Below are 56,048 nucleotides of genomic sequence, written 5' to 3' on the forward strand. Positions count from 1 at the left end.
GAACTGAACCTTCGTTAAGTGTCAATGGCGCGCGTGGGAGGCTCTGGTGGCAGCGCAAGAGACGGTCGAGCAGAAGTACGTCTACGACTTCGCCGAGGGCAACAAGGAACTCAAGGACCTGCTCGGCGGCAAGGGTGCCAACCTCGCCGAGATGACCAACCTCGGACTGCCGGTTCCGCCCGGCTTCACCATCACCACCGAGGCCTGCAAGGCGTACCTGACGACCGGCCGCGAGCCGGACGGACTGGCCGGGCAGATCGAGGCGCACCTGGAGTCCCTGGAGCGGGAGATGGGGCGCAGGCTCGGCGACCCGGACGACCCGCTGCTGGTCTCCGTCCGCTCCGGCGCCAAGTTCTCCATGCCCGGCATGATGGAGACCGTCCTCAACGTCGGCCTCAACGACCGCAGCGTGGTCGGGCTCAGCGCGCAGGCGGGCGGGAACGACCGGTTCGCCTGGGACTCCTACCGTCGGCTGATCCAGATGTTCGGCAAGACCGTCTGCGAGGTGCCGGGCGAGGAGTTCGAGCACGCGCTCGACGAGGCCAAGCACGCCAAGGGTACGCAGAACGACCTGGACCTCGACGCGGACGACCTGCGCGGGCTGGTCGACGCGTACAAGAAGATCTTCGTCAAGCACACCGGGCGGGAGTTCCCGCAGGAGCCGCGCGAGCAGCTCGACCTGGCCATCCGCGCCGTCTTCGAGTCGTGGAACGCCGAGCGCGCCATCCTCTACCGGCGGCAGGAGCGCATCCCCGCCGACCTCGGCACCGCGGTCAACGTCGTCTCCATGGTCTTCGGCAACCTCGGGCCCGACTCGGGCACCGGCGTCGCCTTCACCCGCGACCCGGGCAGCGGCGCGCAGGGCATCTACGGCGACTACCTGGCCAACGCGCAGGGCGAGGACGTCGTCGCCGGCATCCGCAACACCGTGCCGTTGCAGGAGCTGGAGCAGCTCGACAAGTCCTCGTACGACGAGCTGCTCGGGATCATGGCCCGGCTGGAGGAGCACTACCGGGACCTCTGCGACATCGAGTTCACCATCGAGCGCGGCAAGCTCTGGATGCTCCAGACCCGGGTCGGCAAGCGCACCGCCGCGGCCGCCTTCGTGATCGCCGGTCAGCTCGTCGACGAGGGCCTGATCGACCTCGACGAGGCGCTGCACCGGGTCAACGGCGCGCAGCTCGCCCAGCTGATGTTCCCCCGCTTCCAGCTCGACCACGAGTTCCAGCCGGTCGCCAAGGGCATCGGCGCCTCGCCGGGCGCCGCCTCCGGCAAGGTGGTCTTCACCTCCGCCCGCGCCGTCGAGCTGGCCGCCGAGGGGGAGTCGGTGATCCTGGTCCGCCGGGAGACCAACCCCGACGACCTGAACGGCATGATCGCCGCCCAGGGCATCCTCACCTCGCGCGGCGGCAAGACCAGCCACGCCGCGGTGGTGGCCCGGGGCATGGGCAAGACCTGCGTCTCCGGCGCCGACGCGCTGGAGGTCAACGTCCCGGCGAAGAAGTTCACCGTCGGCGAGCACGTCGTCAACGAGGGCGACCTGGTCTCCATCGACGGCACCACCGGCAAGGTCTACCTCGGCGAGGTGCCGGTCATGCCGTCGGAGGTGGTGCAGTACTTCGAGGGCAGCCTGGAGCCGGAGCACGTCGACAACGCGCTCGTCCGGGCCGTACACCGGATCATGACGCACGCCGACGCGACGCGGCGACTGGCGGTCCGGACGAACGCCGACACCGGCGAGGACGCGGCGCGGGCGCGGCGGTTCGGCGCCGAGGGCATCGGCCTGTGCCGCACCGAGCACATGTTCCTCGGCGACCGGCGGGAGCTGGTCGAGCGGCTGATCCTGGCCCGCACCGACGGGGAGCGGGACGACGCCCTGGCCGCGTTGCTGCCGTTGCAGCGGGCCGACTTCATCGAGATCTTCCGCGAGATGGACGGGCTGCCGGTCACCGTGCGGCTGATCGACCCGCCGCTGCACGAGTTCCTGCCCCCGCTGGAGCAGCTCGCGGTCAACGTGGCGGTCGCCCAGGAGCGCGGCGAGGACGTGGCCAAGGAGGAGGCGCTGCTCGCCGCCGTCCGGCGGATGCACGAGGAGAACCCGATGCTGGGCCTGCGCGGGGTCCGGCTCGGCCTGGTCATCCCCGGTCTCTTCGCGATGCAGGTCCGGGCCATCGCGGAGGCCGCGGTCGCGGTCACCCGCGAGGGCGGCACCGCCTGCCCGGAGATCATGGTGCCGCTGGTCGGTGCCGTGCAGGAGCTGGAGACGGTACGCGCCGAGGCCGAGAAGATCATCGCCGAGGTGGTCGGGGACAGCGGCGTCGAGGTGCTGATCGGCACCATGATCGAGGTGCCCCGGGCCGCGCTCACCGCCGGGCAGATCGCCGAGGCGGCCCAGTTCTTCTCCTTCGGCACCAACGACCTGACCCAGATGGGCTGGGGCTTCTCCCGCGACGACGTGGAGGGCGCGTTCTTCTGGCGCTACCTGGAGCTGGGCATCTTCGGCATCTCGCCGTTCGAGTCGATCGACCGGGAGGGCGTCGGCCGGCTGGTGCGGATCGCCGCCGAGGAGGGGCGGGCCGCCCGGCCCGGGCTGAAGCTCGGCGTCTGCGGCGAGCACGGCGGCGACCCCGACTCGGTGCACTTCTTCCACGAGGTCGGCCTCGACTACGTCTCCTGCTCGCCGTTCCGGGTGCCGGTGGCCCGGCTGGAGGCCGGTCGCGCGGCCGTGGAGACCGGCGGCTCCGACTCCCGCTGACCCGTGCCCACCACGGGGTCGCCGGTACGCCCGGCGGCCCCGCGGCTGACCCGGGTCCGCCTTTGCTCTGCAGCCACGGACGCAGCACCCCGGGGGTCGACCGGTGTTGCGAATATGGCTGCAGAGCAAAGGGGCCGCCGGTACCCCGGCGGCCCCCTGCGGCGGGTCGCCCGGCGCGCCGATCGCCGCGTCCCGGCGTAACCTGGGCGCACTGTCCGCGCAACCGGCGAAGGGTGGCCGCATGACCAGCGTCTGGGAGAGCCTGACCGTCGACGCCCGCGACCCGTCCCGACTCGCCCACTGGTGGGCGGAGGCGCTCGGCTACGAGGTGGTCGCCGACAAGCCGGACGAGGTGGAGATCCGCCCCGCGCCGGACCAGCTCCCCGGCATCGTCTTCGTCCCGGTCACCGACCCCAAGCAGACCAAGAACCGGCTCCACCTCGACCTGCGCCCGGCCGACCAGGAGGCCGAGGTCGAGCGGCTGGTCGACATGGGCGCCCGGCACGTCGACGTGGGCCAGGGCGACGTCGACTGGACCGTGCTCGCCGACCCGGAGGGCAACGAGTTCTGCGTGCTCCGGCAGCGGGGATGACGCTTGAGCGCCGGTCCGGCTGACGATGCGGCGCGCCTGGTCGACGAGGCGCCCAAGGACACCGGCTACGGGCGGTCGCCGTACGAGCGGGACCGGGCGCGGGTGCTGCACTCGGCGGCGTTCCGCCGGCTCGCCGCGAAGACCCAGGTGCACACCGCCGGCACGGACGACTTCCTGCGTACCCGGCTGACGCACTCGCTGGAGGTGGCGCAGATCGCCCGCGAGATGGGCGACCGGCTCGGCTGCGACCCGGACGTGGTGGACACCGCCGGACTCGCCCACGACCTCGGCCACCCGCCGTTCGGGCACAACGGCGAGGACGCGCTGGACACCCTCGCCGCCGACTGCGGCGGCTTCGAGGGGAACGCGCAGACGCTGCGGGTGCTCACCCGGCTGGAGGCCAAGGTGCTCACCCCCGACGGCCGCTCCGCCGGGCTGAACCTCACCCGGGCCTCGCTCGACGCGGTCAGCAAGTATCCGTGGCCGCGCCGCACCGGGCAGCGCAAGTTCGGTGTGTACGCCGACGACCGCCCGGTCTTCGACTGGCTGCGCGCGGGCGCCCCGACCGACGGCCGGCGCTGCCTGGAGGCGCAGGTGATGGACTGGGCCGACGACGTGGCGTACTCGGTGCACGACGTGGAGGACGGCATCCACGGCGGGTACGTCAGCCTGCGCCTGCTGGCCGACGCCGACGAGCGGCGGGCGCTCTGCGCCGACGTGGCGGCGGCGTACTCCGGGGAGTCCGCGGACGACCTGGGCGGGGTGCTGGTGGACCTGCTCGCCGACCCGGTGCTCGCCCCGCTCGCCACGTACGACGGCAGCCACCGCGCGCAGGCCGCGTTGAAGGCGACCACGAGTGTGCTCACCGGCCGGTTCGTCTCGACCGTGGTGGCCGCCACCCGGGACCGCTTCGGCCCCGAGCCGCACCGCCGGTACGCCGCCGACCTGGTGGTGCCGCGCCGGATCCGGGCCCAGTGCGCCCTGCTCAAGGGCATCGCGCTGCGCTACGTGATGCGCCGTCCCGGCGCCGGCCCCCGGTACGCCCGACAGCGGGAGATCCTCGCCGAGCTGGTCGCCGCCCTGGTCGACCGGGCGCCCGACGCGCTGGATCCGGTCTTCGCGCCGCAGTGGCGGGACGCGGCCGACGACGCCGCCCGGCTGCGGGTGGTGGTCGACCAGGTCGCCTCGCTCACCGACCCGGCCGCGCTGGCCTGGCACGGTCGCCTGGTCGGTGGGCGGGTGGGGGACGGCCGGGACTGAGGCTAGCCTTACCGGCATGACGAAGAAGCTGACCGCCGCCACGGTCCTGCGGACCGAGCGTCCCACCCCGCACCTGATCCGCCTGGTGCTCGGCGGTCCGGAGCTGGTCGGCCTGCCGGTGGGCCAGTACACCGACCACTACGTCAAGTTCGTCTTCCCGCCGGCCGGGGTGCGCTATCCGCACCCGGTGGACCTGGCCACCCTCAAGCGGGACCTGCCCCGCGAGCAGTGGCCGCGGCTGCGGGCGTACACGGTGCGGGCCTTCGACGCGGCGCGCGCCGAGCTGACCGTCGACGTGGTGCACCACGGCGACGAGGGGCTGGCCGGCCCGTGGGCCGCCGCGCTGCGCCCCGGCGACGAGGTGCTCTTCACCGGCCCCGGCGGCGCGTACGCCCCGGACCCGGCCGCCGACTGGCACCTGCTGGTCGGCGACGAGAGCGCGCTGCCGGCGATCGCCGCGGCCCTGGAGCGGCTGCCGGCCGGCGCGCCCGCCACGGTCTTCCTGGAGGTCGACGGCCCGGCCGACGAGCTACCGCTGACCAGCCCGGGCGCGGTGGAGCTGACCTGGCTGCACCGGGCCGGTCGCCCGGTCGGCGCGGCCCTGGTGGAGGCGGTCCGGGCGCTGGAGTTCCGGCCCGGCGCGGTGCACGCGTTCGTGCACGGCGAGGCCGGCTTCGTCAAGGAGCTGCGCCGGCTGCTGCGGGTCGAGCGGGGAGTGCCGGCGGCCGCCCTGTCGATCTCCGGCTACTGGCGGCGCGGCTTCGACGACGAGGGCTGGCGTGCCACCAAGGCCGACTGGAACCGCCAGGTCGAGGCCGAGGAGGCGACCGCCACGGCCTGAGCCCGGTGCGGGGGGCGGGTCAGGCGTACGTCTCGCCGGTACCGACGACCGCCCGCTCCGTCGGGGGCAGCGAACGGCGGTCGAGGACCAGGCCGACCTGCGCGGCGGAGCCGGCGACGCGGCGGCGGATCGCCCGCACGTGCAGCGCCAGCGAGCCGGGGACGACCAGCGCCGCCACCGTCGCGGCCAGCCACACCGGCCCGACGGCCAGCACCGCCAGCGCGGCGGCCAGGGCCACCAGCACGCTGTTCACCACGGCGATCATGCCGGCCTGGCTGACCAGGTCGCGGAACCAGTGCCGGCGGAACGGCTCCGGCGCGAAGGGGCCCGGGTCGTCGAGCGTCGGCATCATCACGTACGCGGCCAGTTCCGGGGCGCGGCGGGTCAGCCAGGTACGCAGCACGGTGGCGGCGACGGCGTACCGGCGGCCCCGGTCGTTCAGCTCGACCTGGCGGGCGAAGACGGCGATCCCGAGCAGCAGGACGAGCACCCCCAGGCCGGCCAGTACGGCGGGGCGGACCGGGCCGCCCGGGGTGCCGCCCGTGGTGATCAGCCCGGCCGAGACGGCGGTGGCGGCGGTGGCCACCGCGAGGAAGAAGGTGAACCGGGCGGCCGACTGGTCGTGCACCGCCCGGCTCAGCTCGCGCAGGTGCTCGTACTCGGCGAGGGCGATGGTCAGCGGTACGTCCTGGTCCTCGGTCATCCGGCTGTCCTCCCCGCGGTCGCGGCCTCCCACCGTAGCCAAGATCCGCAAGGGTGGAGATGCGCGGTATCGGCCCGCCGGAACCGGTCGTCCGCCCAGGATTGGGCCATGGCGGAGCAGGTGGGGCAGAGCCGGGCCGGGTCGGGGCGTACCGACCGGGTGGTGCTCACGGCGGGGGTCGTCGGGGTGCTGGCGGTGGTCGGTTGGGGGGTCCTCGGGGGTCGGTCCCTCGCGGGTTTCGCCTCGTCGGGGCTGGCCTGGGCGATCTCCACCTTCGGCTGGCTCTTCGTGGTGGCGGCGGACGCCTTCCTGGTGCTCTCCGTGGTGCTCGCGGCGTCCCGGTACGGCCGGATCCGGCTCGGTGCCGACGACGACGAGCCGGAGTTCAGCACGACGGCGTGGGTGTCGATGATGTTCAGCACCGGCATGGGGATCGGCCTGATCTTCTATGCCGTGGCGGAGCCGATCCAGCACTACGCCAGCCCGCCACCGGCCGCCGGCGTCGCCCCGCAGTCCGGTCCGGCCGCCGCGACGGCGATGCAGTACACCCTCTTCCACTGGACGCTGCACCCGTGGGGGATCTACGCGATCGCCGCGCTGGCGCTGGCGTACTCGACCTTCCGCAAGGGGCGCGGCAACCGGATCTCGGCGGCCTTCGAGCCGCTGCTCGGCGCCCGGGCGTACGGGCCGGTCGGGCGGGCCGTCGACCTGCTCGCGGTCTTCGCCACCGTCTTCGGCTCGGCGACCAGCCTCGGGCTCGGCGCGCTCCAGGTCGCCGCCGGGCTGGACGCGGCGACCGACGTGCCGGCCAGCACGGCCGTCGAGCTGGTGGTGATCGGGGCGCTCACCGCCGCCTTCGTGGTCTCGGCGTTCACCGGCCTGCACAAGGGGATCAAGTGGTTGTCGACCACGAACGTGGTGCTGGCGGTCGGGCTGATGGTCTTCGTCTTCGTGGCCGGGCCGACGATCTACACCCTGGAGGTGCTGCCCGCCTCCGTCGGTGACTACCTCAGTCATCTGGTCGTCATGTCGACCCGTACCGGGGCCTTCACCGACCCGGCCTGGCTCGGCTCGTGGACGATCTTCTACTGGGCCTGGTGGATCTCCTGGGCGCCCTTCGTCGGCATCTTCATCGCCCGCATCTCCCGGGGGCGCACGGTCCGGGAGTTCGTCACCGGGGTGCTGCTGGTGCCGAGCGGGGCGAGCATCGTCTGGTTCGCCATCATGGGCGGCACCGCGCTGCGGGTGCAGCGGACGGGTGCCCGGGACCTGGTCGCCGACGTCGGGACGAGTGCGGAGAACGCCCTCTTCGGGCTCCTGCACGCGCTGCCGCTGGCCACGGTCACCACGGTGCTGGCGGCGGTGCTGGTGGCGCTCTTCTTCATCACCGGGGCGGACTCGGCCGCGTTGGTGCTGGGTTCCTTGAGTTCCGGTGGCGCGCTGCGGCCGCACCGGGGGGTGGTGGTGCTCTGGGGCGTACTCATCGGGGCGGTCGCGGCGGCGCTGCTGCTCGCCGGCGGGCTGGCCGCGTTGCAGCAGGCCACCATCCTGGTCGCGTTGCCGTTCGTGGTGGTGATGCTCGGCCTGGCGGTGGCCCTGGTGCGGGAGCTGGCCGCCGACCCGGCGGTCCGGCCGCCGGTCCGGCCGCGCCGGTCCGGGCTGGCCGCCGCGGTGCGGGCCGCCCGGTCGTACGAGGAGGAGGAGCCGGCTCCGGTCACCCGCTGGTTCCACCGCCCCCGGGGCTGAGCGGGTCTACCTCGATATGTAGTAGGGGTGCTACATTTCGCGGTACTGATCCGTCACACACCGGGGGAGCGGTCATGACCGCGGTTCATCTGGCGGGAGTCGACGCGGCTCCCCACCCACCCGACGACGACCTCGTCCTCGACGTCCGTGACCTGCGGATGCGGTACGGCACCGTGGACGTGCTGCACGGCGTCAGCTTCACCGCCCGACGCGGCGAGGTGCTCGCCCTGCTCGGGCCCAACGGGGCCGGCAAGACCACCACCATCGAGATCCTCGAAGGCTTCCGGATGCGTTCGGCCGGCGAGGTGCGGGTCCTGGGCGCCGACCCGGGCCGGGGCGACGAACGGTGGCGGTCCCGGCTGGGCGTGGTCCTCCAGTCCTGGCGGGACCACGGCAAGTGGCGGGTCCGGGACCTGCTGTCGCACCTCGGCGACTTCTACGCGCCGTACTCGACCGACCGGGTCCGTCGGCCCTGGCCGGTGGACGAGCTGCTGGCCACGGTCGGCCTGGCCGCGCACGCCGACAAGCGGGTGCACCAGCTCTCCGGCGGCCAGCGCCGCCGGCTCGACGTGGCGGTCGGCATCGTCGGCCGTCCGGAGCTGCTCTTCCTCGACGAGCCGACGGTCGGCTTCGACCCGGCCGCCCGGCGGGAGTTCCACGAGCTGGTGCACCGCCTCGCCGACCTCGACTCCACGACCATCCTGCTCACCACCCACGACCTGGACGAGGCCGAGAAGCTGGCGGACCGGATCCTCCTGCTGGCCGGTGGCCGGATCATCGCCGACGGTTCCCCGCACGAGCTGGCCCGCCGGGTCGCCGGGGACGCCGAGATCCGCTGGAGCCGGGACGGCGAGCGCTTCGTGCACGCCGCGGCGGACGCCACCGGCTTCCTCCGGGAGCTGTTCCGGCAGCACGGCGACGCCGTGCAGGAGCTGGAGGTGCGGCGGGCCAGTCTGGAAGACGCCTACATGGCCCTGGTGTACGAGCAGGAGTCCGGCGCCCGGACCGGTGCGGCCGCCCGGGTCTGGCAGACGGGAGACGAGCGATGAGCCCCACCGGAGCAGCCGTCCGCACCGGTGTGCGGCGCGGCGTGATCGAGCTGCGCAACACCTTCACCAACGGGCAGGACCTGTGGAACTACTTCTTCCCCACGTTCGTCCTGCTGGTCGCGATGTTCTTCATGCGCGGCGCCACGGTGCCCGGCACCCAGTTCTCCCTCGGCGCCCGGACGCTGCCCAGCGCGCTGGGCATGGGGCTGGCCTTCGGCGGCATGCTGGTGCTGGCCCAGCAGCTGGTGGTCGAGCGGGAGGACGGCACGCTGCTGCGCGCCAAGGCCACCCCGAACGGCATGCTCGGCTACCTGGTCGGCAAGATCACCCTGATGTCGGCGGTGGCGCTGGTCAGCATGCTCGTCCAACTGGTCCCGGCGCTGTTCTTCCTGGACGGGCTCCGGGTGACCAGCCCGGCCGCCTGGTTCACCCTGGCCTGGGTGGCGGTGCTCGGCCTGGTCGCCACCCTGCCCATGGGCGCGGTCGTCGGCTCGCTGATCGAGAACCCGCGCAACCTCGGGCTGGTCATGCTGCCCACCATGGGGCTGGTCGCCCTCTCCGGCATCTTCTATCCGATCAACAGCTATCCCGGCTGGCTCCAGGCCGTCGCGCAGGTCTTCCCGATCTACTGGCTAGGGTTGGGCATGCGCTCGGCGCTGCTCCCGGACGGCATGGCGGCGGTCGAGCTGGGCGGCTCCTGGCGGCACCTGGAGACCCTCGGCGTGCTCGGCCTCTGGGCCGTGCTCGGGCTGGTCCTGGCCCCGATCGTGCTGCGCCGGATGGCCCGCCGGGAGTCCGGGTCGCGGGTCGCCGCGCGCCGCGAGCGCGCGATGCAACGGGTGGCATGAGAGGGCGTCGATGAGTGAGACGGTGCACAACCGGATCGCGGTGCTGCGCGCCGAGCGGGGGATCTCCCGGCGGCAGCTCGCCGACGCCCTGGGGGTGCACTACCAGACGGTCGGCTATCTGGAACGGGGCGAGTTCAGGCCGAGCCTGCACCTGGCGCTGCGCATCGCCGCGTACTTCGAGGTGCCGGTCGAGGTGGTCTTCTCGATCGAGCCGTTCCCCCGGATCGGCGACGCCGCCGACGGCGCGCGCCGGACGGCCTGACCGCACGGCCCGCCGGACATCGGCGGGCCGTGCGGCGTCGTTCGCCACACGCCCGTCCCCCGAGCGCCGGATCGTCGGTCCGGCAGGGCAGGATGTACGCCGGAGGTGGTGGGTCAGATGGCGGGGCGGATCCGGGACGAGGACATCGCGCTGGTCCGTGAGCGCACCTCCATCGCCGAGGTCATCTCCGACACGGTCACCCTGAAGTCGGCCGGCGGCGGCAACCTCAAGGGCCTCTGCCCGTTCCACGACGAGAAGAGCCCGTCGTTCAACGTCTCGCCCGCCCGCAACGTCTGGTACTGCTTCGGCTGCGGGGCCGGCGGCGACGCGATCAAGTTCCTGATGGACGCCGAGCACCTGAGCTTCGTCGAGTCCGTCGAGCGGCTCGCCGACCGGGTCGGCATCCAGCTGCGGTACGTGGAGAACGACAACTCCGCCCCGCGTACCCGGCCGCAGCAGGGCCAGCGGCAGCGGCTGGTGGCCGCGCACGCCGCCGCGGTGGAGTTCTACCAGGCCCAGCTCGGCACGGCCGGCGCCCGCCCGGCCCGGGAGTTCCTCGCCCAGCGGGGCTTCGACCGGGCCGCCGCCGAACGCTACGGCTGCGGCTTCGCCCCGGACGCCTGGGACCTGCTCACCAAGCACCTGCGCCAGCAGGGCTTCACCCATGACGAGCTGGTCACCGGCGGGCTGTCCCGCCCGTCCCGCTCGGGCACCCTGATCGACCGGTTCCGGCGCCGGCTGATGTGGCCGATCCGCGACCTCGCCGGCGACGTGATCGGTTTCGGCGCCCGCAAGCTCTTCGCCGACGACGACGGCCCGAAATACCTGAACACCCCCGAGACGCCGATCTACAAGAAGTCGCACGTCCTCTACGGCATCGACCAGGCCAAGCGGGAGATCGCCAAGCAGGGCAAGGTGGTCGTCGTCGAGGGCTACACCGACGTGATGGCCTGCCACCTGGCGGGGGTGCCGACCGCCGTGGCGACCTGCGGCACGGCGTTCGGCGGCGACCACATCGGGGTGCTGCGCCGGCTGCTGCTGGACACCGACGCGGTGGCCGGCGAGATCATCTTCACCTTCGACGGGGACGCCGCCGGGCAGAAGGCCGCGCTGCGCGCCTTCGAGGACGACCAGCGCTTCGTGGGGCGTACCTTCATCGCGGTCAGCCCCGACAACATGGACCCGTGCGAGCTGCGGCTGGCCAAGGGTGACCTGGCCGTCCGCGACCTGGTCGCGCGCCGCGAACCGCTGGTCGACTTCGCGCTGCGCCACGTGATCAACCGCTACGACCTGGACACCGTCGACGGCCGGGTGGAGGCGATGCGCCGGGCCGCCCCGCTGGTCGCCAAGATCAAGGACCGGGAGAAGCGCCCGGAGTACGTCCGCAAGCTCGCCGGTGACCTCGGCATGGAGATCGAGCCGGTGCAGCGAGCCGTGCAGACGGCCGGGAACGGTCAGCCCGGCGCCGACGCCCCCGCCCTGCGCCGCGCCGCCCCGGCCCCGGCCGTGGACAGCCCGCAGTCGATGGTCGAGCGGGAGGCGCTGAAGCTCGCCCTCCAGGAACCGGTGCTGGCCGGGCCGATGTTCGACGCCGTGGAGGCCGACGCCTACCGCCATCCCGTCCACGTCGCCGTGCGGGCGGCGGTCGCGGCGGCCGGCGGCGCGGCGACCGCCACCGGGGGCGCGGTCTGGATCGAGCAGGTCCGCGACGCCTGCGAGGACCTCGCCGCCCGGGCGCTGGTCGGCGAGCTGGCCGTCGAACCGCTGCGGATCGACGGCGAACCCGACCCGCGCTACGTCTCGATCACCATGGCCCGCCTCCAGTGGGGCTCGGTCACCGCCCGGATCAAGGACCTCAAGTCGAAGGTCCAGCGGATCAACCCGGTCAGCAACAAGGACGAGTACTTCGCGCTCTTCGGGGAACTGCTCTCGCTGGAGCAGCACGCGCGGGCGCTGCGCGAGCAGGCCGCGGGAGGGCTGTGATGGGACTGTTCAACCGCCGGCCCAAGCTGCCGCCCGCCGCCCGGCCGCCGCTCGCGTCCGACGAGCGGGTGCTCGCCTGGGCCGCCGCCGGCAACGGCGAGGGCGACGGGGTGCTGGTCGCCAGCAACCTCGGGCTCTGGCTGCCCGGCCGGGCGCACCGGCTCGGCTGGCACGACCTGCTCAAGGCGGTCTGGTCCGGGCGCGAGCTGACCGTCACCCCGGCCGAGCGGGTCGCCGAGCGTGACGACTACCTGGTCGTCGCGGACTGCCCGGCCGAGACCTACCTGCTGCTCGACCCGGGTGAGTTGCCGCACCAGGTGCGGGCCCGGGTGACCCGTTCGGTGGCGTACACCGCGCACCACGCGGTGCCCGGCGGCGGCGGCCGGATCGCCGCCCGCCGGGTGCCCGGCGTCGACGGGCTGACCTGGACGGTCCGCTACGACCCGGGCACGCCCACCGACGACGAGGCGGTGACCGCGGAGACCGACCGGCTGGTCGCCGCCGCCCGCGCCGCCACCGCCCCCGTCGACGGCTGACCCTCAGCCGTTCCGGTAGTACCGGGCCGCGCCGGGGTGCAGCGGGATGGGATCGGTACGCGCCCCGCTCTCCCGGGTGAAGTTGCCCGCCTCCGGGTGCACCTTGACCAGGTCGCCCTGATAGGTGAAGAGCAGCCGGGTCAGGTCGTACGCGAGCTGGTCGGGCATGTCCGCGCTGACCAGGATCACGTTCGCCACGGTGACCGTCGGGGTGGAGGTGGCCGTGCCGTACACCTCCTTCGGCAGGGCCGCGGTGGTGTAGACCGAGCCGTACCGGGTGGTGAGCGGGTCGATCAGGTCGGCGACGGGCAGCAGCACGAACTCTCCCGGTGCGGTGGAGAGCAGGTCCTTGATGCCGGGCGTCGGCAGGCCGCCGGAGAAGAACATCGCGTCCAGGGTGCCCGCCCGCATCCGCTTCACCGTCTCCGGCAGCGACAGCGTGAACCGCCGGACGTCCCGGTCCGGGTCCATGCCGGAGGCGGTCAGCAGCCGACCGGCGATGATGTCGGTGCCGGACTTCGGCGAACCGGTGGAGATCCGCCTGCCGCGCAGCTCGGCGAAGTTCCTGATCTTCGCGTCGCTCCGGACGATCACGTGGGTGTAGTTGGTGTAGACCCGGGCCAGCGCCCGGACCGGCTGCGGGTGGCCGGCGAACGCGCCCCGCCCGGCCACCGCGTCCGCCGCCGTGTCGGCGAGGCTGAAACCGATCTCCATGTCGCCGCTGACCAACCGGTTGATGTTGTCCACCGACGCGCCGGTCGGCTCGGCCCGTGCCTCGTACCCGGGCAGGTGCCGGCTGATCACGTCCGCGTAGCCGCCGCCGAGCTGGTAGTACACGCCCGTGGTGTTGCCGGTGGCGAGGAAGATGCGGCCCTCGTGCCAGGCCCGCGGCCCTCGGTCCGGGGCACCGCAGCCGGCCGCCGCGAGGACGGCCACCAGCAGGGCGGCCAGCAGCCTCGGCGGGCGACGCGTCACGCCCGGACCGCCGGTTCCAGCGCCTCCGCCACCCGCTGGACCAGCATCGCCGTCTCGTAGCCGATCTGACCCAGGTCGCAGCCCGGCGCGGCGAGCACCCCGACCAGCGCGCGTTCGCCGACCGCCATCACCAGCAGCACCCCGCCGTCCATGTCGACGATCTGCTGGCGTACCCGACCGGCCGACATCAGCCGGGCGGCGCCGACGGTGAGGCTGGCCAGGCCGCTGATCACGGCGGCGAGCTGGTCCACCTGGTCGGTCGAGAGGTCGGGCGACGCGGCCAGCCGCAGCCCGTCGCCGGAGACCGCCAGGGCGTGCGACACGTCCGGTACCTGCTCGGCGAAGTTCGCCAGGAGCCAGTCGAGGCCGGTGCTGACGGAGGGGGTCATTCGGATCTCCCGTGTGGTGTGGTGTGCGGGGTACGACGCATCGCGGTGGCCACGCCCTCGGCGAGCGCGGACAACCGGGCCCGCACCACCTCCGGGTCGAGCAGGTCGTCGGCGGGCCGCGACGGTGGCATCTCGTGCAGCGGGGCGGGCAGTTGACCGCCCCGGGTACGACGGGGCAGACCGGCCGGGGTCACCGGAGCCGGTCCGGCCGCCGGGGCGGGCTCCGGCAGCCCGGCCACCCGGGCGGTGCCCCGGACCGTGCCGGTACGCGCCACCGGCGGCAGGGTGACGGTGGTCGCCCGGCGCAGGCTGTCCGGGTCCGGTGGGGTGGTGACCAGCTCCCGGGACGGTCCCGGCTCCGCCGACGGGCCGACGGCGGAGTCGGCACGGGGGTGGAACCAGGGAGCCGCCGCGGCGGTGACCGGACGGCGGGCGACCGGGGCGGGGCTGCGCGAGACCGAGTCGACCCGGGTCAGCACCGCCTCCGGCACCTCCACCTGGGCGACGGTGCCGCTGCCGGCGTGGTGCAGCTGCACCCGCACCCCGAGCCGGGCCGCCAGGTGCGCCACCACGTGCAGGCCCATGCTGCCGGCGGCGGCGCTGGAGAGCATGGCCGGCGCGGCCAGCCGCTCGTTGATCACGGTGAGCCGGCCCTCGCTGATGCCGATGCCCTGGTCGTGCACGCGCAGGGTGAGCCCGTCGACCGTACGACGACCGTCGACCAGCACCGGAGTGTGCGGGGGCGAGTAGAGGGTGGCGTTCTCCAGCAACTCGGCCAGCAGGTGCGCCAGGTTGCCCACCGCGCTGCCGTGCACCGCCGCCAGCGGCACGTCCACCTCCACCCGCAGGTACTCCTCGATCTCCGAGGCGGCGGCGCGGACCACGTCGGCGAGCAGGTGCGCGCCCTCGTGCCCGCGCCCCGGCTCGCCACCCGCCAGGACCAGCAGGTTCTCGCCGTTGCGCCGCATCCGGGCGGCCAGGTGGTCCAGCGCGAAGAGACGGGCCAGGGCGTCCGGGTCGGTCTCCTCCCGCTCGAACTCGTCGAGCAGCCGCAGCTGGCGGGTGATCAGCGTACGGATGCGGCGGGCCAGTGCCTCCGCCATCCGGGTCACGTCCATCCGCAGCTCGGCCTGCTCGCCGGCCAGCCGCAGCGCGGCCCGGTTCACCGTGTCGAACGCCTCGGCGACCTGGGCCACCTCGTCCCGGCCCCGTCGTATCCCGGCGGTCAGCCGGGTCGCGGAACCCTCGCCGGGGGTGCCCTCGCCGGCCGCGATCGCGGTGATCCGCTCCGGCAGTTCCCGGTGCGCCATGGTGAGCGCGGCGACCCGCAGCCGGCGCAGCCGTCGGCTGGTCCGCACCGCCAGCAGGATCGCGGTGGCCAGCGAGGCGAGCGCGATCGTGCTGGTCGCCCCGGCCGTGAGCAGAGCCCGCCGCCGGGCGGTACGCGCCAGCTCGGCGGCGTCCCGGTCGAGGTCCTCGGAGAGTTCCCGGCCGAGCAGGTTGTACCGGCGGATCGTCCCGCTCTGCGCGACGTACCAGGCGTCGGCGTCGGTCTTCAGCCCGGCCGGTGCGCTGTCGGCGGCGAGCGCGCCGGCACGCAGCCGCTCGGCGGTGGCCACGTCGGTCCCGGTCACCAGGCGGGACCAGGCGGCGGCCGCCGGCCCGCTGGCGATCCGGGAGAACTCGGCCTGCCGCTGTTCCCGGGCGCCCCGCAGCTCACCGAGCCGGGCCAGGTCCCCGTCGGCCAGCGTGCCCCGGATGAAGATCGCCCGGAGCCGGTCGCGTTCGAGGGCGGCCAGGTGCTCCTGCGCCGCCACCGCGGCGACCTCCCGGGCCCCGTTGGCCAGCCCGGCGTCGCGCAGCTGGGCCGGTAGCGCGTCCGCCACCGCCAGCAGCGACTCCACCATGGACCCGTACGCCGGGTCGGCGGTCTCGGCGACCAGCGCCAGGTTCCTGGTCGGGTCGAGCCGACCGAGCTGCCCGTCCGCCTCCTCCAGCACCCGGACCAGGTCCGGTGCCGCCCCGCGGGCCGCCCGGCTGGCCGAGCGGTACCGGTCGACGGCGGTGTCCACCCGCAGCCGCTGCGCGTCCACCAGCGGCCGGCCCGACGAGCCGCCCCGCTGGCGCAGGGCCGACGTCTCGCCGAGTTCCTGCTCCAGTTCGTGCACGAGGCGGACGGTGGCGGTGGCGGTGCCGGCCAGCACCCGGGCCCGGTCGGCGTCGGCGGACGCGTCGAGGGCGGTCCCGGTCTGGGGCGCGCCCAGCACGATCAGCCCGACGGTCGCCACCAGGATCGGGGCGAGCAGCTGGGTGCGTACCGATCGGAGCTGGTCGGTGGCGTCGTCGGGTCGGTGGTGCCGGCGTACGCGGGCGGGTGCGGGGAGCGGCACGGGGTCTCCCGGTGAGGGGTCGGGAGCGCCGGGCCCGGGGGTCTGCCGGGCCCGGCGCCGGTGGGTCAGCTCGCGCCGAGGTCCTGCAACGCCTTCGCCGCACCCCGGTGCAGCGGCACCGGGTCGGTCTTGCGGGCGTTCTCCAGGGCGATGCCCTTCGCGGCCGGGTTCGCCTGGGCCAGCGCGTCCTTCCTGTCGAAGACGGTCCGGGTGATCGCGCAGGCCACGTCGGCGTCCAGGTCCTTGCGGACCAGCAGCACGTTCGGCACCACGATGGTCGGGGTGTCCGCCGCCGTCCGGTAGACGTCCGCCTTGATCGTGCCGGCCTGGTAGGCCGGGTTCAGCTCGGTCATCTTGGGCAGCAGCGGGGTGATGTCGAGGAACTTCACCTTGTCGCCGGACGTGGTGAACAGGTCCGTCACCCCGCCGGTCGGGACGCCGCCGGACCAGAAGAAGCCGTCGATGCTGCCGTCCTTCATCCCGTCCACGGTCTTGGCCAGGTCCAGCCGCTGGGCCTGCACGTCCTTGGCCGGGTCGAGGCCGGCGGCGGTGAGCAGCCGGTTGGCGATGACCTCGGTACCGGACTTGGGGGAGCCGGTGGAGATCTTCTTGCCCTTCATGTCGGCGACCGAGGTGATCCCGGCGTCGGACCGGACGACGACCTGGGTGTAGTTGTCGTAGATCCGGGCGAGCGCCTCCACCGGCTGCGGCGCGGTGAAGCTGCCCTTGCCCTGCACGGCGTTGACGGCGGTGTCGAAGAGCGAGAAGGCGACGTCGTACTGGCCGCCGACGAGCTGCTCGATGTTCTGCACGGAGGCGCCGGTCTCGGCGGCGGTGCCGGTGAGCTTGCCGCCGGTGGCGCCGGAGAGCTGACCGGCCAGCGCGTTGCCGACGACGTAGTAGACGCCGGTGGCGTTGCCGGTGGCGATGCCGACCCGGGTCTCCTTGGTGACCTTGCAGGTGATCTCGCTGGCGGCGTCGTCCTTCGCCGCTCCGTCCTGACGGCCCCCGCATCCGGCGGCGCCGGCCGCGACGAGGGCCAGCGCACCCACGCCCGCGGCGATCCGCACGTTGATCCGTCTCACTGTGTCTCCTCCCCATGGTGCACCGGTTGTCCTGCCGACGGTCCGCCGGCACGGCCGGCGGATCCGCGTCGTACGAGCACACCCGCGACCATCACGGCGGCGGAGAGCACGCCGATGGTGACGGGCACGGGTTCCAGCCAGAGCAGCGTCACCCCGGCGAACGCGCCGAGCAGCCGCTCCGGCACGCCGGCCGGGCCGACGCCGGGCAGCCAGCCGCCCGCCGCAACGGCGAGCACGGCGACGCCGAGCGCCCCGACCGCCCCGGCGACCGCGATCCGGCCCGGGCCGCCGATGCCGAGCAGTCCCAGCCCGGCCGGGGTGATCACGAAGGCGATCGGGATCAGGTACGCGGGCAGCGCGTACCGCAGGGTCTGCCACATGGTCGGCACCAGCCGGCCGCCGGTCACCGCGGCGGCGGCCACGGCGGCGAGCGCGGTCGGCGGCGACACCTCGGAGAGCACCGCGAAGTAGAAGACGAACATGGCGGCGGCGGGCGCGGCGACGCCGAGGTTCAGCAGCGCCGGCCCGATGATCACCCAACCGATCACGAAGGACGCGGTGACCGGCACGGCCAGCCCGAGCAGGCTGAGCGCGACGGCGGCGAGGAGCGCGGTGAGCGCGAGCACCACCGCCGGTTCCGCGCTCACCGTCCGGGCCCCGCCGACCAGCAGCGCGGCGGCCTGCGGGCCGAGCCCGGTCTTCGTGGTCGTCGCGGTGATGATGCCCGCCGCCGCGCAGACCGCGCTCACCGCGAGCACCCCGCGTACGCCGTTGCCGAGCGCGGCGACCAGCCGGCGGGGCGTGAGCCGGTGCCGACGGTCCAGGAAGGACAGCGCGGCGGCGAGGACGGTGGCGATCACCACCGCCTTCGTCGCGGACGCACCGACGGCGAGCACCGCGATGATCACGATGAGCGAGAGGAAGTGGTAGCCGAAGCGGGCGAGCAGCCGCCACGCCGAGGCGGTCTCGATCACCACCGGGCGCACCCCGGAGCGCCGGGCGTCGATCTCCACCGAGAGCAGGATGCCCAGGTAGTAGAGGATCGTCGGGACGGTCGCCCAGCCGAGCACCTGGAGGTAGGAGACGCCGAGGTACTCGGCGATGATGAAGGCGGCGGCACCCAGGGTCGGCGGGGAGAGGATCGCGCCCACGCCGGCGGCGGCGAGCATCCCGCCGGCCCGCTCGGCCGGGTAGCCGGCGCGGCGCAGGATGGGCCAGGTGACCGCCCCGATGCTCACGGTCGTCGCGGCGCCCGAGCCGGAGACGGTGCCGAGCAGGAAGCCGGAGGCGACGGCGGTGCGGCCCGCGGCGGTCCGGGAGCGTCGGAAGGCGGCGGCGGAGAGTTCCACGAAGAACCGGCCGGCACCCGAGAGGTCGAGCACCGCGCCATAGATGGTGAAGAGCACGATGTACGACGCGGCGACGTCGAGCGGGGTGCCGTAGAAGCCGCTGTCGGAGTTGTAGAAGGCGTCGACGAGCTGGTCGAAGTCGAGCCCCGCGTGGGCCACCGGCCAGGACTGCGGCAGCAGCCCGCCGTAGTAGCCGTAGGCCAGGAAGAGCAGGCAGACCGCGGGCAGGATCCAGCCGGTGGTGCGCCGGCACGCCTCCAGCAGCAGGAGCAGCAGCGCCGTGCCCATCGCCACGTCCAGCGGGACCAGCAGCCCCTGCCGGTCGAGGAAGGCGTCGTACCCGCCGCCGCCGGAGCCGAGGGTCAGCGGGAGCACGGGATAGAGGCAGCTGACCAGGGCGGCGACGGCCAGGACCCAGTCGACCACGGTCGGCCCGGTCGGGCCGGCGCTGTCGGCGGGAGCCTCGGTGCGGGCCCGGCGGCGGGGGAGCGGCAGGTCCGCCGGGTACGCCAGGAACACCACCGGGAGCACCCCGGCCAGGAAAATGATCAGGTAGTACTTGCTGCCCTGGGCGAGCGGGAAGAAGACCTGCCAGAGCGCGAGCAGTGCGATCCCCACGGTCGCCGCGGTGACCACGACATCGACCGGTCCGGTGAGGACGCGCCCCGGCTTCTCGTCCTCGAAGCGGGCGGCGAGTTCATGCGGGTCGTGGTGCGGGTGGGCGGGTCCGTCGTCCGTCCCCGCGGGTGGTGAGGCCGCGGAGAGGCCGCCGGAGGAGCGAACGGATGACACGAGGGGGCACGATACGCGAATGACGTACACCACGGAACATTGCTGACCATGATTGCGCTAAGTCACGGAAATGCGGTCGCAATTACTCAGAGCACGATAATACTGAAACAATTTTCACAATGTTCTCGCTGGTTGGTGCGAGGTCCGCGGCTGCTCGACGGCGTCCGAAAACGGTCTGTCCACTATGGGGGATCTTGCCCGGTGGAAACGGGGGCGCGGCGGGTGTCCCGCCGGCCGGCGCGGGGATCACGATGAGTAGCGTGATAGCTCTGCGTAGTGCTCCTGGTGCCGTCCGCTCCGGTCGTTTATCGGTCGAAGGTGTCGGACCGGGCGGCTAGGGTCGGTCGGTGACCACAGCGCAACCACTCATCCAGGCCCGGGGGCTGGTGAAGCGGTTCGGCGACTTCACCGCCGTCGACGGCATCGACGTCGAGGTACGTCCCGGCGAGGCGTTCGGCTTCCTCGGGCCGAACGGCGCGGGCAAGTCCTCCACCATGCGGATGATCGGCTGCATCTCCCCGCCCACCGGCGGCGAGCTGCGCATCCTCGGCATGGACCCGGTCCGCCAGGGCACCGCCATCCGGGCCCGGCTGGGCGTCTGCCCCCAGCTGGACAACCTCGACCCCGAGCTGACCGTCCGGGAGAACCTGACCACCTACGCGCGCTACTTCGGCATCCCGCGTCGGGTCGCCCGGGAGCGGGCCGCCGAGCTGCTCGACTTCGTCCAGCTCACCGAGCGGGCCGACAGCAAGGTCGAGCCGCTCTCCGGCGGCATGAAACGCCGACTGACGATCGCCCGCTCGCTGGTCAACAACCCGGAGATCGTGCTGCTCGACGAGCCGACCACCGGCCTCGACCCGCAGGCCCGCCACCTGGTCTGGGAACGACTGTTCCGGCTCAAGCAGCAGGGCGTCACGCTGGTGCTCACCACGCACTACATGGACGAGGCCGAGCAGCTCTGCGACCGGCTCGTGGTGATGGACGGCGGCCGGATCGTCGCCGAGGGCTCGCCCCGTGCGCTGATCGAGGAGCACTCGACCCGCGAGGTGGTGGAGCTGCGCTTCACCGCCGAGTCGCAGGAGCCCTTCGCCGGCAAGCTCGACGGCCTGGGCGAGCGGGTCGAGGTGCTGCCGGACCGGATCCTGCTCTATGTCTCCGACGGGGACGCCGCGGTCGAGCAGGTCACCGCGCGCGGTCTGGCCCCGGCCAGCGTGCTGGTCCGGCGCAGCAGCCTGGAGGACGTCTTCCTGCACCTCACCGGCCGCACCCTGGTCGACTGATCCCTCGTGGCGCCGGTCCGGCGCCAGAGGCGCCGGACCGGCCGCGCGGTCAGTGGTGGTGCTGGTGGTCGGCGTGCGGCTGCTCCGGCCCGGTCGGGGTGCACCGTTCGGGCGGGATCTCCCGGACCACGGCCCGGTCCACCCAGTCCGTGGCCCCGGTGCGGTTGATCCGCACCTCGGCCCGGTCCGCCCGCAGGTCCAGCACGACCGCCTGCTCGCCCACCGGCACCGTCCCGCCGCCGAACGGTACGGCGCAGGTCGGCGGCGGACCCACCAGATGCACCCCGCCGCGCAGGAAGAAGTCGTCCAGCCAGCCCCGCGTCGGCGGGCCCTCCACGGTGCGGACCCGCAGCCAGGAGCCGCGTACCTCTTCCACGCGGGCGAGGGTGCCGTCGGGCACCTGCCCGACCTCGGCCGCGTCCGCCGCCGGCCGGTCCCGCAGCGCCACCCGCTCGACGGCGAGCAGGCCGTGGTCGTCCCGGCCGCTCACCAGCACGAGCCGGCCGTCCCCGGTGGCGGCCCGGGCCGGCGGCGCGGAGAGCGACCCGCCGCCGGTGGCCGCCGCCGTGCCGACCAGGGCCAGCAGCAGTGTCGCGCCGGCCAGGACACCCCGCATCCGGGGCGTCACGGGCAGGTCGTGGGGTTGGCGGTGCCCTTGGTGACGGCGGCGGAGATGGTGCCGCACCAGGTGCCCCCGTCGCCGGCACGGTGGAAGACCTTGTCGTACTGGGTGGAGCCGAGCGACCAGGAGTAGCTGTCGTAGACGGTCTCCACGCCACTGGCGATCTTCAGGAAGCGGACCGATTCGGCACCGGTGTTGTTGAGGAAGCCGCTCGGGATGTCCATCACCCAACGGCCGCCGGCCGGGATGGTGGTGCCGGCCGGGATCTGCCGGGGCGTACCGCCGCCACCGGCGACGTCGTCCACGTACAGGCCGCTGACGTCGACGGCGGAGGTGGTCGGGTTGTAGAGCTCCACCCACTCGGTGCCGGTGCCGGAGGGGGCCATCAGCACCTCGTTGACCTTCACCCGGGTCGGGTCCCCGCCGGTCCCGCCGCTGCCGCCGCCGGTCCGGGTGGTGTACGTGCGGCTACCCGCGTCGTACGTGACCGTGAAGCCGGCGCCGCCGCCGGTGGTGAAGAGGTGCACGGTCCCGTCGTGGTTGAACGTGCCGGAGTAGTTGATCGCCGCGCCGGTGGTGTCGGTGGTGTCGCACGGGTCGTTGGCGAGGTAGATGTCGGCGCCGACGGCCCGGAACGCGTCCAGGGTGCGGTTGCCCGGGTGGCCGTACGAGTTGGTGCCGCAGGAGATGAAGCCGACCTGCGGGGTGGTCGCCTTCAGGTAGGTGTCGGACGAGGAGTGCGCCGAACCGTGGTGGTTGGCGCGCAACGCGTTGACCGCACCCATCTTCGTGGCGAGCAGCGCCTCGATGTTGTTGTAGGTGTAGCCGTTGGCGCTGGTGGTCCACTCGCCGTCGCTGTCCCCGGCGGTGGCGTACACGAACGGCCCGAACGCGGTCCGGACGCCGATCGAGTAGTCGTTCTCGCTGGGCGGGCTGGCGTCGGCGGTGTGGTCGCCGCTGACCGTGGTCACCCCGTCCGCCTGCTTGATGTCCTTGCCGTTCGCCTCGACCACGGCCGAGGTGACCCCGGTGCCGAGGTCGAAGGTGGGCCACGCGGCGCTGTTGGTGATCCGCTGGACCTTGCCGGCGATGTTGGCCCGGTCGGCCTGCGCGGCGGGCCCGTACAGCCAGCACATCCAGCGGACGGCAGTGGTCGAGGTGGTCCCCGCGTTGTGGTACGCGACCTCGTTGCTCGGCGTGGTGGAGGTGCCCGGGTCGCAGTCGCCGTCACCGTTGGCGTCGGCCCAGACGCCGCCGTCGTGGTCGTAGAGGGCGCCGACGGTGAAGCCGAGGCCGCCGCTGGCGGTCGGGGCGAGCAGTTGGTAGAGGCCGTTGCCGTACTTCGTGGTGTCGTTGGGGTTGGCCGCGTAGCCGATGTGGTCCAGGTGGTGGTGGGAGGCCAGCACGTAGTCCAGGTGCACCGGTCCGGTGGCGACGCCGCAGATGCTGCGGATCTGCGCCGCCACCTTCGTCGCGTTGGTGTTCGTGGTGGAGTTGAAGGCGGTCTCGCCGAGGTCCACCAGCATGGTCCGGCCGGTCGGACCGACGATGAGCTGGGAGTCGCCCTGCTCCACATCGAACCAGTAGATGTTGAACTCGCCCTGCCGCCAGGTGCCGGCGGTGGAGCAGTGCGGGGCGTCGGCGACGGCGGCGGACGCGGCGGGCGGGGTGACGAGCGCGGCGGTGGCCGCGAGCAGAAGCCCCGCTGTCAGCAGCGGAACGGGACGGGGACGACGCACTGTTGGCCTCCGAGGTACCGGTGGGCGGCGCGCTGGTTCACGCCGGGACGGGACACTCGCAGTGACAGGCGTCGATAACGCGACTGTGGGGTTTCAGATCGGTAACGGCCGCGCGGCGATTCGCTCACCGGCCGCCCCCGGTGGACGGATCACCGGGCCCTCGCCCAGGTGACGAAGCGCTCGGTCAGCTCCTGTGCGGCGGCGCCGCCGTGCAGGGCGTCGAGTTCCACCGTGGCCTCGGCCAGGAGCGTGCCGAGGTGGATCAGCAGCGCGATGCGGTCCTCGCGATACTCGCCGAGCAGCGCCAGCCGGGCCGGGGAGCACGGCCACGCGGCTCCGCACACCCGGCACCGCCAGGACGGACGCGCCGCGACGTGCGGCCGGTAGCGGGGCATCAGCGGTCGTCCGCGCCGCTGCGCGGGCTCGGCAACCAGCGACCGCCGTTCGCCCGCCACTCCTGCGCCCGGGTCAGTCGGCCCGGGCGTCCCGGGCCGTCGACCGGGAAGACCTCCGTCGGGGCGGTCGCCCACGTCGGCCGTTCGTTCGGGGTACGCCGGGGCAGCGGCGCCGGGCGGTGGCAGCGCCAGAATCTGAGTCGCACGTGGTCCTCCGTCGCAGGTGGAATGGGGGCGTCGACGAACCTCGCGGTGCGTCGACGCCCCCGGCCTGGTTCCGCCCCCGTCGGTGTCCCGGGAGCGGTTCCGCTGCGTGACAGTCTGCTGAGCAGGCGACTACGGTGGGAGGTCCCGCGCGCCGACGACCAGCGCGTACGCCCTGCGACCCCACCCGGTACGACGATGTACGGAGGCTGTCCGTGGACCGCTCGTCCATGCTGGACCACTTCGCGGAGGAGCTACGCCTCGCGCGGGCCGGCAACGGCATGTCGCAGACGGCGCTGGCCGAGGCGCTGAGCTATTCGGGTGCCCTGGTCGCCAAGGTGGAGACCTGCGAACGCCGGCCGAGCCTCGACTTCGCCCGCCGCTGCGACACCGTCTTCAGGGCGGACGGCCGGTTCGAACGCATCCAGCGACGCATCAGCCGCGAGACCGTGGTGCCCTGGTTCCGCGACTGGGCCGGCATCGAGCAGGAAGCGACCGCGCTGCGCTGGTACGAGCCGATGTGCGTGCCCGGTCTGCTCCAGACCGAGGATTACGCCCGTGCGCTGCTGTCCGGCGGCGGGTTGTTCGGGGCGGACGAGATCGAGCAGCAGGTGACCACCCGGCTCGATCGTCAAGCCGTGCTCACCCGCGACCGGCCACCGCTGCTCAGTGTGGTCCTGGACGAGTACGTCCTGCGCCGTCGGATCGGCGGCGCCGAGTTGATGCGTGAGCAGTTGGGACATCTGGTGAAGCTGGGCTCCACGTTGCCGCGAGTCAGGATTCACGTCGTGCCGGCCTCAGCCGGCGCATATCCCGGCCTGGCCGGGCACTTCGTGATCGCCACCTCCCCGGCGGGAGAGGACGTCGCCTACCTCGAAGGGCAGCGCCACGGGCAGGCGGTCGACCGGCCCGAGTTCGTGCAGCAGATGGTCGAGGTGTGGGAGTCGATCCGCGGTGAGGCACTATCGCAGCAGCAGTCCCTCGACCTGATGACGGAGGTGGCGGAGACATGGACCTGACCGGCGCCCGCTGGCGCAAGAGCACCCGCAGCAGTGGCCAGGGCGGCGCCTGCGTCGAGGTGGCCGACAACCTGCCCGGCGCGGTCGCCGTACGCGATTCGAAGGACCCGCGCGGACCGGTGCTGACCTTCGGCCCCGACGCCTGGCGGGCCTTCGTCGCGGCAGTCGCCGCGGCACCGTCCCGGGGCTGAGGGCGGCCGTCAGCGGACCGGTCGGTAGCGGACGTTCACGACCGCGGTGGGCGCGCCGTCGCCGACCCGGTGGAGGCGGACCGGCACCCCGCCCGGGTTGTCGTAGAGGCGGATGCCGGCACCGAGCAGGACCGGTGCGACGTGCAGGTCGATCTCGTCGATCAGGCCCAGTTCGAGGAGCTGACGGCCGATGCTCGGCGAGAAGACCTCCAGGTTCCGGCCGCCGGCCGCCGCCAGCCCGATCCGCACCGCCTCGGCCGGCCCGCAGTTCAGGAACGTGACAGGAACGCCGACCGGCCGCCGGAGCCGGTGGAAACGCGACGACACGACCGGGTCGCCGGTCGTAGGGTGACCGACGGTCTGTCGTACCCCCGGGGTAGGAAGACCGTGGAGCGGGGGAGGTCGAGATGAGCGTGGCGGAGCGGGCCCGGCCGGCGTTGCCGCGGGTGCCGGCGCTGGCGGTGCTCGCGCACTACCTGACGGGCTACCGGCGCACCTGGCGGGCGAGCGTCTTCTCGTCGTTCCTGCTGCCGACGCTCACCGTGCTCGGCTTCGGGCTCGGCGTCGGTGCCTACGTGGACCAGGGCGTGGGCGGCGTGCGTTACCTGGACTGGCTGGTGCCGGGCCTGATCGCCTCGACCGCCCTCCAGGTGGCGATCGGCGAGTCGACCTGGCCGGTGCACAGCAACTTCCGCTGGATCAAGACCTACTTCGCGCAGGTCGCGGCCCCGCTGCGGGTCGGCGACATCGTTGCCGGCCACCTCGGCTTCGTGCTGTTCCGGGTGCTCACCAGCACGGCCGCGTTCCTGGTGGTGACCGCGCTGTTCGGGGCGCTGCGGTCACCGTGGGCGGTGGCCACCCTGCCGGTGGTGCTGCTGCTCTGCGTCGCGGTGACCCTGCCGACCTTCGCGTTCAGCGGGTGGGCGCCCAGCGACAGCTACCTCGCCCTGCTCTTCCGCTTCGCGGTGATCCCGATGACGCTCTTCGCCGGGGTGTTCTTCCCGGTCGAGTCGCTGCCGGTGGGGCTGCGCTGGCTGGCGTACGCGACCCCGCTCTGGCACGGCGTCGACCTGTGCCGGGCGGCGGCGCTCGGGGTGCCGCCGCAGTGGTCGGTCGTGGGCCACCTGCTCTATCTCACCGCCTGGGCCGTGGCCGGTTGGCTGCTGGCCCGGCACGTGTTCCGTCGCACGCTCGTCGTCTAGGGGAGGGATGTCGTGGTCGGTCTCGTCCTGCCCCGGCTGGTCAGCTTCGAGGGGGCGCCCCGGCGCTCGGCCTCGGTGGCCGAGCGCAACTTCACGTCGCTGCGCAGCGCGTACTGGCTGGTCTTCATCTCCGGTTTCTTCGAGCCGGTGCTCTATCTCTTCTCCATCGGCGTCGGGGTGGGCGCGCTGGTCGGTGACCTCACCCTCCCCGGCGGCCAGGTCGTCTCGTACGCCGCGTTCGTGGCCCCGGCGATGCTGGCCTCGTCGGCGATGACCGGCGCGCTGGCGGAGACCACCTTCAACTTCTTCGGCAAGATGAAGTACATGAAGCTGTACGACGGGATCATCGCGACCCCGGTGCAGCCGTTCGAGATCGCGCTCGGCGAGCTGGGCTGGGCGATGATCCGGGGCAGCCTCTATTCCGGGGCCTTCCTGGTGGTGATGGTCGTCATGGACCTGACCAGCGCGGGGCGGGCGCTGACCGCATTCCCGGCTGCGGTGCTGGTCGGCTTCGCCTTCGGCGCGCTCGGCATGGCCGTCTCCACCTTCATGCGCAGCTGGCAGGACTTCGACCTGATGGGCTCGGCCCAGTTCACCCTCTTCCTCTTCTCCGGCACCTTCGTTCCCGCCCAGGCCTATCCGGCGCTGCTGCGCTGGGTGGTCGAGGCGAGCCCGCTCTATCGGTCGGTGCACCTGATCCGGGGTGTCTCGATCGGCGCGGCCCACTGGTCGTGGCTGCTCGACGTGGCGTACCTGCTGCTCATGACGGCTCTGGGGCTTTTCGTGGCCTCCCGACGGATGGGACGTCTGCTGTACAAGTAGGTGGTTAACCGTCGGCTCCCGCGGGGCATGTCCAGGGGTGACGCCGACGACGAGGGAGGGGCGATGGCCTCCGACGAGACTTCCGCCCGTAGCGGGCACGACCGGGACTCCTCCGGTGCGGTCGATGCCCGGGACCGGGTGCACGTGCCGGCCGGTCGCGGACGTAACCGCGGCCCGGTCGGGCCGGACGAGGGGCCGGACAGCCCCACCGAGCTGCCGGGCAGCGGGTGGAAGGCGGCGCTGAAGCGCACGGTCAAGGAGTTCCAGGACGACAGCCTGACCGACTGGGCCGCCGCCCTCACCTACTACGGCGTGCTCTCCATCTTCCCCGGCATGCTGGTGCTGATCTCGGTGCTCGGCCTGCTCGGCACCAGTGCCACCGAAGGCGTCAAGGACACCGTCAACCAGGTGGTGCCCGAGGACAACATCAAGAAGATCATCGAGACCGCCATCGACCAGGCGGGTGCCTCCGGCGGGCTGGCCAGCATCGCCGCGATCATCGGTGTGCTCGCCGCGTTCTGGTCGGCCTCCGGCTACATCGCCGCCTTCATGCGCGCCTCGAACAGCATCTACGACGTGCCGGAGGGGCGACCCATCTGGAAGACCCTGCCGATCCGGCTCGGGGTGACCGCGCTGGTCGGCGTGCTGCTGCTGGCGGCCGCGGTGATCGTGGTCTTCACCGGCGGCCTGGCCGAGCAGGTCGGCAGCGCGATCGGCCTGGGCTCGACCGCGGTGACGGTGTGGAACATCGCCAAGTGGCCGGTGCTGCTGCTCCTGGTCAGCCTGATGTTCGCCATCCTCTACTGGGCGTCGCCGAACGCCCGGCACGGTGGGTTCCGCTGGGTCAGCCCGGGCGGCATCCTCGCCGTGGTGATCTGGCTGGTGATCTCCGGCCTCTTCGCCCTCTACGTCAGTAACTTCGCCTCCTACAACAAGACCTACGGGGCGCTGGCCGGTGTGATCGTCTTCCTGGTCTGGCTCTGGCTGAGCAACATCGCCATCCTGCTCGGCGCGGAGTTCGACGCCGAGCTGGAACGCGGCCGGGCGATCGAGGCCGGGCACTCGGCCGAGGAGGAGCCGTACGTCGAGCTGCGCGACGACCGCAAGCTCAAGAAGAAGCGCAACGCCGCCGGTCACTGACCGCGACCGTGTCCCGTCCGCCCCGCCGCGCCCGCGGCGGGGCGGACGCGTGTCCGGCGTCGGGACCGGGCGCGGCCGAACCCGGCGACGGCACCACGGTCCACCGACCGGCTCCGCGGGGTATGGTCAGCCATGGATGCCGACCGGCTCGGAGGCCGCCCCGGCCCGGCACCGGCAGGCGCCCGGGAGGCGCCGTGACCGTGACCGTCGCACCGACCGATCCGGCCGCGCTGCGTACCCGGTTCGACGCCGAACTGGCCGCGTTCCTGCGGGGGCGGGGTCCGGGTGTCCCGCACGACGTGCCGGAGGCGGTGCTGGCCGTCCTGCACCGGTTCGTGCTGACCGGGGGAAAGCGGCTGCGACCCCTCTTCTGCTACTGGGGCTGGCGCGGCACCGGTGCCCCGGACGGCGGCCCGATCATGGTCGCCGCGGCGGCGCTGGAGCTGTTCCACGCGTTCGCGCTGATCCACGACGACATCCTCGACCGCAGCGACCACCGCCGGGGCGAACCGTCGGTGCACCGGCTCTTCGCGGAGCTGCACGCCCGGTCGTCCTGGCGGGGCGACCCCGAGGCGTACGGGCGGAACAGCGCGCTGATCTGCGGGGACCTCTGCGCGATCTGGTCGGACCGGATGTTCCACGACTGCGGACTCCCCGCCGCGCAGCTGCGGCGGGGGCACGCGCTCTTCGCGCTGATGCGCGCCGAGGTGATCGCGGGGGAGTACCTGGACGTCCTCGCCGGCACCGCCACCGCCGAGGGGCACGGCAGCACCACCGACGGCGCGGTGGGCACCGCGCTGACGGTGATCCGGATGAAGTCGGCCCGCTACACGGTCACCCGACCGCTCCAGATCGGGGCCGCCCTGGCGGGCGCGGACCGGGCCGTGCTGCGGGCGCTGGCGGAGTTCGGTGACCCGCTCGGCGACGCCTTCCAGCTCCGCGACGACCTGCTCGGCGTCTTCGGTGACCCCGCCGTCACCGGCAAGTCCAACCTCGACGACCTGCGCGAGGGGAAGCCCACCGTGCTGCTGGCCCTGGCCCGGGCCGCCGCCGACCCGGCCCAGTCGGCCCGGCTGCGGGACCTCGTCGGCGATCCCGCGCTGGACGCGGCGGCCGCCGCCGAGCTGCGACAGGTGATCGAGGCGACCGGCGCCCGCCGGCGGATCGAGCGGATGATCCGGGTACGCGCCGAGGTGGCCCGTGCCGCGCTCGACCGGCTGCCGCTGGCCGAGCCGGCGCGGTCGGCGCTCGCCGTGCTCGCGGCCCGCGCGGTGCACCGCCGGCACTGACCTGCGCCACCGGCCCGGCCGGGTGCCGCTGACACCGCGACGCGCCGGGGCAGGTCGGACGTGCGCGGTCCTGGCTCAGGCGGCTGCCGTACCTTGACCGCATGGGACGCCTCGCGGACTGGCGTCGGGTCGCGCGGACGCACCCGACGGTCGCCGACGCGCTGCTGGCCACGGTGCTCTTCGCGGTCAGCCTGCTGCCGGTGAACCCGCCGGGCGGGCCGCCCCGGGACCCGCTCAGCCTCGGCGCGGTGCTGCTCGTCCTGATCGGCTGCGCCGCGGTGGCGGTGCGCCGCCGGTATCCGCTGCCGGTGCTCGGTGTGACGCTCACCGCTGTCGTGCTCGCCCTCCTCGGCCACCAGGCCCGCGGCCCCTTCGTGCTGACGGTGGGGATCGCCGCGTACACCGTCGCCACCCGCACCGACCGGCGCACCGGCGTCGCGGCCGGCGCGTTGAGCGCGCTGGTGCTCGGCGCGGCGGGCGCGGCCACCCTCGGCGTGTCCTGGTACGACCCGGCCGTGGTGGTGCTGCTGCTCTGGTTCGGTGTGGCGGTCGCCGTCGGCGACGCGGTACGTAGCCGGCGGGCGTACGTGGCGGTGCTGGAGGAGCGGGCCCGGCGGGCCGAGCAGACCCGTGAGGAGGAGGCCCGTCGCCGGGTCGCCGAGGAGCGGCTGCGCATCGCCCGGGAGCTGCACGACGTGGTGGCGCACCACATCGCGCTGATCAACGTGCAGGCCGGGGTGGCCGGGCACCTGCTGCGCGAGCAGCCCGACGCGGCGCAGGAGGCGCTCGGGCACGTCCGCTCGGCCAGCCGGACCGTCCTCGACGAGCTGGCCACCCTGCTCGGCGTGTTGCGGCGCGACGACGAGGCCGAGGCGCCCACCGAACCGGCGCCCAGCCTCAACCGGCTCGACGCGCTGATGGAGGGGTTCAGCACCGGGCAGCAGGTGCGCTGGACCGTGGCCGGGCAGCCCCGGCCGCTGCCCAGCGCCGTCGACGTGGCCGCGTACCGGATCATCCAGGAGAGCCTGACCAACGCGCACAAGCACGCGCCGGGCGCGGCCGTCGCGGTCCGCCTGCGCTACGACCCCGACGGCGTCACCATCGAGGTACGCGACGACGGCGCGCCCCGACCGGCGGAGGCACCCGCACCCGGGGCGGACCGACCGGCCGGTCAGCCCGTGGCACCCGAGGCCGCCGGATCACCGGCCGCAGCCGCTGTGCCGGGGTCCGGGCTCGGCCTGGTCGGCCTGCGGGAACGGGCCGGGACGGTGGGCGGTACGTTCTCCGCCGGACCGCGACCGGAGGGGGGCTGGCTGGTCCGGGCCGAGTTGCCCGCCCCCGAGGAGGAGGCCGAATGACGGTCCGGGTGCTGCTCGCCGACGACCAGAAGCTGCTGCGGGCCGGGTTCCGGATGCTGATCGACTCCGCGCCCGACCTGACCGTGGTCGGTGAGGCGGCGACCGGCCGGGAGGCCGTCGAACTGGCCCGCAGCACCCGCGCCGACGTGGTGCTGATGGACATCCGGATGCCCGACCTGGACGGCCTGGCCGCCACCGCCGAGATCACCGCCGACGAGGACCTGGCCGGCGTACGGGTGCTGATCCTGACCACCTTCGAGGTCGACGAGTACGTCTTCCAGGCGCTGCGCGCCGGGGCCAGCGGCTTCCTCGGCAAGGGGGTGGAGCCGGCCGAACTGCTCGACGCGATCCGTACCGTCGCGGCGGGGGAGGCGCTGCTGTCCCCGAAGGCCACCCGTGGGTTGATCGCCCGGTTCCTGGCGCAGCCGGAGCCGGACCGGCGGGCCACCCCCGAGCAGGTGCGGGTGCTCACCGAGCGGGAACGGGAGGTGGTGACGCTGGTCGCCGCCGGGCTGTCGAACGAGCAGATCGCCGAGCGGCTGGTGGTCTCCCCGCTGACCGCGAAGACGCACGTGAACCGGGCCATGATGAAGCTGGGGGCCCGGGACCGGGCCCAGCTCGTCGTCGTGGCGTACCAGAGCGGGTTGGTGCGGGTCGGGGAGCCGCCCGCGCGCTGACCCGGCCGACCGGCGCGGACCGGCGGATTCCGCGACGACGGCGGTAGTCGGGGCGCGTGCGTACCGCGGGCGCGGTACGCGCAGGTGTCCGCGGTCGGCCGACGCGACGGAGGGCGTACGCGGGCCACCGTTGAGCCCATGATTGACGTGACGCACCTGAGCAAGCGCTACGGCGACAAGGTCGCCGTCGACGACCTGACCTTCCGGGTGAGGCCGGGGATCGTCACCGGCTTCCTGGGCCCGAACGGCGCCGGCAAGTCCACCACCATGCGGATGATCCTCGGCCTGGACGCCCCCACCTCCGGCACGGTGACCGTCAACGGCCGCCGGTACGCCGACCACCGGGCCCCGCTGCGCGAGATCGGCGCGCTGCTGGAGGCGAAGGCGGTGCACACCGGCCGCTCGGCCCGCAACCACCTGCTCGCCCAGGCCGCCACCCACGGCATCGGCCGTCGGCGGGTCGACGAGGTGATCGACCTGGTCGGCCTGCACGAGGTGGCCGGCAAGCGGGCCGGCGGCTTCTCCCTCGGCATGGGTCAGCGGCTCGGCATCGCCGCCGCGCTGCTCGGCGACCCGGCGGTGGTCATGCTCGACGAGCCGGTCAACGGCCTCGACCCGGACGGCATCCGGTGGATCCGGGGGCTGCTGCGGGGGCTCGCCGCGCAGGGGCGGACGGTCTTCGTCTCGTCGCACCTGATGAGCGAGATGGCGCAGACCGCCGAGCACCTGATCGTGGTCGGCCGGGGCCGGCTGATCGCCGACGTCTCGCTCGCCGAGTTCACCCGGCAGGCGTCCCGCACAGGAGTCCGGGTCCGCTCGCCGCAGGCCGGCACGCTGCGGGAGCTGCTGGTCGGCGCGGACGTGGCGGTCACCTCCGGCGAGCCGGGCCTGCTGGAGGTGACCGGGCTGAGCCGGGAGCAGATCGGCGACCGGGCCGCCGCGGCCGGGCTCACCCTGCACGAGCTGACCGCCACCGAGGCCTCCCTGGAGGAGGCGTTCATGACCATGACCCGGGACGCCGTGGAATACCAGGGCGACCCCACCGGGCCCGTCCCGGCCGGAAGGAGCACCCGATGACCGCCACCACGCCCACCGCCACCGTTCCCGCCGACGCGCGGGTCACCTGGTGGCGGGTGGTCCGCGCGGAGTGGATCAAGTTCCGTTCGCTCCGCTCGTCGCTGATCATGCTGGCTGCCACGGTGGTCGTGTTCGTCGCGCTGGGTCTCGGCTTCTCCGCGTTCCTCGCCGACGCCACCATCGAGCCGGGCACCCCGGCACCGCCCGGCGGGCCCTCCTCGCTGGACCCGCTCGGCGCCAGCCTCGGCGGGGTCAACCTCGCCCAGTTGCTCATCGGCACGCTCGGCGTGCTGCTGGTGACGGGGGAGTACTCGACCGGAATGATCCGCTCCTCGCTGGCCGCCGTGCCGAGGCGCTGGCCGGTGCTGGCCGGCAAGGTGGCCGTGCTGGCGGGCGTCTCGCTGGCCGTGCTGGTGCCGACCGTGCTGCTGACCTTCCTCGGCGGGCAGGCCGTCCTCGGCGACAAGGGCATCTCCCTCGGCGACGACGGGGTGCTGCGCGCGGTGCTCGGCACCGCCGGTTACCTGACCGGGGTCGGCGTGCTCGGGATGGCGCTCGGCGCGCTGCTGCGCAACACGGCCGGGGCGCTGACCAGCGTGGTGGCGCTGCTGCTGGTGGTTCCCGGGGTGGTGTCGCTGCTGCCGGAGAGCTGGTCGGACACCATCGCCCCGTACCTGCCGTCGAACGCGGGGCAGGCGTTCATGTCGGTCTCGTCCAACCCGGACCTGCTCTCCCCGGGCGCGGGGCTGGCCGTGCTGGTCGGCTGGCTGGTGGTGCTCCTCGGCGCCGCCACGCTGACCCTGCGCCGCCGCGACGCCTGAGGCGTCGGCCGGGCGTACGACAGCGGGCCGGCCACCCGGAGGTGGCCGGCCCGCTCGGTCGTACGGATCAGAGGGTGCTGTTGTTGGTGCCCGTGCCGGACGGCTTGGGCCGCGGGGTCGTCGTGGCGGACGAACCGGCGGTCGAGCCGGTCGAGCTCGTGCTGGACGAGCCGGCCTTGGCGCCTACGGTGGCCGGGGTGCCGGCGAAGGGCTTGTCGGCCTCGGTCAGCTCCTTGCTGCCGTTGCCGGTGCCGAGCTTCTCACCGAGCTTGCTCTGCCCCAGCTTGTCCTTGCCCTCGCTGTAGAGCCGGTTCGCCTGGGCCTGCGCGACCCCCGCCGCCTCCTGGACGGTCGGGTGGTCGAGCACCTTGCGGCCCCGGACCACCAGCTCCTCGTACTTCTCCCGACCGGCACGGGCGCCCAGGACGAATCCCGCAGCCAGCCCGCCAAGAAACATGATCTTTCCGCGCATGGCGGCTCCTCTCGTACCTGACGCGCTGCCGTTCCCGATCGGGAGCGGCCAACTCGCGCCTACGTTCTCTGTCGGCGGCTAACTACCCATCCTGCTCCGCGCTCATGCCTCCCTGCGCCGAGATGACGAATTGTCCGTATTTGAGATGCCCTCGCCGGGGCGATGGGGACGGGGGCGGCGATGCGGTAACCCCCTGGCGCAGAACCCCCCGCGGTCCTGTACTCTTGTCCCGTCGCCACGGCGCGGAGAGATCCGGACCGGGGCGGTGCACGATCCCCTGTAGCTCAATTGGCAGAGCAGCCGGCTGTTAACCGGCAGGTTATTGGTTCGAGTCCAATCGGGGGAGCTCAGCTCGCACAGTGCGCCCGTCGGCCCCGCCGGCGGGCGTTTCTCGTCGTGCCCACTCCGCCCCGACGGGTGGTTTCCGCCCGGGACGCCCCCCTCGCCCGGCAGGATGGTCGATGTCGACTTAGACTCCCGCTGCGTCGATTGGTGCGTCGATTTCTCAGAGGTGGGTGGAGATGGCCGGAGGACGGGGCCGCTGGACCGCCACGCTGATCGCGGTGGCGATCGTGCTGGGCTGGCTGATCGTGGGCGGGATCGCGGGGCCCTACTCGGGGAAGCTGGGCGACGTCGCGACCAACGACAACGCCTCCTTCCTGCCCACCGACGCCGAGGCCACCCGGGCGCAGAACCTCTCCGCCGGCTTCGTGACGAAGGAGACCACCCCCGCCCTCGTCGTCTACGAGCGCCGCTCCGGCATCACCCCCGCCGACCAGCAGCGGGTGCAGGCCGACGTCGCCCGGTTCGCGCAACTGCCCGGGGTGGTCACCCCGCTGCCACCGCCGATCGTCAGCCAGGACCGGCAGGCCGTCCAGGTCGTCGTCCCGATCGACAGCGCCGAGGGCGAACAGATCCGGCAGGTCGTCGACCAGCTCCGCCAGGTCGCCGGCACCGACCGCGACGGCCTGACCGTGGACGTCGCCGGACCGGCCGGCCTCCTCGCCGACCTGATCGAGGTCTTCACCGCGATCGACGGCCCGCTGCTGCTGGTCACCCTCGTGGTGGTGCTGATCATTCTGCTGATCGTCTACCGCAGCCCGGTGCTCTGGGTCTTTCCGCTGCTCGCCGCCGGGATGTCGTACTCGCTGGCGTCGGTGTTCGTCTACTTCCTGGCCAAGAACGACGTGATCAAGCTCAACGGGCAGGCACAGGGCATCCTCACCGTGCTGGTCTTCGGCGCGGGCACCGACTACGCGCTGCTGCTGATCTCCCGCTACCGGGAGGAACTGCACCGGCACGAACGCCCCTGGGACGCCATGCGTACCGCCTGGAAGGGCGCCGCCCCGGCGATCTTCGCCTCCGGCGTGACCGTCATCGTCAGCCTGCTCTGCCTGCTGCTGTCCAGCCTCAACTCCAACCGGGCGCTCGGCCCGGTCGCCGCCGTCGGCATCGGCGCCACGCTGCTGGTGATGCTCACCTTCCTGCCCGCCCTGCTGGTCCTCGGCGGACGGTGGGCGTTCTGGCCGCGTCGCCCCCGGCACGACGAGGCCGACCCGCAGACCGAGCACGGCATCTGGAGCCGGATCGCCGGTTTCGTCGCCCGCCGGGCCCGGACGGTCTGGCTGGTCACCGCCCTCGGGCTGGCCGCCCTCGCGGTCGGCGTCACCCAGCTCGGCGCCACCACCCTCGGCCAGTCCGACCTCTTCACCAACCGCACCGACTCGGTGGCCGGCCAGGAGGCGATCGCCCGGCACTACCCGGCCGGCACCGGCAGCCCGGCCACCATCTTCACCACCGCGCAGACCGCCCAGCAGGTGGCCCAGGTGGCCCAGGGGGTGCGCGGCGTCTCCTCCGTCCGGCCGCTCACCGAGCAGGGCCAGGCCGGTCCGCCCGACCCGAACGCGCCCCCCAAGGTCGTCGACGGCCGGGTGCAGATCCAGGCCACCCTCACCGACCCGCCCGACAGCAACGGCGCCGAACGGACCATCCGCGACCTGCGCGAGGCCGTCCACCGGGTGCCCGGGTCCGACTCGGTGGTCGGCGGCTTCACCGCGATCAACGTGGACACCGCCGACGCCTCCACCCGGGACCGCAACGTCATCATCCCGGTGGTGCTGCTGGTCATCGCGGTCATCCTGGCCCTGCTGCTGCGCGCCCTGCTCGCGCCGCTGCTGCTCATCGGCACCGTGGTGCTGTCGTTCCTGGCCACGCTCGGCCTCTGCGCGCTGATCTTCAAGTACCTGCTGGACTTCCCCGGCGTCGACCAGTCGTTCCCGCTCTTCGCATTCGTCTTCCTGGTCGCCCTCGGCATCGACTACAACATCTTCCTGATGAGCCGGGTCCGGGAGGAGTCGGTGCGACGCGGCACCCGCGCCGGCGTGCTCGCCGGGCTCGCCGTCACCGGTGGGGTGATCACCTCCGCCGGCATCGTGCTCGCCGCGACCTTCTCCGCGCTCGCCGTACTGCCGTTGGTGGTGCTGGTGGAGCTGGGGGTGGCGGTCGCCGTCGGGGTGCTGCTCGACACCATCATCGTCCGGTCGCTCCTGGTGCCCGCCCTCGCGTACGACATCGGGCCGAAGGTGTGGTGGCCCAGCCGGCTGTCCCGGGCGAACCGCGACGGGGACCGGACCGGCGCGGAGGCCGACCGTGCTCGCTGAGACCGACGTGGTGATCGTCGGCGGCGGCCTGGCCGGGCTCGCCGCCGCCCGCCGGCTGCACCGGGCCGGCGTGCCGTGGCGGCTGCTGGAGGCCGGCGACCGGCTCGGCGGCCGGGTCGCCACCGACGAGGTCGACGGCTATCTGCTGGACCGGGGATTCCAGGTGCTCAACACCGCCTACCCCCGGCTCGGCAGCCTGCTCGACCTGGACACCCTCGACCTCGGCTGGTTCACCTCCGGCGTGCTGGTCCGCCGCGGTGACCGGCTCGACCGGCTGGTCAACCCGCTGCGCGAACCGACCGGCGCGCCCCGCACCGCCGCCGCCCGGGTCGGCTCGCTGGCCGACCGGCTGCGCTTCGCCGCGCTCGCCACCGGCTGCGCCACCCTCCCCGTCGGTCGGCTGCTCGACGCGAAGGAGACCACCAGTGAGGCCGCGCTGCGCCGGGCCGGCCTCTCCGACGCCATCATCGAGGAGCTGTTGCGGCCGTTCCTCTCCGGCGTCTTCATCGACCGCGAGCTGGAGACCTCCAGCCACGTGCTGGCGATGGTGCTGCGCTCCTTCGCCCGGGGCCGGATCGGCCTGCCCGCGCGGGGCATGGCCGCGCTGCCGGCGGCCGTCGCCGCGCCGCTGCCCGCCGACCTGATCGACCTGGACACCCCGGTCGCCGAGGTCGCGCCCCGCCGGGTCCGCACCCAGGCCGGTGACATCGCCTGCCGGGCCGTCGTGGTCGCCGTCGACCCGCCGGCGGCGGCCGGGCTGCTGCCCCAGCTCTCCCGGGTACGCATGCACAGCTACACCACCTGGTACCACGCCACCGACACCCCGCCGCTGGACGAGCCGATCCTGCTCGTCGACGGCGACCGGCGGGAACTCGTCGCCAACACGGTCGTGATCAGCAACGCCGCGCCGACGTACGCGCCGGCCGGGCGGCACCTGGTGGCCACCTCCGCGGTCGGCCCGCAGGCCCCGCCCGAGCCGGCGATCCGCCGCGAACTGGAGCGCCTGTACGGTCGGTCCACCGCCGACTGGACCCACCTCACCACCGTGACGATCCCGGACGCGCTCCCCGCCGCCCCGCCGCCGCAGGGCCGGCTGCGCAAACCGGTCACGCTCGGTGACGGGCTCTTCGTCGCCGGTGACCACCGCGACAGCCCGTCGATCCAGGGAGCTCTCGCCAGCGGCTGGCGCACCGCCGGAGCCGTACTGGCGGAGCTTCGCCGCAGCTGACGGGGGCCGCGTCCCGGCTGGACGGGGGAACCGCGGGTCTCAGTTGATCACCTATGATCGCCGCCATGCCCGCACCCCTCCCGGCGATCGACTTCGACCCGGCCGCCGCGTTCCCCGAGGTCCACGACATGCGCGCGGCGCTCACCGCGCGCGACTGGCCCCGGGTACGGCAGCTGCTCGATTCCCGTGACTGGGCCGGCCGGTCGCTCCTGGCCGACGTCGCCGACGACATCGAGGGAGTCGGCGACTTCCTCCGGGAGGTGCTGGCCCACCGCCCCGGCGACACCGTCGCCGCCACCATGCTCGCCGGGCACCTGGTCGCCGAGGGCTGGAAGATCCGTACCAGCCTGCATGCCGAACACGTCAGCCGCGAGCAGTTCGACCAGCTCCACGAGCACCTGCGGCAGGCCGAACAGATCCTCATCGACGTCTGCGCCCGCGAACCCGGCAACGTGCTGGCCTGGCAGGAGCGGCTGACCACCGCCCGGGGCCTGCAACTGGGGCAGGCCGAGGCCCGCCGCCGCTACGACCGGCTGGCCCGGTACGCGCCGCACCACCTGCGCGCGCAGTCCGGCCTGCTCCAGCAGCTCTGCCCCAAGTGGAGCGGCAGCTGGGACGCCGTCTTCGCCTTCGCCCGGGAACGCATGCTGGCCGCCCCCGAGGGCGCGCAGAACGCCGTCCTGCTCGCCGAAGCGCACTTCGAGCGCTACTACGCCTTCGACACCGACGGGGAGCGGGCCGCGTACGTCCGCGACCCGCAGGTCGTCCAGGACATCTGGACCGCCGCACAGCGTTCGGTGCTGCACCCACACTTCCGGCACGAGCCCGGCTGGGTCTCCACCCGCTCCGTCTTCGCCCTCTGGTTCGGGCTGCTGGACCAGTGGGCCGCCGCCGCCGCCCAGTTCGCCGCCCTGGGGCACCTGGGCAGCGAATACCCGTGGAACTACTTCGGCGGCACCGGCATGCTCGACAAGTTCCGCACCGAGGCGTACGCGAAGGGTGGCCCCCGATGATCCGCCAGCTCGACGTGGACGGGGTGCCCACGCTGCTCGCCCCCACCGCCGGACCGCTGCGGGCCGGGCTGACCTTCCGGGTCGGCACCGCCGACGAGACCCTGGCCCGCAGCGGCGTCACCCACCTGCTGGAACACCTCGCGCTCGCCCCGCTCGGGCTGGCCGACCACCACTTCAACGGCGCCACCGCGCCCACCTTCACCTCCTTCTACATGCAGGGCTCCGAGGAGGACATCGCCGGCTTCCTCAACACCGTCTGCCGCACCATCCACGACCTGCCGATGGCCCGGCTGGAGGTGGAGAAGGAGATCCTGCGGACCGAGTGGTCCGGCCGGGGCAACCCGACGATCGGCGACATCCCGCTGTGGCGGCACGGCGCCCGCGACCACGGGCTGTCCAGCTATGCCGAGTTCGGGCTCAACGCGCTCACCGAGCAGGACCTGCGCTGGTGGGCGGCGCAGTGGTTCACCCGGGAGAACGCGGCGCTCTGGATCGCCGGCGACCGGGTGCCGGCCGGACTGCGCCTGGCGCTGCCCAGCGGCGTACGCCGGCCCGTGCCGGCCGCGTCGTCGGCGCTGCCGCGCACCCCCGCGTACTTCGTGAACGGCTCGCGGGCCGTGGTGCTGGACGCCGTCGTGCGGCGCCGGACCGCGGCGAGCGTCTACGCCGGGGTGCTGGAGCGCGAGCTCTATCGCACGCTGCGCCAGGAGGACGGCGTCTCCTACGCCATCAACACCGGCTACCAGCCGCGCGGCGACGGCCACGCCACACTCCGCGCCCTCGCCGACGCGCTGCCCGAGAAGCAGGACGCCCTGCTCGGCGGTTTCGTCGACGTGCTGGCCAAGCTGCGCGTCGGCCGGATCGAGCAGGCCGACCTGGACGCCGCGGTGGCCAAGCGGGAGGACGGCCTCGCCTCCGCCGAGGTGGACGCCGACCGGCTGCCCGGGTGCGCGCTGAACCTGCTCACCGGCGAGCCGAACCTGACCGTCGACCAGCTGCGTGCCGAGCTGAAGGCCGTCACCCTCGCCGACCTGCACGAGGTCAACCAGGAGGTCACCGCCAGCGCGCTGCTCATGGTCCCCGAGGGGCACAGCGCCGACTGGGCCGGCTTCGTCGAGGCACCCACCCGGTCCACCCATGCCGTCACCGGCACCGCCTACCGGGAACGCGAGGGCAACGCCGAGATCCGCGTCGGCGTCGACGGGGTCAGCTTCGTCGGCCCCGGCGGCCCGCTCACCGTCCGGTACGCCGAGTGCGCCGCCGTGCTCGCCTGGCCCGACGGCGCCCGCCGGCTGATCGGCGACGACGCGATCTCCGTGCACATCGAGCCGACCCTCTTCGACCTGCACCCCGGCGCCATCGGCGTCATCGACCAGCAGATCCCCGCCGACCGCCGGGTGCCCATGCCGGCCCGCCCGGCCGAGAGGATCCCCCAGCCGTACGCGGGCGGCAACCGCCCCCGGCCGGCGCAGGGCGCCGCACCGGTGAAGCGCGCCGGCTGGGAGATCCCGCTGATGGTGGTCAGTGGCCTCGCCACCCTCGGCATGGGTGGCATCAGCCTGCTGCTGACCCTCGGCATGCTGCTCGCCGAGGAGTCCGACCCGGACGACGGCTGGCTGTGGGGCATGGTCGTGGTCGGCTGGCTGCTCACTGTTATCCTCGCGTTGCCCATCGTGCTGTTGCGGCGGCGGAGGCGCTGAGGATCGGTCGTTTCGTGCCGGCCGGTGTCGGCCGTTCCGTGCTGGCCGGTGATCCACCGGGCGGGTTACGATCCGGCGCGGTAGCGGGGCGGTAGCTCAGCGGGTTAGAGCAGGGGACTCATAATCCCTCGGTCGCGGGTTCGAGTCCCGCCCGCCCCACCAGCCGTTCTACCTGGTCAGACATGCTGCTGACGACCCGGGCGCACCGCGTCGAGGTCGGGCCCGACGCCCTCGGTCCGCACTGAGTCCGCAGCAGCACGACCCGCCGCCCTCAGAGATCCGCTGATCCCCAGGGAGCAGCACAGCACGTAGCCTTGCGGAATGGCTGAGGACTGCCTGATCTGTCAGAAGCACCGCGGCGAAGGCGCCCTTGTCGGTCCGCGCGTGTGGGAAGGCCGAGAAGTGATTGTCACTCATCGGCCGGTCGCCAGGGACAGCTTGACCTTCCTGGGCTATCTCTTCGTGGAAACCCGACGGCACGCCGCATCCCTCGATGCCCTAACCGAGTCCGAGGCGATGGCCGTAGCCCGGGCGGTGTGGGTCGGTGCACGAGCGCTTCGGAGTGAGCTGGGTCCGGAGTTCGTCTTCTCCGCGATCGCCGGCCGCCAGGTGGCGCATTTCCATCAGCACCTGTTCGTCCGCTATCCCGGCACGCCCCTCCGCCATGGATGGATGGAGGTGGACGACTGGGCAGGAGCACCTCGTGGGGATGCTGCCCGCGTGACTGCCCTGTGCGCGCGTCTTCAGGAGTACTTCCAGCGCCGTGGGAGCCACGCGTGGGAGTCACCGGAGCGAACTGGACCGGACGGGACGGGACCGATCGAGTTGCCGAGCGTTTGAGGACCAGGACCAGGCGGACGGCACCGGACGGCCTTCTTCCATCCCGAGGCTGCCGCCACCGACGACCGCTCTGGAGCTGATGTTCGAGGCGTTCCCGCAACCCGACAGCGGCTGGGAGCGCGTCGTGCTCTGCCGGTGGAACGGGAACATCAAGAAGGGTTGAACAGCCGCCAGTTCCCCTCGGAGACGACCTCAACTGCGCCGTCGACCACCTTGATGGCCGTGTCATCGTCAATCGCATAGGTCGGGACCGGAATTCCGGACGCCCACTTCTCAATGTTGGCCGCGGTGGCGTCCTCCATGCCCTCGCAGTCGAGGTGCGGATACAGCGTGAAATCCAGCAGTCCCAGCGCCCGGTCGGCTCCGGCCGCCATATCGCTGCCGACGGGCACGAAATCCAGGTCGAACTCCGCGTCGCAGTTGTAGGGGGTCACCGCGATGCTCCCGGCGCTCATTCCCACGTAGACCGAGCTGTCCAGCGACGGCAGGAGATCCGCCAGGCCGGACTCACGCATCCAGTAGGTCAGATACAGCACGTCACCGCCCCAGACGAGCAGAGCGTCGGCCTCTCGGACCGCCGGGACCCAGTTCTCCTCTCGGATGGTCGGCAGCGCGGTGAGTTCCAGCACTCCCAGGGATTTCCAGCCCAGGTCACACATCGGATGCGGTGCCTTACCGGAAATCGCCTGCCAGGCCCGGCCGGCGCCGCCGGGGAAGGGGTACACACCGGTCGGGATGACGAGGGCGCTGGATTCGGCAATCGATTTGCCCAGCAGGTCGACGAGTGCGGCGGAAATGCTCGGGTTCCTGATGCCTGCGGACGTGAGAAGAAACTTCATCAAGACCTCTTCCGGGTGCCGCCGTATGACTTGGAGTCGCCAGACGGCGCCCCGAGCAGATCCGCGGCGCCCACCGGCTCCCTGACCCGGCTCTGAGCCGTGGGCGCTGACGCGAGTCAATCAGGCCGTATTCGGACACCGCCCATCCTTCAACGCCGACACCGAAGCCGTCAACGGTGAGGACGAGACGGCCGTCCGCTCCCCACCGCGCCAGGGCCGGCGTCAGCATGCACGTTCAGGACGAGGAACACACCACGTCCGATGAGTCGGCTCCCACCCATGACTGTCCGGCTGTCGCTACTCCTCCAGCGGCCACACCTCGACCACGCCCTGGGCGACGGCGCAGGGCGTACGCGACACGATGTCGACCGCCTCGGCCAGCGTCGCCGCCTCGATGACGGCGAACCCGGCCACCGGCAGAGTGGACGACAGGAAGGGCCCCTCCTCGGTGCTGACCCCGGCCGCGTCGTGGTTCCGCACCTGCACGGGCCGGCCGGCGCGCCCCATCTCCACCCCCTCGCGGCGCAGTCGGGCGTCATGCTCGTGGGCCGCGTCCCGCACCCCCGCCTCGGTACGCTCGTAGCCGGCCTGGTCGCCGTACCCGATGGTCACGAACTTCGGCACTGCGTTCTCCTGACGTCGGCGTCCTCGACGGACATTGCACCCATCATCGCCGCCCGGGTCCTCAAGTGGACGACTTCCGCAGCTGGCGCAACCGCAGGAGCGCGATCCCGGCGCCCACCGCGGCACCGGCCGTCGCCGCGCCGACCGTGACGGCCACCGACCAGTCCCAGCGGAAGCGGAACGCGGTGCACCACCACACGATGAAGGACCTGGCGAACCACGCCGCCGCCGCTCCCATCAGCGCGGCGAACGCCACGTCCACCACGGCCCACCGGCGGTGGTAGGGCGCGCCACGCAGCCAGCGCACCACGGCCCACGGCAGGGTGAGGGCGACCGCTGCCAGCAGGAAGATCGTCGGGGCCTGCAGCCGACCGGTCAGCGGCACCTTGTACCCGAGGCTCTGGATGGCGGCCAGCGCCATCAGCACCGAGCCGAGTGCGACCGTCTGGAACAGGGTGAGGTTAGCCTTCCGTTCCTCCAGCCTGGTGCTCACGGTGCTCGTCGCCAGGCGACCGAGTTCGGCCGCCTTGAGTTGCGCCGCCGACAGGTATCTCTCCTCGGCCCTGAGCTGGTCCAGGGTCCAGTCGGCGGTCTCGTGGTCGGTGGGGGAGACCTGGTCGACGATGGCGTCCAGGTTGCGTCGGATGATCTCCACCGTGCCGGTCATCGCGCGCACGTCGCTGAGCTGTTCGATCAGTCCCTTCTGTCGCGTGCCGAGGTCGGCCAGCTTCCGGTTGGCCTCCAGGATCCGCTCCAGCGGCACGTCCGCGCCGTGGAGCATCGCGTCGAGCCGGTCGCAGAGTCGGCCGACGTCCTGGACGGTCCCGCGCAGGCGGGGAAGGTCCCGGCGGAGCACCGCCCTGTGGTAGCGGAGTTTCCCGGCCTGGATCAGATACCGGGTGAACGGGGGCAGTCCGGGCGAGGAACTCGTCCACAGCCATTCGTCGAGGATCTGCTCGTCGTCCGCCCCGGCGACGGCGAGCAGCCGTCGGGAGGCCGGGGTGCCCGGGTCCCGCGGCAGCTCCCACACGGTCATCCCCTCGGTGGGATGCCAGCAGGACCGCGGCGGGCCGCCCGGTCCGAGGTCGGGCGGGCCACCGGCGAGCCGACGGCACGACTCCGCCGGCGGCTCGGACGGGCGGCTGCGTACGGAGCGGCGCGGGCTCAGACCGGAGTGGACGAGGACCGTGTCGATGAGATCGGTCCGGTCCAGGTGCCCCAGCTCGGCCAGCCACCCGTGGTCGAAGTCGGCCCACGACGTCCGCTCGCGCCGGGTGGCGTCCACCGTGCTGACCCCGATCACGCCGCGTACCCGGTAGACGAGCAGTTCCCGTGACCCGTCGACGGTGGGTTTCGCCGCGGCACCGAGGACGGTGAGGGTGTCCTGGCCGTCGTCCGCGGCGGGCAGCACCAGCTCGGTCGGCCAACTGCCCATCCTGTCCCGGTATCCGGCGGCCCTCATCCGGGCCCAGATGTCGTCGAGCGCCCGGCGGGCGGGCGAATCCGTCGGCCCGAGCACCCGGGCGGCCGGCAGGAAGGCATGGACGACCAGGGCGGGGTGGCGCAGGAGCACCGTCACCGCCCGCCCTGGTCCGACCCGAGGCCCGACGGGTCGCCGTCCGGCGCGGAGCCGAGGCGCGCGATCAGGAGATCGGCCACCTCGCGGGTCTCCTCGTCGGCCTGCTGCGCCGACGGGTCGTCCATCATGGTGTTCGCCCGGCCGCTCAACCGGCGACGGTCCAGCAGGTGCTCCAGGCGGATCATCGCGACCTCGACGTCGCCGTCCCCGCCGTCGAGAGCGGCGGAGAGGTCGACGAGGATCCGTCGGGCCGCCGACCAGTGCTCGCGGGTGAGGCGGGCGGCGGTCAGCTGCCGCACCAGGGCGGCGATCTCCTCCGGTCGCTCGGTCACCGGGCGTACCCCCTCACAGGTAGAGACTCAGCGGCAGGTGTTCGACCAGCAGGTCGGGGTCGTGGATCCGTTCCGCCAGGGAGCGGTAGCGCCGGTGCAGCACCTCCACCACGTCGAAGACGCCGCCCTCGATGACGGCCGTCCGGCTGGCCGCCAGGAGTTCCCGCACCGTGCGCACCATGGCCCCGTCCTGGACGCTCCACAGCGGTACGCCGACCGCGCCCGCGCCGGTGGCGATCAGGGAGCGCAGGAACCCGACCACGTCACCGCCGGTGGTCTGCGCTCCCTGCCCGGCGAGACAGGCGCCGAGGATGGTGAGCTTGTTGCGCGGCAGGCGCAGCCGGAGCGCCAGGTCGTACTGCGTCAGGTAGTTGCCGCGCAGCTCCAGATAGGGGCCCAGCTCGGCGAACTGGGGGTGGTAGGAGCCGTGGCCGGCGTAGACGAAGAACTCGGGCCGGGTCCCGGCGATCTCCGAGATCCCGTGCATGTCCGCCGCGAAGTGCCGCTCGACCCGGTCGAGCTGGGCCGGTCGGTCGCCGGCGATCACCATGCGCTCCGCCGGCCACCCGGTGCCCAACAGCTCGCTGCCGGAGACACCCCGGCCGCCGGCCATCGCGGCGTCGTCGGCGACCACGATCGCGGCCAGATCGTCGTCGGCACTGACCGGCTGGCGCTTGAGCAGGCTCCGGCCGCGGCCGACGAACGCCGTGGCACTGACCGACTGCGACACGGGCAACCGGGCGGCGAGCGGCATCGGCGCGCCGGGCTCCCAGGCGACGTGGATCGGCACCGCGAAGAGGTCGTCCGTCGGGATGACCACCAGGTGCGCCGGCTCGCCCGATGCCGTGACGAGGGGCCACACCGGCGCCAGGACCAGTCGCCAGATCTCCTCGCACTCGGACCTCGACGGCGCGGTGGCGGTCGGTAGCCGCTCCGCCAGGCGACGCAGCTCGTCGTAGGGGAGGCCGGTCACGCAGCGCATCTCGCCGGCCAGGAAGACGAACGCGCCCAGGAACTCGGGGCGGGCGGAGCCGTAGGCGAAGTACCGCACCACGCAGGTGTCGGGATTGTTGACGGTGTACATCCGTACCCGGTGGGCGATCTCGGGGTCCTGGGGCGCGGCCTCGAGGGGCTGATGCAGGAACGCCTCCTCGAACTCGGTCTCGCGGCGGGCCAGTTCCGGCCGGAGGGCCGCCTCGACGTCCTCGCCGGACCGCCGGACCCCGTTCCGCCGGACCACCGCCCGACGTCCCCGGACGGGTGGCCCGTCGGGCTCGTCGGCCGTCTCGTCGGTGGCCTGGGCGGGCACGATCCGCGGCGCGGCGGCCGCGCTGGACGGCGGCAACGGCAGCTGCGGCAGCGCGGCCGTCGAGAGCATGTCCAGCAGTTCGCGCGCCGACGAGCTCTCCACCAGGCCGAACGCCTCCTCGGCGCGGTCCGCCGTCACCTGCTCCGCGCCGGGACGACCGATCCGGTCGGCGATCCGTTCCAGGTAGCTCGGCCGGATCGCCTTCGCGTACGCCCGCTTGTAGGCCGGCATGGCCACCGCCCGGCGCACCGACTCGGCCATGGTGAACCGTTTCCGCGCCACGTCCTCGGCCAGGCTCCGGTGCTCGTCGGCGCTGATCCTGCCGCGCAGGCCGGCCACCAGCCGGGCGTACTCGTCGACGGTGAACGTGGCGACGTGGATGTCGGTGCCGATGCCGCCGACGGCGTTCGAGTCGGCCACCAGTTCGTCGAGCAGCTGCTGGAGTTCCCGAGCCCCTTCACCGTTCCCCTTGAGGATGGCCAGGTGCTGCCGGGCGATCAGCCGACCGCGCGGGTAGCGGCCCTTCGCCAACTCCTGGAACAGCGGCTCGGCCCGGTCCCGGTCGAGCAGCGCCTGGTGGTTGAGCGACTGGGAGATGCGGAAGTGGTCACCCAGCGCGTACGAGACGCGGATCGACTCCGCGGAGACCCGCAGCGATTCGGCGGCGTCCTCCCCGGTGTGGTCGCGCCCGGCCCGGTCCTTGAGCGCGATGGCCAGGTTGTGCAGGACGCTGGAGTAACCCCGGAGGTATTCGCGGTGTCGGGGGATGGCGTCGGGGGCGATCTCACCGATGGCGACGCCGTGGGCCGGCGCCTCGTCGAGGATCCGCCGGCGTTCCGCGCCCAGCTCCTCGATCAGGGTGCTGACGTCCGGCCGGGCGCCCTGGCGGGACTCCTCGTAGCGGGCCCGGCTGACGTTGCTGTGCAGATCCGGAAGGCACCACCACAGCCGGTGCCGCTCGGCCACCTCGATCGCGGTCTCGAACGTCATCCGGGCCCGCGAGTAGCTGCCGAGCCGGTAGCGGATCTTGCCGGTGGCGTCGTGCCACCGGGCGGTCGCGTACGGCACGAACGGGTCGTCCACCGGGCTGGTCGACACCGCCTCCCGGAGGCGCTCCGCGTCCCCCTGCGAGGCGTCGATCATCCGCAGCGCGGCCCAGTGGTCGTAGACCATGTCCGAGCGCACGATGTCGCACCAGTGCGCGCCGACCCGCCGGGCCACGGCGTGCGGATCGTCGCCGGGGACGGGCCGGAACACGTCGACCATGCGGAGGATCCCGATCGCGTACTCGTGCCGCAGCGGCACGTCGAAGTCCACGTCGTAGCGCAGGATGAGGTCGTCCACGTCGAATTGATTGGCGAAATCCCTGATGCGATCGCTGTACATCGTCACCTCGGGCAGGTGGATGATGGGCTTCGGTGACCATGATATCGACGGAGTGTGTCTGAATTCGGCCCGCTCGGTCCACTGTGGTCGAACGGGTGGACTCGCCCGGTCGAGGAGGGGGTCGGTATGGACGAGCGGACCAGGCGGTCGCGCTACCAGGACGTACGGGAGGGCCTGCCGGAGCTCTTCGTCAACCCGCCCGGCGCGCCGGTCGAGATCCTCCTCGACCCGTCCGACGTGGCGGCCGCGGAGCGGTCCGCCGCCGACGACCTGGCCCGGGTCGGCCTGCCGGCCTCCTGGGGGGAGACCGGCGTGGTCTACATGGACCCGTTCGTGATGGTCCTGCGTGACGCGGTCCGTACCCCGCTCGGTGCGCTCGGCACCTACAGCCGGACCGTCAACGCCGGGAACGCGCCGGGTGTGGTCGTCCTGCCGTGCTACCGGGGGAGCGTCGTGCTCCTGCGCCACTTCCGGCACAGCACCCGCAGCTGGCACCTGGAGGTGCCGCGCGGCTTCGGCACGCCGGGCGGGAACGCGGCGGACGACGCCCGCCGCGAGCTGCTGGAGGAGATCGGTGTACCGGCCGCGAGGATCGAGCCGTTGGGGCTCATGTTCCCGGACACCGGCCAGTCCGCGACCGAGGTCCACCTCTTCCACGCCGAGATCGACGACGAGCCGCGGATCGGCGATCCGGCGGAGGGGATCGACGAGGTCCGACTCGTCACCGCGGCGGAGCTGGCCGCACTCATCCGGGACGGAGCGATCACCGACGGCTTCACGATGGCCGCCTTCACCCGGGCGCTGCTGCGCGGGGTGCTGCGGGGCATCGACCTTTCGGCGTAGTCCGAGAGGTCGGCGGCAGCCCGCCGGGCTGGATAGACTGATCTCGTTCCTTCTGCGGGATCATGGGGGTGCGATGCCATCGGACGACGCGGCGAGCAGGTCCCGGCGGGATCGACGCCTGGCCCGCTACGACCAGCTTCGCGCCGAGCGTCCGCACCTCTTCGCCAACCCGCCCGGCGCGGCGTACGAGATCGTGTTCGACCGGGAACTGCAGAATCGGGTGGCCGACGGGGCGGCGGCCGCGCTGCGCGCCGCCGGCAAGCCGACGGACTACGGCGACGTCGGCGTGATCTACGAGGATCGCTACGTCATCATCGTGCGGGACGCCGTGCGCTTCCTCAGCGGCGACCTGGGTCCCTACATCCGGTCGGTCCCCGCCGTGCTCGGGGTCGGTGCGGCGGTGCTGCCGGTCTTCGCGGACGGCCGCATGCTGCTGGTCCGGCACTTCCGGCACGAGCTGCGCACCTGGCAGTGGGAGGTCCCCCGGGGCTTCGCCGAGCCGGATGCCGACGGGGCGGCGACCGCCGGCCGCGAGCTGGAGGAAGAGGTCGGGCTGAGCGTCGAGAAGGTGGAGCTGCTCGGCCGGGTGGCCAGCGACGGCGGGGCGGACGAGATCTACCTGGCCCGGTTGCAGGCCAGCGGCCCGCCGGACGAGATCCCGCTGGACGCGGTGCGGGAGGGCATCGACGAGCGACGGCTGGTGACCCGCCAGGATCTCGCCGCCATGATCGCCTCGGGTGAGGTGACCGACCACTACCTCCTGGCGGCCTTCGCGTTCGCCACCGCGAAGGGCCTCCTCTAGCACCGCCGAAGAACCGGCGGACGGATCACGACCACGACCGGCCGACAGCGGATCACGGGCACGACCGGCCGTCGGGCGGATCACGACCACGACCGGACGACGACGGATCACGACCGCGACCGGCCGGCGGCGCGGTGCGATCACGGTCCGACGCGGGCCGAGCCGTGCGGACCGCAGTTCGGTGTCCGGGCAGCTCCGGGCATACTTGCCGGATGTCCGAGCCCGCCCGCCCCCGACCGGCCGATCCGACCGGCCCGATGCTGGCCGCCCTGCGCGCGGGCACCCGGGAGCACCATCGCGCCCTGGAGCGGGAGCTCGATCTTCCCGGCCGGATCAGGTCCCGTACCGAGCTGTCGACCGTGCTCTCCGCGATGCTCGCCTCCTGGCAGCCGCTGGAGGAGCGGCTCGCCGCCGCCGACTGGTCCGGCCTGTCGCTCGACCCCCGGCTCGGCGAGGCAGCCGACCTGCTCCGGGCGGACCTGTCCGCGTTGTCGACACCGGCCGGGGCCGTGACGCACGCCGCCGTACCCGATCTCGGCAGCCTGGCCGACGCGGTCGGCGCCCGGTACGTGCTGCTGGGCAGCGCCCTCGGCGGCCGGGTCATCGCGCCGGTCGTGGAGCGCCGCCTCGGCCTGGCCGAAGGCGCGGCCACCCGGTTCTTCCGCCGCAGCGGTCGGTCGCCCGGCCGCGACTGGCGGGATTTCCGGCTCGCGCTGGCGGCCCGCGACTGGTCGCCCGCAGACCTCGCCCGCGCGACCACCGCCGCGCGGGAGACCTTCGCGTTCGTCGGCCGGGCCGCCGCGCCGATCCTCGCGGTCAGCTCGGCGCGGGCGGGCTGACGCCCCAGGTCAGGGCCGCTGCCGGTCCAGGCGTTCCGCGTACGCGTCGCGCAGCTCCGCCCAGCCGAACTCCTTCGCCTCGGCGCCCCGGATCGGGCCGACCGGGTCACCGGCGAGCAGGTGGTCGGCGACGTCCAGGCAGAGGTGCCAGCCGGCGGCCACCATCGGGGCGAGGCCCGGATCGCCGACGCGCTGCCGCAGGGTCAGCCGGGTGCCGTCACCCGAGCGCGCCAGTTCCCAGCGCAGCAGCCCGTCGCCCCAGGTGTACTCCAGCAGCGTCGGCCGTTCGGCGCGGCGTACGGTCGCCGGTTGGTCGACGGTGCGGTCGCCGTCGACCGTGCTGAGGGTGGCGTCGCCGGTGGTGCCGAGATCCCGGCTGGCTAGGAAGGGCGCCCACCGGGCGAGCTGGTCCGGCTCGGTCAGTGCCGCCCACACCCGCTCCGGCGGATGCCGCAGGTCGCGGACGAAGACCAGGTCCCAGCCGTCCTCCCCACGGGTGACCTCGGCGAGCGGGCCGGGCCGGAAACTGTCGCGGTCCATGTCACTCCTGACTGTCGAGATGGCGCTCCAGGGCGTCGAGGTGGTCCGTCCAGAGCCGGCGGTACGGTCCGAGCCAGTCGTCGACGGCGCGCAACGGCCGCACGTCGAGCCGGTAGATGCGCTGCTGAGCGGCGGTGCGGCAGGTGACGAAGCCGGCCTCGCGGAGCACCTTGAGGTGTTTGGAGACGGCCGGCTGGCTCACCCCCAACGCATCGACCAGGTCGCCGACGCTGCTCTCGGCGCGGCGCAGCCGCTCCAGGATGCGGCGTCGGGTCGGCTCGGCCAGCACGGTGAAGGCGTCGACGGACACCACCACAATATGCCTCTCGGGTAATATGCCTGTCAAGGAATGAGAAAGAGGGGCCCCTCGTCGACGAGGAGCCCCTCTCCGGTGGTCAGTGCCAGGTGTCGCTGAGGGTGATCGACGTGCTGGCGGTGGCGGTGCGGTTCGCGCCGGACTCCCAGGTCACCGTGCCGTTGTCGGTGCGCTTGACGTACTTGTAGGCGAAGGTGGTGCCGGCCGGCAGGGTGAGGCCGCCGGACCAGACCGGGTAGCCGGCCGCCGACAGCGGGAGACCCCGGGCCGGGTCCCAGCCGCCCAGAGCAGGGATGTCCCCGACCAGATAGACGTTCTCGCCCGGCACCGTGGTCACGGTCGCCCGGACGGTGACCGTGGCCGAGGCCGGCGGGGCGCTGGCCGGCTGGTTCCAGGTGGCGGTGAGCGCGGTGCCACCGCTGCCGGACCGGTTCGGGTCGTTCTCCCACTGCGGCGCGCCGGTGCCGACCTTCACCAGCTTCCACTCGAACGGGGTGCCGGCGGGGACGTCCACCGAGCCGGTCCAGGTCGGGTAGCTGCCGGCGGTGGTGGTCAGCTTCACGCCGCCGGCCGGGTTCCACGCGCCGAGCTGCGGGAGCGAGCCGACGACGTACACCGACTGGCCGTAGTCGGTGGTCGCGGTGACGGTGAACCGGGTCAGGCCGGCGGGCGCCGTCGGCGTCGGCGAGGGGCCGTCGGGTCCCGGGGACGTGCTGGGGGACGGCGTGGTGCTCGGGGTCGGCGACGGTGTCGCCCCGTCCACCCGGGCCGCCACGTGCAACGCCACCGCGTGGTTGGCCGGGACGGTGGCGGTGAAGGAGCCGCCGGAGACGGTGACCGTGCCGCCGGTGCAGACCCCGCTGGTGCGGTCGTAGCCGCCCGCGGCGACGTTGCAGTAGCGGCCGTCCGGCAGGCTGGTGCCGAAGGTGCGGCTCCACGCGGTGTCGGTGGCGTTGAAGGCCGCGTACCCCTTGGTGCCCCGGGCGAAGGCGAGCCGGCCGGAGCCGTCGGTGACCACCCCGCCCACGCCGGTGCCGGCGGTCGCGTTGCGGAAGCCCGGCATGCCGGCGACCTGCGCGTTGCGGTGTTCGCAGATCCACTGGCCGTCGCCGCAGTCGGTGGCCTTCGTGGTGCCGTCGGCACCGCTCGGCGGGCCCTGCGCGGTGACCGCCCCGAAGGCGTAGCTCGACATCAGCTGCGGCCGGCCGTACGGGTGGGCCATCATGAACGCGTCCGCCAGGTAGTAGCGGTCCCCGTTCTTGTACGTCAGCGTCGGCGTGGACCGCTGGGTGTCGTGGTTGTCGATGAAGGTGATCGACTGGGCGCCGGTCAGGCCGCCGTAGTTCGGCAGGGTGGCGAGCTGGGCGATGCTGCCGTTGCGGAACGCCGACGAGACCGCTTGCTGGTAGTCGAAGTTGGTCACCGCGCCGAAGCCCGCGTACGAGGTGTAGGGGATGACCGAGTCGCCGTAGACCTCCTGGAACACGTCGGGCCGGCCGCCGAAGCCGGGCACGTCGTGCAGTCGGCTGTAGATGTCGGCCAGGTGCGCCTCCTGGACGTGCTTGGCCGCGTCCACCCGGAAACCGGCCACCCCCAGGTCGATCACCGAGTTCATGTACTTGGCGATCTTCCGACGGACCTCCGGGTCGGCGGTGTTCAGGTCGGCCAGGTCGAGCAGCTCGCAGTCCTGGATCTCGGACTTGCTGCTCCAGTTGCTGATCCGGCGGTAGCAGGGGGCGAAGTCGGCGTACTGGTAGCTGTCGCCGGAGCCGTCGTCGAAGAGGTTCGGGTAGCTGTACTTGCCGTACGGCGTGCCCGCGCTGCCCGGCCCGTTGCCGGCCGACGCGGTGCCGCTCATGTGGTTGAGCACCACGTCCACATAGACCTTCACGCCCTGGTCACGGCAGCGCCGGACCATGTCGACGAACTCGTCCTTCGTGCCGCGCCGGGTCTTGTCGAGCCGGTACGACACCGGCTGGTAGTCCTGCCACCACGGGTAGCTGGCGCCCTCGGCGCTGGGCACCACCACGTGCTCCTGCGGCGGGGAGACCTGCACGCCGCCCCAGCCGTCCGGGCCGAGCGTGGTCTCGCACTCGCTGGCGACGGAACTCCACCGCCACTGGAAGAGGTGGACGATCGCGTCGCCGTTGGCCTGCACGGTGGTGGCGGCGGCGGCCGGTTGCGGGTCGGCGGCCGCGACGGCGGTCAGCCCCGCCGTGGCGAGCGCCACGGCGAGGACGGCCGCCGGTACGGCGGCTCGGGGTCTACGGAACATCGGGGGTACTCCTCGGGACGGAGGGCACGGGGGAGCGCGCCGTGGGGGCGGCGAGATTTCCTGCAAGTTACGCAAGAAGTTGCGGGTTCCCGAGACGGTAACAGTGACGCCAGTGATTGTGAACACTCGAATTTCCGTGTCAACGCTTGGTGTCAGCGCCGTTGCGGTTGACTGCAAGACCTGCAAGACTTTTCTGGCCCGTGTCCGCCGCGTCGTCCGGGCGCGGCGGACCCGGGCCGCTCCATATGCTCGGTGGCATGGAACTGCGGATCTTCACCGAACCCCAGCAGGGCGCCGACTACGACCAGCTCCTCGCCGTGGCCCGCTGCGCCGAGGACGCCGGCTACGGGGCGTTCTTCCGGTCCGACCACTACCTGAAGATGGGCTCGGTGAGCGGCGAGCCGGGGCCGACCGACGCCTGGACCACCCTCGCCGGCCTGGCCCGGGACACCTCCCGCATCCGGCTGGGCACCCTGATGACGGCGGCGACCTTCCGGCTCCCCGGCCCGCTCGCGATCACCGTCGCGCAGGTCGACCGGATGAGCGGCGGCCGGGTCGAGCTGGGCATCGGCACCGGCTGGTACGCCGAGGAGCACACCGCGTACGGGATCCCCTTCCCGGCGCTGGGGGAGCGCTTCGACCGGCTGGAGGAGCAGCTCGCCGTCATCACCGGGCTCTGGGAGACGCCGGTCGGTGGCACGTTCGACTTCGCCGGGAAGTACTACCCGGTCAGCGACTCACCCGCGCTGCCCAAGCCGGTCCAGCAGCCCCGGCCCCCGGTCCTGCTCGGCGGGATGGGCCCGAAGCGGACCCCACGGCTGGCCGCCCGCTATGCCGACGAGTTCAACTTGCCGTTCGCCTCGCTGGAGGACTCGGCGGCGCAGTTCGACCGGGTGCGGGCGGCCTGCGCCGAGTCCGGTCGGGACCCGTCCGGGATGGTCTGGTCCAACGCGCTGGTGCTCTGCGCCGGCCGGGACGACGCCGAGGTCGCCCGGCGGGCCGCCGCCATCGGTCGGGAGCCGGCCGAGCTGCGCGAGAACGGCCTCGCCGGTACGCCCGCCGAGATCGTCGACAAGCTCGGCCGGTACGCCGCGATCGGCAGCGACCGGGCCTACCTCCAGGTGCTCGACCTGGCCGACCTCGACCACCTGGAGCTGGTCGCCGCCGAGGTCATGCCGCAGCTCTGACGACTCAGCGGCCCGGGCGGCCGGGCTCGCGCAGCACCGTGTCCAGCCGCCCGTCCCGGTCGCTGTCCAGATAGGTGATGTCCGGTACGCCGTCGCCGTCCAGGTCGATCTGCACCACGTCGGCGATCCCGTCGCCGTCCAGGTCGGTCACCACCTGCGTGGACCCGTCCAGGTGGTGGGTGACGATCGAGTGCCCGCCGTCGGTGACCCGGGGTGCCGGAGCCCGCCGCGGCTCCGGCGTCGGGTCGTCCGGGTACGCCGGGTCCGGTCCCACCCCGGTCGGGTCGATCTCCTCCTCGGAGGGGTACACGTCGCCGCGCGGGGCGGGGTCGCGGTAGCTGCTCATCGGCGTATGGTTCCCCACCTGCACACCGGGCAACCGTGTCGATCGACCGGTGTCACCCCCACGTCGACCGGAGGTCAGCCGAGTGACCGACAGCCCCGCCGCCCGGAACTGGGCCGGCAACATCCGCTACGCCGCCCGCAGCCGGCACGCCCCGACCACCGTCGACGCGCTGCGCCGGCTGGTCGCCGGCAGCGACCGGGTCCGGGCCGTCGGCACCGGCCACTCCTTCAACCGGCTCGGCGACACCGACGGCGACCTGGTCTCGCTCGCCGCGCTGCCGCCCGTGGTGGAGCTGGACCCCGACCGTGGCACGGTCACCGTCGCCGCCGGCCTGCGCTACGGCGACGTCGCCACCCGACTGCACACCCAGGGGTACGCGCTGGCCGCCCTCGCCTCGCTGCCGCACATCTCGGTGGCCGGTGCGGTCGCCACCGGCACCCACGGCTCCGGCGACGCGACCGGCAACCTCGCCACCGCCGTCGCCGGCCTGGAACTGGTCACCGCCGACGGTGACCTGCTGACCGTGGACCGGGCCGACGACCGGTTCGCCGGGATGGTCGTCAGCCTCGGCGCGCTGGGGCTGGTCACCCGGGTCACCCTCGACGTGGTGCCGACCTTCGACATCCGGCAGTACGTCCGGCTCGACCTCGACCGGGCCGACCTGGACGCGGCCTTCGCCTCGGCGTACAGCGTGAGCGCCTTCACCGACTGGCGGTCCGGGCGGATCCGGGAGGTGTGGCGCAAGCAGCGCGCCGAGGCGGCCCCGCCCCCGGCCGACTGGCTCGGTACGACCCCCGCCGACGGACCCCGCCACCCGGTGCCCGGCATGCCGGCGGAGAACTGCACCGCGCAGCTCGGCGCGCCCGGGCCGTGGCACGAGCGGCTGCCGCACTTCCGGCTCGGCTTCACCCCGAGCAGCGGCGACGAGTTGCAGTCGGAATACCACCTGGCCCGGGAGGTGGCCGGGGAGGCGCTGGCCGCCCTGGACCCGATGGCCGACCGGATCGCGGCGGTGCTCCAGGTCTGCGAGCTGCGCACGATCGCCGCCGACGGGCTGTGGCTCAGCCCGAACCACGGGCGGGACAGCCTGGCGGTCCACTTCACCTGGATCGGCGACGAGGCGGCGGTCGCCCCGGTCGTCGCCGAGGTGGAGCAGCGGCTCGCCCCGTACGCCCCGCGCCCGCACTGGGGCAAGGTCTTCGGGCTGGACCCGGCGGCGGTGGCCGCCGCGTACCCCCGGCACGGCGACTTCCTGGGCCTGCTGCGCGACCTCGACCCGGCGGGGAAGTTCCGCACCGCGGAGCTGGACCGCTACTTCCCCCGCTGACCGGTCAGTGCCGGCCGGCGGTCAGCTGGTCGCGGAGGCTGCCGCGCTGCACCGCCCGGCTGATGTCGCTCGGCGAGACGATGCCGACCAGCCGCTGGTCGACCACCACCAGCGCCCGCCCGTCGGCGCACTCGCTGAGCCGGGGCAGCAGCTCGTTCAGCGGCTCGTCGGGGCGGGCCAGCACCAGCTCCTCGGCCCGG

Annotated in this window: 53 protein-coding genes and 2 tRNA genes (1 of these 55 cut by a window edge); 33 read left to right on the forward strand and 22 right to left on the reverse strand. The window is 73.2% G+C overall.

What is annotated here, in order from left to right; all coding sequences use genetic code 11:
• The first annotated feature begins 46 nt into the window (after positions 1-46).
• The 4 genes from ppdK to ABUL08_RS00575 all read left to right on the forward strand — a co-directional run bounded on the left by ppdK (position 47) and on the right by ABUL08_RS00575 (position 5,448).
• Positions 47-2,755: a pyruvate, phosphate dikinase gene (gene ppdK / locus ABUL08_RS00560; protein ID WP_350933633.1), complete on the forward strand. Its 2,709-nt coding sequence runs from the start codon at positions 47-49 to the stop codon at positions 2,753-2,755.
• A 241-nt stretch (positions 2,756-2,996) separates the two neighbouring features.
• Positions 2,997-3,347 (forward strand): VOC family protein, encoded by a 351-nt coding sequence (locus tag ABUL08_RS00565; RefSeq protein WP_350933635.1) that lies wholly within the window; start codon positions 2,997-2,999, stop codon positions 3,345-3,347.
• A 3-nt stretch (positions 3,348-3,350) separates the two neighbouring features.
• The gene (locus ABUL08_RS00570; RefSeq protein ID WP_350933636.1) at positions 3,351-4,607 is read left to right on the forward strand and encodes a deoxyguanosinetriphosphate triphosphohydrolase; all 1,257 of its coding nucleotides are present in this window, start codon (positions 3,351-3,353) and stop codon (positions 4,605-4,607) included.
• A gap of 16 nt (positions 4,608-4,623) precedes the next feature.
• Positions 4,624-5,448: a siderophore-interacting protein gene (locus tag ABUL08_RS00575; RefSeq protein WP_350933637.1), complete on the forward strand. Its 825-nt coding sequence runs from the start codon at positions 4,624-4,626 to the stop codon at positions 5,446-5,448.
• Positions 5,449-5,467: 19 nt separating this feature from the next.
• Here ABUL08_RS00575 and ABUL08_RS00580 read toward each other — a convergent pair whose 3' ends face one another.
• Entirely contained in the window at positions 5,468-6,151 is a 684-nt protein-coding gene (locus ABUL08_RS00580) for a hypothetical protein (protein ID WP_350933638.1), read from the reverse strand.
• 108 nt (positions 6,152-6,259) lie between these two features.
• On the opposite strand from ABUL08_RS00580, the gene ABUL08_RS00585 reads away from it, so the two are divergent.
• The 6 genes from ABUL08_RS00585 to ABUL08_RS00610 all read left to right on the forward strand — a co-directional run bounded on the left by ABUL08_RS00585 (position 6,260) and on the right by ABUL08_RS00610 (position 12,575).
• Positions 6,260-7,897, forward strand: coding sequence for a BCCT family transporter (locus ABUL08_RS00585; protein WP_350933639.1), 1,638 nt, complete (start codon positions 6,260-6,262; stop codon positions 7,895-7,897).
• A gap of 74 nt (positions 7,898-7,971) precedes the next feature.
• Positions 7,972-8,946, forward strand: a complete 975-nt coding sequence (locus ABUL08_RS00590; protein WP_377522807.1) for an ABC transporter ATP-binding protein — start codon at positions 7,972-7,974, stop codon at positions 8,944-8,946.
• On the forward strand, positions 8,943-9,794 hold the full coding sequence (locus ABUL08_RS00595) for an ABC transporter permease (protein ID WP_350933640.1): 852 nt from the start codon (positions 8,943-8,945) through the stop codon (positions 9,792-9,794). Before ABUL08_RS00590 ends, ABUL08_RS00595 begins: the two co-directional genes overlap by 4 nt.
• 10 nt (positions 9,795-9,804) lie before the next feature.
• A complete protein-coding gene (locus ABUL08_RS00600) occupies positions 9,805-10,056 on the forward strand; it encodes a helix-turn-helix transcriptional regulator (protein ID WP_350933641.1) in 252 nt (83 codons plus the stop codon).
• A 117-nt stretch (positions 10,057-10,173) separates the two neighbouring features.
• Complete coding sequence (dnaG, locus tag ABUL08_RS00605) at positions 10,174-12,039, forward strand: DNA primase (protein WP_350933642.1); 1,866 nt, start codon at positions 10,174-10,176, stop codon at positions 12,037-12,039.
• Positions 12,039-12,575 carry a hypothetical protein gene (locus ABUL08_RS00610; RefSeq protein WP_350933644.1) on the forward strand — a complete coding sequence of 179 codons (537 nt, stop codon included), beginning with the start codon at positions 12,039-12,041 and terminating at the stop codon, positions 12,573-12,575. The genes dnaG and ABUL08_RS00610 overlap by 1 nt, the downstream gene beginning before the upstream one ends.
• A 3-nt stretch (positions 12,576-12,578) precedes the next feature.
• On the opposite strand, the gene ABUL08_RS00615 is transcribed toward ABUL08_RS00610, so the two are convergent.
• From ABUL08_RS00615 to ABUL08_RS00635, 5 genes are all read right to left on the reverse strand, one after another.
• Entirely contained in the window at positions 12,579-13,550 is a 972-nt protein-coding gene (locus tag ABUL08_RS00615) for a TAXI family TRAP transporter solute-binding subunit (protein WP_350933645.1), read from the reverse strand.
• Entirely contained in the window at positions 13,547-13,939 is a 393-nt protein-coding gene (locus tag ABUL08_RS00620) for a roadblock/LC7 domain-containing protein (protein WP_242793526.1), read from the reverse strand. Before ABUL08_RS00620 ends, ABUL08_RS00615 begins: the two co-directional genes overlap by 4 nt.
• Positions 13,936-16,329, reverse strand: a complete 2,394-nt coding sequence (locus tag ABUL08_RS00625) for a sensor histidine kinase (RefSeq protein WP_350933646.1) — start codon at positions 16,327-16,329, stop codon at positions 13,936-13,938. The genes ABUL08_RS00620 and ABUL08_RS00625 overlap by 4 nt, the downstream gene beginning before the upstream one ends.
• A gap of 65 nt (positions 16,330-16,394) precedes the next feature.
• On the reverse strand, positions 16,395-17,414 hold the full coding sequence (locus ABUL08_RS00630) for a TAXI family TRAP transporter solute-binding subunit (RefSeq protein WP_350933647.1): 1,020 nt from the start codon (positions 17,412-17,414) through the stop codon (positions 16,395-16,397).
• The gene (locus ABUL08_RS00635; RefSeq protein WP_350933648.1) at positions 17,411-19,555 is read right to left on the reverse strand and encodes a TRAP transporter permease; all 2,145 of its coding nucleotides are present in this window, start codon (positions 19,553-19,555) and stop codon (positions 17,411-17,413) included. The genes ABUL08_RS00630 and ABUL08_RS00635 overlap by 4 nt, the downstream gene beginning before the upstream one ends.
• A gap of 347 nt (positions 19,556-19,902) precedes the next feature.
• Here ABUL08_RS00635 and ABUL08_RS00640 point away from each other — a divergent pair, with 347 nt between their 5' ends.
• On the forward strand, positions 19,903-20,835 hold the full coding sequence (locus ABUL08_RS00640; protein WP_350933649.1) for an ABC transporter ATP-binding protein: 933 nt from the start codon (positions 19,903-19,905) through the stop codon (positions 20,833-20,835).
• Positions 20,836-20,884: 49 nt separating this feature from the next.
• On the opposite strand, the gene ABUL08_RS00645 is transcribed toward ABUL08_RS00640, so the two are convergent.
• From ABUL08_RS00645 to ABUL08_RS00660, 4 genes are all read right to left on the reverse strand, one after another.
• The gene (locus tag ABUL08_RS00645; RefSeq protein WP_350933650.1) at positions 20,885-21,463 is read right to left on the reverse strand and encodes an SH3 domain-containing protein; all 579 of its coding nucleotides are present in this window, start codon (positions 21,461-21,463) and stop codon (positions 20,885-20,887) included.
• Positions 21,460-23,196 (reverse strand): lamin tail domain-containing protein, encoded by a 1,737-nt coding sequence (locus tag ABUL08_RS00650; protein WP_350933651.1) that lies wholly within the window; start codon positions 23,194-23,196, stop codon positions 21,460-21,462. The genes ABUL08_RS00645 and ABUL08_RS00650 overlap by 4 nt, the downstream gene beginning before the upstream one ends.
• Positions 23,197-23,345: 149 nt before the next feature.
• Complete coding sequence (locus ABUL08_RS00655; RefSeq protein ID WP_350933652.1) at positions 23,346-23,591, reverse strand: flavin reductase; 246 nt, start codon at positions 23,589-23,591, stop codon at positions 23,346-23,348.
• On the reverse strand, positions 23,591-23,797 hold the full coding sequence (locus ABUL08_RS00660) for a hypothetical protein (protein ID WP_350933654.1): 207 nt from the start codon (positions 23,795-23,797) through the stop codon (positions 23,591-23,593). Before ABUL08_RS00660 ends, ABUL08_RS00655 begins: the two co-directional genes overlap by 1 nt.
• A 213-nt stretch (positions 23,798-24,010) precedes the next feature.
• Here ABUL08_RS00660 and ABUL08_RS00665 point away from each other — a divergent pair, with 213 nt between their 5' ends.
• Positions 24,011-24,814: a helix-turn-helix domain-containing protein gene (locus ABUL08_RS00665; protein WP_350933655.1), complete on the forward strand. Its 804-nt coding sequence runs from the start codon at positions 24,011-24,013 to the stop codon at positions 24,812-24,814.
• Positions 24,805-25,005, forward strand: coding sequence for a DUF397 domain-containing protein (locus tag ABUL08_RS00670; RefSeq protein WP_350933656.1), 201 nt, complete (start codon positions 24,805-24,807; stop codon positions 25,003-25,005). The genes ABUL08_RS00665 and ABUL08_RS00670 overlap by 10 nt, the downstream gene beginning before the upstream one ends.
• A 9-nt stretch (positions 25,006-25,014) precedes the next feature.
• On the opposite strand, the gene ABUL08_RS00675 is transcribed toward ABUL08_RS00670, so the two are convergent.
• Positions 25,015-25,332: a dihydrofolate reductase family protein gene (locus tag ABUL08_RS00675; RefSeq protein WP_350933658.1), complete on the reverse strand. Its 318-nt coding sequence runs from the start codon at positions 25,330-25,332 to the stop codon at positions 25,015-25,017.
• Positions 25,333-25,412: 80 nt separating this feature from the next.
• Between ABUL08_RS00675 and ABUL08_RS00680 the strand changes: the two genes are divergently transcribed.
• The 8 genes from ABUL08_RS00680 to ABUL08_RS00715 all read left to right on the forward strand — a co-directional run bounded on the left by ABUL08_RS00680 (position 25,413) and on the right by ABUL08_RS00715 (position 33,391).
• On the forward strand, positions 25,413-26,207 hold the full coding sequence (locus ABUL08_RS00680) for an ABC transporter permease (protein ID WP_350933659.1): 795 nt from the start codon (positions 25,413-25,415) through the stop codon (positions 26,205-26,207).
• Positions 26,208-26,219: 12 nt separating this feature from the next.
• The gene (locus tag ABUL08_RS00685) at positions 26,220-27,029 is read left to right on the forward strand and encodes an ABC transporter permease (RefSeq protein WP_350933660.1); all 810 of its coding nucleotides are present in this window, start codon (positions 26,220-26,222) and stop codon (positions 27,027-27,029) included.
• 63 nt (positions 27,030-27,092) lie between these two features.
• Positions 27,093-28,169 (forward strand): YihY/virulence factor BrkB family protein, encoded by a 1,077-nt coding sequence (locus tag ABUL08_RS00690; protein WP_350933661.1) that lies wholly within the window; start codon positions 27,093-27,095, stop codon positions 28,167-28,169.
• A 194-nt stretch (positions 28,170-28,363) separates the two neighbouring features.
• Entirely contained in the window at positions 28,364-29,458 is a 1,095-nt protein-coding gene (locus ABUL08_RS00695) for a polyprenyl synthetase family protein (RefSeq protein ID WP_350933662.1), read from the forward strand.
• 101 nt (positions 29,459-29,559) lie between these two features.
• Positions 29,560-30,816 (forward strand): sensor histidine kinase, encoded by a 1,257-nt coding sequence (locus ABUL08_RS00700; protein ID WP_350933663.1) that lies wholly within the window; start codon positions 29,560-29,562, stop codon positions 30,814-30,816.
• Positions 30,813-31,493: a response regulator transcription factor gene (locus tag ABUL08_RS00705; protein ID WP_350933664.1), complete on the forward strand. Its 681-nt coding sequence runs from the start codon at positions 30,813-30,815 to the stop codon at positions 31,491-31,493. The genes ABUL08_RS00700 and ABUL08_RS00705 overlap by 4 nt, the downstream gene beginning before the upstream one ends.
• Positions 31,494-31,631: 138 nt before the next feature.
• Positions 31,632-32,570, forward strand: a complete 939-nt coding sequence (locus ABUL08_RS00710) for an ABC transporter ATP-binding protein (protein WP_350933665.1) — start codon at positions 31,632-31,634, stop codon at positions 32,568-32,570.
• Positions 32,567-33,391, forward strand: coding sequence for an ABC transporter permease (locus ABUL08_RS00715; protein ID WP_350933666.1), 825 nt, complete (start codon positions 32,567-32,569; stop codon positions 33,389-33,391). Before ABUL08_RS00710 ends, ABUL08_RS00715 begins: the two co-directional genes overlap by 4 nt.
• A gap of 67 nt (positions 33,392-33,458) precedes the next feature.
• Here the strand turns inward: ABUL08_RS00715 and ABUL08_RS00720 are convergent, their stop codons facing one another.
• A complete protein-coding gene (locus tag ABUL08_RS00720) occupies positions 33,459-33,863 on the reverse strand; it encodes a hypothetical protein (RefSeq protein ID WP_350933668.1) in 405 nt (134 codons plus the stop codon).
• 273 nt (positions 33,864-34,136) lie between these two features.
• Here ABUL08_RS00720 and ABUL08_RS00725 point away from each other — a divergent pair.
• The 7 genes from ABUL08_RS00725 to ABUL08_RS00755 all read left to right on the forward strand — a co-directional run bounded on the left by ABUL08_RS00725 (position 34,137) and on the right by ABUL08_RS00755 (position 41,304).
• Positions 34,137-34,209, forward strand: a tRNA-Asn gene (locus tag ABUL08_RS00725).
• 175 nt (positions 34,210-34,384) lie between these two features.
• On the forward strand, positions 34,385-36,523 hold the full coding sequence (locus ABUL08_RS00730) for an MMPL family transporter (RefSeq protein ID WP_350933669.1): 2,139 nt from the start codon (positions 34,385-34,387) through the stop codon (positions 36,521-36,523).
• Positions 36,513-37,751 carry an FAD-dependent oxidoreductase gene (locus tag ABUL08_RS00735; RefSeq protein WP_350933670.1) on the forward strand — a complete coding sequence of 413 codons (1,239 nt, stop codon included), beginning with the start codon at positions 36,513-36,515 and terminating at the stop codon, positions 37,749-37,751. The genes ABUL08_RS00730 and ABUL08_RS00735 overlap by 11 nt, the downstream gene beginning before the upstream one ends.
• 65 nt (positions 37,752-37,816) lie before the next feature.
• On the forward strand, positions 37,817-38,764 hold the full coding sequence (locus ABUL08_RS00740; RefSeq protein WP_350933671.1) for a hypothetical protein: 948 nt from the start codon (positions 37,817-37,819) through the stop codon (positions 38,762-38,764).
• Positions 38,761-40,464, forward strand: a complete 1,704-nt coding sequence (locus ABUL08_RS00745; protein ID WP_350933672.1) for a M16 family metallopeptidase — start codon at positions 38,761-38,763, stop codon at positions 40,462-40,464. Before ABUL08_RS00740 ends, ABUL08_RS00745 begins: the two co-directional genes overlap by 4 nt.
• An 85-nt stretch (positions 40,465-40,549) precedes the next feature.
• A tRNA-Ile gene (locus tag ABUL08_RS00750) sits at positions 40,550-40,626 on the forward strand.
• A gap of 159 nt (positions 40,627-40,785) precedes the next feature.
• A complete protein-coding gene (locus ABUL08_RS00755) occupies positions 40,786-41,304 on the forward strand; it encodes an HIT family protein (protein ID WP_350933673.1) in 519 nt (172 codons plus the stop codon).
• A 149-nt stretch (positions 41,305-41,453) separates the two neighbouring features.
• On the opposite strand, the gene ABUL08_RS00760 is transcribed toward ABUL08_RS00755, so the two are convergent.
• The 5 genes from ABUL08_RS00760 to ABUL08_RS00780 form a co-directional block, all read right to left on the reverse strand.
• The gene (locus tag ABUL08_RS00760) at positions 41,454-42,143 is read right to left on the reverse strand and encodes a Type 1 glutamine amidotransferase-like domain-containing protein (protein WP_350933674.1); all 690 of its coding nucleotides are present in this window, start codon (positions 42,141-42,143) and stop codon (positions 41,454-41,456) included.
• Between the two features lie 297 nt (positions 42,144-42,440).
• Positions 42,441-42,767 carry a YciI family protein gene (locus ABUL08_RS00765; protein ID WP_350933675.1) on the reverse strand — a complete coding sequence of 109 codons (327 nt, stop codon included), beginning with the start codon at positions 42,765-42,767 and terminating at the stop codon, positions 42,441-42,443.
• A 61-nt stretch (positions 42,768-42,828) separates the two neighbouring features.
• On the reverse strand, positions 42,829-44,346 hold the full coding sequence (locus ABUL08_RS00770) for a CATRA conflict system CASPASE/TPR repeat-associated protein (RefSeq protein ID WP_350933676.1): 1,518 nt from the start codon (positions 44,344-44,346) through the stop codon (positions 42,829-42,831).
• On the reverse strand, positions 44,343-44,678 hold the full coding sequence (locus ABUL08_RS00775) for a hypothetical protein (protein WP_350933677.1): 336 nt from the start codon (positions 44,676-44,678) through the stop codon (positions 44,343-44,345). The genes ABUL08_RS00770 and ABUL08_RS00775 overlap by 4 nt, the downstream gene beginning before the upstream one ends.
• A gap of 13 nt (positions 44,679-44,691) precedes the next feature.
• Entirely contained in the window at positions 44,692-47,331 is a 2,640-nt protein-coding gene (locus ABUL08_RS00780; protein ID WP_350933678.1) for a CHAT domain-containing protein, read from the reverse strand.
• Positions 47,332-47,499: 168 nt separating this feature from the next.
• Between ABUL08_RS00780 and ABUL08_RS00785 the strand changes: the two genes are divergently transcribed.
• The 3 genes from ABUL08_RS00785 to ABUL08_RS00795 all read left to right on the forward strand — a co-directional run bounded on the left by ABUL08_RS00785 (position 47,500) and on the right by ABUL08_RS00795 (position 49,857).
• Positions 47,500-48,216, forward strand: a complete 717-nt coding sequence (locus ABUL08_RS00785; RefSeq protein ID WP_350933679.1) for an NUDIX hydrolase — start codon at positions 47,500-47,502, stop codon at positions 48,214-48,216.
• Positions 48,217-48,289: 73 nt separating this feature from the next.
• A complete protein-coding gene (locus tag ABUL08_RS00790) occupies positions 48,290-49,018 on the forward strand; it encodes an NUDIX hydrolase (protein ID WP_350933680.1) in 729 nt (242 codons plus the stop codon).
• Positions 49,019-49,230: 212 nt separating this feature from the next.
• Complete coding sequence (locus tag ABUL08_RS00795; RefSeq protein WP_350933681.1) at positions 49,231-49,857, forward strand: biliverdin-producing heme oxygenase; 627 nt, start codon at positions 49,231-49,233, stop codon at positions 49,855-49,857.
• 9 nt (positions 49,858-49,866) lie between these two features.
• Here ABUL08_RS00795 and ABUL08_RS00800 read toward each other — a convergent pair whose 3' ends face one another.
• The 3 genes from ABUL08_RS00800 to ABUL08_RS00810 all read right to left on the reverse strand — a co-directional run bounded on the left by ABUL08_RS00800 (position 49,867) and on the right by ABUL08_RS00810 (position 52,988).
• Entirely contained in the window at positions 49,867-50,397 is a 531-nt protein-coding gene (locus tag ABUL08_RS00800; RefSeq protein ID WP_350933682.1) for an SRPBCC family protein, read from the reverse strand.
• Between the two features lies 1 nt (position 50,398).
• Positions 50,399-50,707, reverse strand: coding sequence for an ArsR/SmtB family transcription factor (locus ABUL08_RS00805; RefSeq protein ID WP_350933684.1), 309 nt, complete (start codon positions 50,705-50,707; stop codon positions 50,399-50,401).
• Positions 50,708-50,792: 85 nt separating this feature from the next.
• Positions 50,793-52,988, reverse strand: a complete 2,196-nt coding sequence (locus ABUL08_RS00810; protein ID WP_350933685.1) for a carbohydrate-binding module family 20 domain-containing protein — start codon at positions 52,986-52,988, stop codon at positions 50,793-50,795.
• A gap of 257 nt (positions 52,989-53,245) precedes the next feature.
• Between ABUL08_RS00810 and ABUL08_RS00815 the strand changes: the two genes are divergently transcribed.
• Positions 53,246-54,175 (forward strand): LLM class F420-dependent oxidoreductase, encoded by a 930-nt coding sequence (locus ABUL08_RS00815; protein WP_350933686.1) that lies wholly within the window; start codon positions 53,246-53,248, stop codon positions 54,173-54,175.
• 4 nt (positions 54,176-54,179) lie between these two features.
• Here the strand turns inward: ABUL08_RS00815 and ABUL08_RS00820 are convergent, their stop codons facing one another.
• Positions 54,180-54,521: a hypothetical protein gene (locus ABUL08_RS00820; protein ID WP_350933687.1), complete on the reverse strand. Its 342-nt coding sequence runs from the start codon at positions 54,519-54,521 to the stop codon at positions 54,180-54,182.
• An 82-nt stretch (positions 54,522-54,603) separates the two neighbouring features.
• On the opposite strand from ABUL08_RS00820, the gene ABUL08_RS00825 reads away from it, so the two are divergent.
• The gene (locus tag ABUL08_RS00825; RefSeq protein ID WP_350933688.1) at positions 54,604-55,848 is read left to right on the forward strand and encodes an FAD-binding protein; all 1,245 of its coding nucleotides are present in this window, start codon (positions 54,604-54,606) and stop codon (positions 55,846-55,848) included.
• 4 nt (positions 55,849-55,852) lie between these two features.
• Here the strand turns inward: ABUL08_RS00825 and ABUL08_RS00830 are convergent, their stop codons facing one another.
• On the reverse strand, positions 55,853-56,048 hold the final stretch of the coding sequence (locus tag ABUL08_RS00830; protein ID WP_350933689.1) for a site-2 protease family protein. 947 nt of this gene lie beyond the right edge of the window; 196 of the gene's 1,143 nt are visible here — the last part of the coding sequence; its start codon lies beyond the right edge, outside the window; the stop codon is at positions 55,853-55,855.

The organism is Micromonospora sp. CCTCC AA 2012012, assembly GCF_040499845.1.
Lineage (GTDB): Bacteria > Actinomycetota > Actinomycetes > Mycobacteriales > Micromonosporaceae > Micromonospora > Micromonospora mangrovi.

What these genes read in the sequence shown, in the direction of transcription:
- ABUL08_RS00710 (WP_350933665.1), top strand. Translation starts at nt 31,632, where the DNA reads ATGATTGACGTGACGCACCTGAGCAAGCGCTACGGCGACAAGGTCGCC.
- ABUL08_RS00730 (WP_350933669.1), top strand. Translation starts at nt 34,385, where the DNA reads ATGGCCGGAGGACGGGGCCGCTGGACCGCCACGCTGATCGCGGTGGCG.
- ABUL08_RS00670 (WP_350933656.1), top strand. Translation starts at nt 24,805, where the DNA reads ATGGACCTGACCGGCGCCCGCTGGCGCAAGAGCACCCGCAGCAGTGGC.
- ABUL08_RS00600 (WP_350933641.1), top strand. Translation starts at nt 9,805, where the DNA reads ATGAGTGAGACGGTGCACAACCGGATCGCGGTGCTGCGCGCCGAGCGG.
- ABUL08_RS00820 (WP_350933687.1), bottom strand. Translation starts at nt 54,521, where the DNA reads ATGAGCAGCTACCGCGACCCCGCCCCGCGCGGCGACGTGTACCCCTCC.
- ABUL08_RS00720 (WP_350933668.1), bottom strand. Translation starts at nt 33,863, where the DNA reads ATGCGCGGAAAGATCATGTTTCTTGGCGGGCTGGCTGCGGGATTCGTC.
- ABUL08_RS00700 (WP_350933663.1), top strand. Translation starts at nt 29,560, where the DNA reads ATGGGACGCCTCGCGGACTGGCGTCGGGTCGCGCGGACGCACCCGACG.
- ABUL08_RS00790 (WP_350933680.1), top strand. Translation starts at nt 48,290, where the DNA reads ATGCCATCGGACGACGCGGCGAGCAGGTCCCGGCGGGATCGACGCCTG.
- ABUL08_RS00565 (WP_350933635.1), top strand. Translation starts at nt 2,997, where the DNA reads ATGACCAGCGTCTGGGAGAGCCTGACCGTCGACGCCCGCGACCCGTCC.
- ABUL08_RS00755 (WP_350933673.1), top strand. Translation starts at nt 40,786, where the DNA reads ATGGCTGAGGACTGCCTGATCTGTCAGAAGCACCGCGGCGAAGGCGCC.
- ABUL08_RS00740 (WP_350933671.1), top strand. Translation starts at nt 37,817, where the DNA reads ATGCCCGCACCCCTCCCGGCGATCGACTTCGACCCGGCCGCCGCGTTC.
- ABUL08_RS00810 (WP_350933685.1), bottom strand. Translation starts at nt 52,988, where the DNA reads ATGTTCCGTAGACCCCGAGCCGCCGTACCGGCGGCCGTCCTCGCCGTG.
- ABUL08_RS00800 (WP_350933682.1), bottom strand. Translation starts at nt 50,397, where the DNA reads ATGGACCGCGACAGTTTCCGGCCCGGCCCGCTCGCCGAGGTCACCCGT.
- ABUL08_RS00575 (WP_350933637.1), top strand. Translation starts at nt 4,624, where the DNA reads ATGACGAAGAAGCTGACCGCCGCCACGGTCCTGCGGACCGAGCGTCCC.
- ABUL08_RS00690 (WP_350933661.1), top strand. Translation starts at nt 27,093, where the DNA reads ATGGCCTCCGACGAGACTTCCGCCCGTAGCGGGCACGACCGGGACTCC.
- ABUL08_RS00785 (WP_350933679.1), top strand. Translation starts at nt 47,500, where the DNA reads ATGGACGAGCGGACCAGGCGGTCGCGCTACCAGGACGTACGGGAGGGC.
- ABUL08_RS00655 (WP_350933652.1), bottom strand. Translation starts at nt 23,591, where the DNA reads ATGCCCCGCTACCGGCCGCACGTCGCGGCGCGTCCGTCCTGGCGGTGC.
- ABUL08_RS00815 (WP_350933686.1), top strand. Translation starts at nt 53,246, where the DNA reads ATGGAACTGCGGATCTTCACCGAACCCCAGCAGGGCGCCGACTACGAC.
- ABUL08_RS00595 (WP_350933640.1), top strand. Translation starts at nt 8,943, where the DNA reads ATGAGCCCCACCGGAGCAGCCGTCCGCACCGGTGTGCGGCGCGGCGTG.
- ABUL08_RS00745 (WP_350933672.1), top strand. Translation starts at nt 38,761, where the DNA reads ATGATCCGCCAGCTCGACGTGGACGGGGTGCCCACGCTGCTCGCCCCC.
- ABUL08_RS00610 (WP_350933644.1), top strand. Translation starts at nt 12,039, where the DNA reads ATGGGACTGTTCAACCGCCGGCCCAAGCTGCCGCCCGCCGCCCGGCCG.
- ABUL08_RS00585 (WP_350933639.1), top strand. Translation starts at nt 6,260, where the DNA reads ATGGCGGAGCAGGTGGGGCAGAGCCGGGCCGGGTCGGGGCGTACCGAC.
- ABUL08_RS00715 (WP_350933666.1), top strand. Translation starts at nt 32,567, where the DNA reads ATGACCGCCACCACGCCCACCGCCACCGTTCCCGCCGACGCGCGGGTC.
- ABUL08_RS00590 (WP_377522807.1), top strand. Translation starts at nt 7,972, where the DNA reads ATGACCGCGGTTCATCTGGCGGGAGTCGACGCGGCTCCCCACCCACCC.
- ABUL08_RS00680 (WP_350933659.1), top strand. Translation starts at nt 25,413, where the DNA reads ATGAGCGTGGCGGAGCGGGCCCGGCCGGCGTTGCCGCGGGTGCCGGCG.
- ABUL08_RS00760 (WP_350933674.1), bottom strand. Translation starts at nt 42,143, where the DNA reads ATGAAGTTTCTTCTCACGTCCGCAGGCATCAGGAACCCGAGCATTTCC.
- ABUL08_RS00795 (WP_350933681.1), top strand. Translation starts at nt 49,231, where the DNA reads ATGTCCGAGCCCGCCCGCCCCCGACCGGCCGATCCGACCGGCCCGATG.
- ABUL08_RS00705 (WP_350933664.1), top strand. Translation starts at nt 30,813, where the DNA reads ATGACGGTCCGGGTGCTGCTCGCCGACGACCAGAAGCTGCTGCGGGCC.
- ABUL08_RS00620 (WP_242793526.1), bottom strand. Translation starts at nt 13,939, where the DNA reads ATGACCCCCTCCGTCAGCACCGGCCTCGACTGGCTCCTGGCGAACTTC.
- ABUL08_RS00580 (WP_350933638.1), bottom strand. Translation starts at nt 6,151, where the DNA reads ATGACCGAGGACCAGGACGTACCGCTGACCATCGCCCTCGCCGAGTAC.
- dnaG (WP_350933642.1), top strand. Translation starts at nt 10,174, where the DNA reads ATGGCGGGGCGGATCCGGGACGAGGACATCGCGCTGGTCCGTGAGCGC.